Source organism: Staphylococcus sp. HMSC061G12 (assembly GCF_001838465.1).
Classification (GTDB): Bacteria; Bacillota; Bacilli; order Staphylococcales; family Staphylococcaceae; genus Staphylococcus; species Staphylococcus simulans.
This window is the reverse complement of sequence record NZ_KV837027.1, coordinates 1-45846: the sequence shown is the minus strand read 5'-3', so window position 1 is coordinate 45846 and position 45846 is coordinate 1. Positions and strand designations below refer to the sequence as shown.

General features: G+C 37.6%; 45 protein-coding genes and 1 pseudogene. 2 read left to right on the top strand and 44 right to left on the bottom strand.

Going from position 1 to position 45846, the window contains the following annotated elements:
• Positions 1–489: 489 nt before the first annotated feature.
• The 34 genes from lysS to HMPREF2937_RS02430 all read right to left on the bottom strand — a co-directional run bounded on the left by lysS (position 490) and on the right by HMPREF2937_RS02430 (position 34612).
• On the bottom strand, positions 490–1977 hold the full coding sequence (gene lysS, locus HMPREF2937_RS02595; protein WP_070863981.1) for a lysine--tRNA ligase: 1488 nt from the start codon (positions 1975–1977) through the stop codon (positions 490–492).
• A gap of 14 nt (positions 1978–1991) precedes the next feature.
• The gene (gene dusB / locus HMPREF2937_RS02590) at positions 1992–2987 is read right to left on the bottom strand and encodes a tRNA dihydrouridine synthase DusB (protein ID WP_023016266.1); all 996 of its coding nucleotides are present in this window, start codon (positions 2985–2987) and stop codon (positions 1992–1994) included.
• A gap of 30 nt (positions 2988–3017) precedes the next feature.
• Positions 3018–3494 carry a 2-amino-4-hydroxy-6-hydroxymethyldihydropteridine diphosphokinase gene (gene folK / locus HMPREF2937_RS02585; RefSeq protein WP_023016267.1) on the bottom strand — a complete coding sequence of 159 codons (477 nt, stop codon included), beginning with the start codon at positions 3492–3494 and terminating at the stop codon, positions 3018–3020.
• A complete protein-coding gene (folB, locus tag HMPREF2937_RS02580) occupies positions 3487–3858 on the bottom strand; it encodes a dihydroneopterin aldolase (RefSeq protein ID WP_023016268.1) in 372 nt (123 codons plus the stop codon). Before folB ends, folK begins: the two co-directional genes overlap by 8 nt.
• Positions 3855–4640, bottom strand: coding sequence for a dihydropteroate synthase (folP, locus tag HMPREF2937_RS02575; protein ID WP_002481929.1), 786 nt, complete (start codon positions 4638–4640; stop codon positions 3855–3857). The genes folB and folP overlap by 4 nt, the downstream gene beginning before the upstream one ends.
• A gap of 151 nt (positions 4641–4791) precedes the next feature.
• Complete coding sequence (gene cysK, locus HMPREF2937_RS02570; RefSeq protein WP_002481928.1) at positions 4792–5727, bottom strand: cysteine synthase A; 936 nt, start codon at positions 5725–5727, stop codon at positions 4792–4794.
• Positions 5728–6011: 284 nt separating this feature from the next.
• Positions 6012–6899: an Hsp33 family molecular chaperone HslO gene (gene hslO / locus HMPREF2937_RS02565; RefSeq protein WP_023016270.1), complete on the bottom strand. Its 888-nt coding sequence runs from the start codon at positions 6897–6899 to the stop codon at positions 6012–6014.
• 152 nt (positions 6900–7051) lie between these two features.
• Entirely contained in the window at positions 7052–9154 is a 2103-nt protein-coding gene (gene ftsH / locus HMPREF2937_RS02560; RefSeq protein WP_070863980.1) for an ATP-dependent zinc metalloprotease FtsH, read from the bottom strand.
• Positions 9155–9274: 120 nt separating this feature from the next.
• Complete coding sequence (hpt, locus tag HMPREF2937_RS02555; RefSeq protein WP_002481925.1) at positions 9275–9814, bottom strand: hypoxanthine phosphoribosyltransferase; 540 nt, start codon at positions 9812–9814, stop codon at positions 9275–9277.
• A gap of 5 nt (positions 9815–9819) precedes the next feature.
• On the bottom strand, positions 9820–11100 hold the full coding sequence (tilS, locus tag HMPREF2937_RS02550) for a tRNA lysidine(34) synthetase TilS (protein ID WP_070863979.1): 1281 nt from the start codon (positions 11098–11100) through the stop codon (positions 9820–9822).
• 101 nt (positions 11101–11201) lie between these two features.
• Entirely contained in the window at positions 11202–11612 is a 411-nt protein-coding gene (locus HMPREF2937_RS02545; RefSeq protein ID WP_002481923.1) for a S1 domain-containing RNA-binding protein, read from the bottom strand.
• A gap of 134 nt (positions 11613–11746) precedes the next feature.
• Positions 11747–12124: an FtsB family cell division protein gene (locus HMPREF2937_RS02540; protein ID WP_002481922.1), complete on the bottom strand. Its 378-nt coding sequence runs from the start codon at positions 12122–12124 to the stop codon at positions 11747–11749.
• 13 nt (positions 12125–12137) lie between these two features.
• Positions 12138–12404 (bottom strand): RNA-binding S4 domain-containing protein, encoded by a 267-nt coding sequence (locus HMPREF2937_RS02535; protein WP_002481921.1) that lies wholly within the window; start codon positions 12402–12404, stop codon positions 12138–12140.
• A gap of 1 nt (position 12405) precedes the next feature.
• The gene (locus HMPREF2937_RS02530) at positions 12406–13599 is read right to left on the bottom strand and encodes a MazG nucleotide pyrophosphohydrolase domain-containing protein (RefSeq protein ID WP_070863978.1); all 1194 of its coding nucleotides are present in this window, start codon (positions 13597–13599) and stop codon (positions 12406–12408) included.
• Entirely contained in the window at positions 13599–15134 is a 1536-nt protein-coding gene (locus HMPREF2937_RS02525; protein ID WP_023016274.1) for a polysaccharide biosynthesis protein, read from the bottom strand. The genes HMPREF2937_RS02530 and HMPREF2937_RS02525 overlap by 1 nt, the downstream gene beginning before the upstream one ends.
• Positions 15124–18633, bottom strand: coding sequence for a transcription-repair coupling factor (gene mfd / locus HMPREF2937_RS02520; RefSeq protein WP_373879072.1), 3510 nt, complete (start codon positions 18631–18633; stop codon positions 15124–15126). Before mfd ends, HMPREF2937_RS02525 begins: the two co-directional genes overlap by 11 nt.
• A 5-nt stretch (positions 18634–18638) precedes the next feature.
• Positions 18639–19211 carry an aminoacyl-tRNA hydrolase gene (gene pth, locus HMPREF2937_RS02515; protein WP_002481917.1) on the bottom strand — a complete coding sequence of 191 codons (573 nt, stop codon included), beginning with the start codon at positions 19209–19211 and terminating at the stop codon, positions 18639–18641.
• A 187-nt stretch (positions 19212–19398) separates the two neighbouring features.
• Positions 19399–20049, bottom strand: coding sequence for a 50S ribosomal protein L25/general stress protein Ctc (locus HMPREF2937_RS02510; protein ID WP_002481916.1), 651 nt, complete (start codon positions 20047–20049; stop codon positions 19399–19401).
• A 240-nt stretch (positions 20050–20289) separates the two neighbouring features.
• Positions 20290–21255: a ribose-phosphate diphosphokinase gene (locus tag HMPREF2937_RS02505; RefSeq protein ID WP_002481915.1), complete on the bottom strand. Its 966-nt coding sequence runs from the start codon at positions 21253–21255 to the stop codon at positions 20290–20292.
• A gap of 102 nt (positions 21256–21357) precedes the next feature.
• Positions 21358–22722, bottom strand: coding sequence for a bifunctional UDP-N-acetylglucosamine diphosphorylase/glucosamine-1-phosphate N-acetyltransferase GlmU (glmU, locus tag HMPREF2937_RS02500; RefSeq protein ID WP_002481914.1), 1365 nt, complete (start codon positions 22720–22722; stop codon positions 21358–21360).
• A 269-nt stretch (positions 22723–22991) separates the two neighbouring features.
• On the bottom strand, positions 22992–23309 hold the full coding sequence (spoVG, locus tag HMPREF2937_RS02495; protein WP_002481913.1) for a septation regulator SpoVG: 318 nt from the start codon (positions 23307–23309) through the stop codon (positions 22992–22994).
• 64 nt (positions 23310–23373) lie between these two features.
• Complete coding sequence (locus HMPREF2937_RS02490) at positions 23374–23754, bottom strand: RidA family protein (protein WP_002481912.1); 381 nt, start codon at positions 23752–23754, stop codon at positions 23374–23376.
• A 16-nt stretch (positions 23755–23770) separates the two neighbouring features.
• Positions 23771–24595, bottom strand: coding sequence for a pur operon repressor (purR, locus tag HMPREF2937_RS02485; RefSeq protein ID WP_002481911.1), 825 nt, complete (start codon positions 24593–24595; stop codon positions 23771–23773).
• Between the two features lie 16 nt (positions 24596–24611).
• On the bottom strand, positions 24612–25466 hold the full coding sequence (ispE, locus tag HMPREF2937_RS02480) for a 4-(cytidine 5'-diphospho)-2-C-methyl-D-erythritol kinase (protein WP_023016276.1): 855 nt from the start codon (positions 25464–25466) through the stop codon (positions 24612–24614).
• Between the two features lie 519 nt (positions 25467–25985).
• Entirely contained in the window at positions 25986–26249 is a 264-nt protein-coding gene (gene veg / locus HMPREF2937_RS02475) for a biofilm formation stimulator Veg (protein ID WP_002481909.1), read from the bottom strand.
• 99 nt (positions 26250–26348) lie between these two features.
• Positions 26349–27236, bottom strand: coding sequence for a 16S rRNA (adenine(1518)-N(6)/adenine(1519)-N(6))-dimethyltransferase RsmA (gene rsmA, locus HMPREF2937_RS02470; protein ID WP_070863984.1), 888 nt, complete (start codon positions 27234–27236; stop codon positions 26349–26351).
• A gap of 3 nt (positions 27237–27239) precedes the next feature.
• Positions 27240–27791 carry a ribonuclease M5 gene (gene rnmV, locus HMPREF2937_RS02465; protein ID WP_057510605.1) on the bottom strand — a complete coding sequence of 184 codons (552 nt, stop codon included), beginning with the start codon at positions 27789–27791 and terminating at the stop codon, positions 27240–27242.
• Between the two features lie 531 nt (positions 27792–28322).
• Positions 28323–29096, bottom strand: a complete 774-nt coding sequence (locus tag HMPREF2937_RS02460) for a TatD family hydrolase (RefSeq protein WP_070863976.1) — start codon at positions 29094–29096, stop codon at positions 28323–28325.
• A gap of 149 nt (positions 29097–29245) precedes the next feature.
• Complete coding sequence (metG, locus tag HMPREF2937_RS02455) at positions 29246–31279, bottom strand: methionine--tRNA ligase (RefSeq protein WP_257245345.1); 2034 nt, start codon at positions 31277–31279, stop codon at positions 29246–29248.
• 408 nt (positions 31280–31687) lie between these two features.
• Positions 31688–31906, bottom strand: coding sequence for a hypothetical protein (locus HMPREF2937_RS02450; protein ID WP_142351391.1), 219 nt, complete (start codon positions 31904–31906; stop codon positions 31688–31690).
• Positions 31907–32065: 159 nt separating this feature from the next.
• A complete protein-coding gene (locus HMPREF2937_RS02445; RefSeq protein WP_257245342.1) occupies positions 32066–32332 on the bottom strand; it encodes a hypothetical protein in 267 nt (88 codons plus the stop codon).
• A 72-nt stretch (positions 32333–32404) separates the two neighbouring features.
• Entirely contained in the window at positions 32405–33004 is a 600-nt protein-coding gene (locus tag HMPREF2937_RS02440; RefSeq protein ID WP_070863974.1) for a DUF5080 family protein, read from the bottom strand.
• 213 nt (positions 33005–33217) lie between these two features.
• Positions 33218–33709 (bottom strand): DUF5079 family protein, encoded by a 492-nt coding sequence (locus tag HMPREF2937_RS14220; protein WP_373879071.1) that lies wholly within the window; start codon positions 33707–33709, stop codon positions 33218–33220.
• Between the two features lie 219 nt (positions 33710–33928).
• The gene (locus HMPREF2937_RS02430; RefSeq protein ID WP_070863972.1) at positions 33929–34612 is read right to left on the bottom strand and encodes a DUF5079 family protein; all 684 of its coding nucleotides are present in this window, start codon (positions 34610–34612) and stop codon (positions 33929–33931) included.
• Between the two features lie 905 nt (positions 34613–35517).
• Here HMPREF2937_RS02430 and HMPREF2937_RS14215 point away from each other — a divergent pair.
• Both HMPREF2937_RS14215 and HMPREF2937_RS02425 read left to right on the top strand, forming a co-directional pair.
• Positions 35518–35830: pseudogene (locus HMPREF2937_RS14215) on the top strand (CHAP domain-containing protein); the annotation flags it as partial.
• 114 nt (positions 35831–35944) lie between these two features.
• Positions 35945–36802: a DUF1672 domain-containing protein gene (locus HMPREF2937_RS02425; protein ID WP_257245340.1), complete on the top strand. Its 858-nt coding sequence runs from the start codon at positions 35945–35947 to the stop codon at positions 36800–36802.
• 95 nt (positions 36803–36897) lie between these two features.
• On the opposite strand, the gene lip is transcribed toward HMPREF2937_RS02425, so the two are convergent.
• From lip to HMPREF2937_RS02375, 10 genes are all read right to left on the bottom strand, one after another.
• The gene (gene lip, locus HMPREF2937_RS02420; RefSeq protein ID WP_070863970.1) at positions 36898–38835 is read right to left on the bottom strand and encodes a YSIRK-targeted triacylglycerol lipase; all 1938 of its coding nucleotides are present in this window, start codon (positions 38833–38835) and stop codon (positions 36898–36900) included.
• Between the two features lie 159 nt (positions 38836–38994).
• Positions 38995–39831: a 16S rRNA (cytidine(1402)-2'-O)-methyltransferase gene (gene rsmI, locus HMPREF2937_RS02415; RefSeq protein ID WP_057510613.1), complete on the bottom strand. Its 837-nt coding sequence runs from the start codon at positions 39829–39831 to the stop codon at positions 38995–38997.
• Between the two features lies 1 nt (position 39832).
• Positions 39833–40090 carry a GIY-YIG nuclease family protein gene (locus tag HMPREF2937_RS02410; RefSeq protein ID WP_002481890.1) on the bottom strand — a complete coding sequence of 86 codons (258 nt, stop codon included), beginning with the start codon at positions 40088–40090 and terminating at the stop codon, positions 39833–39835.
• Positions 40080–40808, bottom strand: a complete 729-nt coding sequence (locus tag HMPREF2937_RS02405) for a tRNA1(Val) (adenine(37)-N6)-methyltransferase (RefSeq protein ID WP_070863969.1) — start codon at positions 40806–40808, stop codon at positions 40080–40082. Before HMPREF2937_RS02405 ends, HMPREF2937_RS02410 begins: the two co-directional genes overlap by 11 nt.
• A gap of 110 nt (positions 40809–40918) precedes the next feature.
• Positions 40919–41290, bottom strand: coding sequence for a DNA replication initiation control protein YabA (yabA, locus tag HMPREF2937_RS02400; protein ID WP_002481888.1), 372 nt, complete (start codon positions 41288–41290; stop codon positions 40919–40921).
• Positions 41291–41306: 16 nt separating this feature from the next.
• Positions 41307–42113 (bottom strand): PSP1 domain-containing protein, encoded by an 807-nt coding sequence (locus HMPREF2937_RS02395; protein WP_002481887.1) that lies wholly within the window; start codon positions 42111–42113, stop codon positions 41307–41309.
• Positions 42114–43040, bottom strand: coding sequence for a DNA polymerase III subunit delta' C-terminal domain-containing protein (locus HMPREF2937_RS02390; protein ID WP_057510615.1), 927 nt, complete (start codon positions 43038–43040; stop codon positions 42114–42116). It abuts the gene before it with no gap.
• 154 nt (positions 43041–43194) lie between these two features.
• Complete coding sequence (locus HMPREF2937_RS02385) at positions 43195–43524, bottom strand: cyclic-di-AMP receptor (protein WP_002481885.1); 330 nt, start codon at positions 43522–43524, stop codon at positions 43195–43197.
• Between the two features lie 209 nt (positions 43525–43733).
• Positions 43734–44354, bottom strand: a complete 621-nt coding sequence (gene tmk, locus HMPREF2937_RS02380; protein ID WP_070863968.1) for a dTMP kinase — start codon at positions 44352–44354, stop codon at positions 43734–43736.
• A 1-nt stretch (position 44355) separates the two neighbouring features.
• Positions 44356–45693, bottom strand: a complete 1338-nt coding sequence (locus tag HMPREF2937_RS02375) for an aminotransferase class V-fold PLP-dependent enzyme (protein ID WP_070863967.1) — start codon at positions 45691–45693, stop codon at positions 44356–44358.
• Positions 45694–45846 lie beyond the last annotated feature (153 nt).

Genomic DNA, 45846 nt, shown 5'->3' with positions numbered 1-45846 from the left:
GCATGGGAACAGGTGTGACCTCTTTGCCATTGTCACCAGACAATATTTTAAATTATTTAATTATGTGCGTTTCAATAACTCACTTAAATTATTTTAACTTCTTTCGTTAACATTTGCAATAGTCAATTTTACACTCAGTTAAAATCTTTTTTACAAAATTGTAACGCGTTCTTTTTGACGACCCTTTAATATTACTACATTTGGTCTTTTATGTCAACACTTATGTATCATCTTTTTTAAGAATTTATATTCATGCAAGATTGCTCATAAAACGTTGCTTTATTTCGTAGAACAATTAACAATTATACAGGGTTTTGAAAATTATGCAAGTGCTTTGCGAAAGTTTTTTAAAAGATATTTACAATTGCCGACCTCCCTCTCTTTTTATAAGAAATCATGTGCTTTTTGAGGCCCTTTATACATATAAAAGCAGGCGTGTCTTAAAAGGTGACACGCCTGCTTGATTATTCATTTTGTTAAGTACTCAGCTTATTTTTGACGCATGTATGGGAATAATAATACGTCTCTGATAGATGGTGAGTTTGTTAATAACATAACAAGACGATCGATACCGATACCTAAACCACCAGTTGGAGGCATACCGTATTCTAATGCTTCGATATAGTCTTCGTCCATCTCGTGTGCTTCGTCATTACCTTGTTCTTTTTCTTTCAATTGCGCTTCGAAACGTTCTCTTTGGTCAATTGGATCATTCAACTCAGTGAATGCATTCGCATGTTCACGACCCACGATGAATAATTCGAAACGATCTGTGAAACGATGATCTTCCGGATTTTTCTTAGCTAATGGTGAAATTTCAATCGGATGACCATATACGAAAGTAGGTTGAATTAATGTTTCTTCTACTTTTTGTTCAAAGAATTCATTTAAAATATGACCATATGTCATATGATCTGTAATTTCAATGTTATGTTCTTTAGCTAATGCACGTGCTTCATCATCAGATTTTACATCATAGAAGTTTACACCTGTTGCTTCTTTAACAGCGTCTACAATGTGTACACGTTTCCAGTCAGATTCTAAATCAATTTCATAATCACCGTAAGGGATGACTGCTGTACCAAGTACCGCATTTGAAATATGACGGATTGTACCTTCTGTAATGTCCATAATGTCATGGAAATCAGCATATGCCTCATAAAGTTCAATCATTGTGAACTCTGGGTTATGGCGTGTTGATACACCTTCATTACGGAATACACGGCCGATTTCATATACTTTTTCTAAACCGCCGACGATTAAACGTTTTAAGTGAAGTTCAATCGCAATACGCATATATAGTGTCGCATCTAATGCATTATGGTGTGTCACGAATGGACGTGCTGCTGCACCACCAGGGATTTGATGCATCATTGGTGTTTCTACTTCTAAGAAACCTTTGCTGTTTAAGTAATTACGCATTTCTTGAATGATTTTACTACGGTTGATAAATGTTTCTGTACTTTCTTGGTTTGTAATCAAGTCTAAATAACGTTGACGATAACGTTGTTCAATATCTTGAAGACCATGGAATTTATCTGGTAATGGACGTAATGATTTTGTAAGCATGATGAATGATTTCGCTTTGACGCTTAATTCACCTGTGTTTGTTTTGAACATAACACCTTCAATACCGATAATATCTCCTAAATCTGCCATTTTCCAAATATCAAATTGTTCTTCACCGACTTGGTCTTTACGGACATAAATTTGGATTTGACCAGATAAATCTTGAACGTGCGCAAATCCAGCTTTACCTTTACCACGTTTTGTCATTAAACGACCCGCGATTGAGACGTGGCTTTCATCTTCTTTTTCATGTAATTCTTCTTTAGAGAAAGCATCCCATTTTTCGTGTAGTTCAGCTGCGCTTGCTGTACGGTCAAAGCGTTGGCCGAACGGATCAATTCCTAAATCGATTAATTCTTGTAATTTTTGACGGCGGACCTGCATTTGGTCATTCATTTCTTCTGACATGTTATCTCTCCTTATTAAGCTTCTTGTGTTGCTTTATCTGCAGTAATTTCTTTTTGGAAATTCTGCAGGATATCAATCATTTCTTGTTCTGTGTTGGCTTGGTTTAATGCTTTACGGGCTTTTCCGTTGCCTTTAACACCTTTTAGGTACCATGAAGCGTGTTTGCGCATTTCCATAACGCCAACCTTCTCACCCTTTAATTCTACTAGTCGGCGCAGATGTAATAAAGCAATTTCTACTTTTTCTTTCACTGTCGGTTCATCCATCAGCTCGCCTGTTTCTAAATAATGGACTGTACGGTAAATCATCCATGGGTTGCCTAAAGCTTCGCGCCCAATCATCACCGCATCTACGCCAGTTTCATCCAGCATTTTTTGCGCGAGTTCAGGGCTTGTCACATCTCCGTTGCCGATAACTGGAATATTAACCGCTTCTTTCACTTGTCTGATAATATCCCAATCTGCTTTACCTTCATACATTTGCACACGTGTACGGCCATGTAATGAAATCGCAGATGCTCCTGCACGTTCTGCCGCTTTCGCATTTTCCACTGCGTATATATGATCGTCATCCCAACCAATACGCATTTTGCATGTAACAGGTTTATTGACTTTCTCAACAACTGCAGATACCATTTCATAAATCTTATTAGGGTCAAGCAGCCATCTTGCACCCGCTTCACAACGGATAATCTTATTCACTGGGCACCCCATATTAATATCAATAATATCAGCTGTTGTATTTTGATCAACATAAACTGCAGCTTCGACTAAACTTTCTTTCTCACCGCCGAAAATCTGCAACGATAACGGACGTTCATTTTCATCTATATACAACATATTCATTGTTTTTGGGTTATTGAATAAAATCGCCTTGTCACTGACCATCTCAGCGCAGACTAAACCCGCACCGAACTCTTTGACAGTCAATCTGAATGCAGAGTTGCACACCCCAGCCATAGGAGCGAGTACGACTCTATTGTCGATTTCTACATCTCCAATCTTCCACATAATTATTACCTCTCAATCTATCTCTTACGTTTATTGAACTTTTTTCACAGTTTCGTTAGGAACAGTTATATCTTTAATTTTGGTTTGTGTTCTTGGCTCTACCTTATTTGGTGCAATCTCTTGCAGCGGAATCAAGACAAAAGCACGTTCTGTCATTCGTGGATGCGGAATCGTCAAATCTTGTTCTTCAATGATTTGGTCACCATATAACAGGATATCGATATCTAAAGTACGCGGACCCCAACGTTCTTTACGTACACGATGCAGTTGCTGTTCAATCGCCAAGCCCCTTTCAAGGACGGCTTTTGGTGATAGTTCTGTTTGAATTTCCACACATAAATTTAAAAAATCCGGTTGATCGACATAACCGACAGGCTCAGTTTCATAAAATGATGAAACTTTCACTACTTTAATACCAGATTGTTCATCTAATAAACGTATTGCTTCTTTTAATTGGTTTTCTCGGTCTCCGACATTGCTGCCGAGTCCTAAAAATACATCAGTCATTTTGATTCACCCTTGTAATTTCCACACCTACGCCATCATAGTGACCTGGAATCGGCGGTACTTCTTTTGTTATACGTACTTTAGTTTCCAATACCCGATTATAGTGTGAATTTATACGATTTGCAATAAGTGCTGCGAGATGTTCGAGTAAATTTTTAGGTTCCCCTTCCATAATTTCTTTCACATCCGCATAGACTTCCGCATAGTTGATCGTATCTTCTACTTGATCGGACTTTCCTGCTTCAGTTAAATCAGTCGTTAATTCAACATCTACGACAAAGATTTGCCCAATTTCATTTTCTGCTGATAAGACTCCATGATAACCATAAAATCTCATACCATTTAAAAATATACGATCTTTCATCGTTCAATCTCCTTTAAATAATCAATGCCATGTGCAATACGCGCATTGAGTTTTACATTATGTACACGTACCGCTTGCACACCTTTCATCACACCATAAGCAGTCGTTGCTGCTGTCATTTCATCACGATCTTCTGGTCCTTCGTCTGAACCCATCATTTCTTTGATGAAGCGTTTACGACTCGTCGCAAGCAATACTGGATATTCTGTCGCAACTAATTCATCCAGTCGCTCCATAACTTCTCGTTCTTCCAATCTCGTTTTCGCAAAGCCGATACCTGGATCAATCCAGATTTTATTCGTCGCAACCCCTGCTGTTTCTGCACGATGTGCTTGTTTTAATAAATAAACTAGCATTTCATCCATGACAGGATCTTCACGTTGTCCATCTCCATTGTGCATCAAGACAATTTCAGCATCGTATTGTGCAACGACTTCAAACATTTTAGGGTCATATAAACCTGCCCATTGATCATTAATCATCGTTGCGCCAGCCTCTAATGCTGCTTTCGCAACTTCACTGCGAAACGTGTCGACAGACAATTGCACATTAAATTCTGAGAGTGCTTTAACAACTGGAATGACGCGTTCTAATTCATCTTCTAATAACACTTCACTGTGCCCTGGTCTTGTGGAAACACCGCCGATATCTACAATGTCGACACCTTCATCCATCATTTCCTTCACACGTGCAACCGCCGCATCTACAGAATTGTATTTGCCGCCGTCAGAAAATGAATCAGGTGTTACATTCAATATGCCCATGATTTTTGTATGTGCCATGTCTCTCTTCCTTTCATCATAACTGTGATACATTATATCAAAATTTTAACATATGACCGACCCCAAGCGTTCAAAAGGTGTTTGAAATGAAAAAACCGCCGTACCATTTCTCAAAAAGAGAAATGCGAACGGCAGTTCATCAATGTTTGACTTATTTACCTTCAAAAGAATATAAAGGTGTAGATAAGTAACGTTCACCATTACTTGGAAGTACAGTTACAACTGTTTTACCTTTACCTAATTCTTTTGCTTTTTCGATTGCCGCATAAATTGCAGCACCTGAAGAAATACCTGCTAAGATACCTTCTTCTTTAGCAACTCTGCGTGAAGTTTCCATTGCAGTTTCGTTGCCGATTTTAACAACTTCATCATAAATGTTTGTGTTTAATGTGTCAGGAACGAAACCTGCGCCTAAACCTTGTAATTTATGAGGGCCTGGTTCGCCGCCGCTTAAGACAGGAGAACCTTCTGGTTCGATTGCTACAATTTGAATGCTAGGGTATTTTTCTTTTAAGACTTTACCTACACCACTTAATGTACCGCCAGTACCGACACCTGCTAAGAATGCATCGATTGTACGGCCTTCGAATTGTTCTACAAGTTCAGGACCTGTTGTCAATTCGTGGATAAGCGGGTTCGCTGGGTTTTCGAATTGTTGTGGTTCATAGTAACCATATTCTTCTTTTAATTCTTTTGCTTTTTTAATAGCACCTTTCATTGCTTCAGATCCAGGTGTTAATACAACTTCTGCACCGTATGCTTTTAATAAGTTACGACGCTCTTGACTCATTGTTTCAGGCATTGTGAATACAGCTTTGTAACCTTTTGCTGCTGCAACAAATGCTAAACCGATACCTGTGTTACCACTTGTAGGTTCGACAATTGTATCACCTGGTTTGATTTTTCCTTCTTGTTCAGCACGCTCGATCATCGCTAAAGCGATACGGTCTTTTACTGAACCACCTGGGTTTTGATACTCTAATTTAACATAAACATCTGCAGCATCTTCTGGTACGATGTTGTTCAATTTAACTACAGGTGTATCTCCAATCAGTTGTACAATGTTATCTACGGGTTTATTTGCCATAAAAAAACGCTCCTTTATTCTTAAAAGATATTTAATTAAGTCACCAGAACCTCATTAATAATACCCCGAAACAATTCAATTCTGATGCTTAGTCATGCCATTATTTCTATTAAACCTTATCTATTTCATCGGATATTATTATTTTATCAGATTTATACATTGTTCCACAAGTTCATTGTCTCTATTCTTTATTATTTCCTCTTTTCCCATAAAAGAAACGTCTTACACTGTGATTCGTTACAGTAAAAAAGCGAGACGTCTGATCGTCTCGCTTTTCAATGTGTTTATTTAGCATGCAGTTCTTCGATTAAACCTTTAAGTTCCGCTTCACTATAGTGATATTTCGTACGGCAGAAATGACATTCTGCTTCTGCACCATGGTCTTCATCAATCATGCTTTGAATTTCAGCTTCACCTAAGCCTTTAATCGCATTTAAGAATTTTTCATGACTGCAGTTACATTCGAATTTCACGGGTACTGTTTCTAAGAATTTCACATGTTCTTTACCTAAAATCTCAGTCAACAGTTCTTCTGGTGATAATCCTTGATCAATCAATTGAGATACTGGTGTCATATGTGTGATGGCTTGTTCAACTTTTTCAATTGTCTCTTCTTTCGCATTCGGCATGACTTGAATAATAAAGCCACCTGCTGCTTTGATAGAGTTATCTGGATTTACAAGCACACCTAAACCAACAGATGATGGGACTTGTTCACTTGTCGCATAGTAGTATGTGAAATCTTCACCTAGTTCACCTGACACAATCGGGCTTGAACCAGAGAAGTAATCTTTCATCCCTACATCCTTAACAACTGTTAATGTACCGTTTGTACCCACTGCACGTTTCACATCTAATTTACCTTGGTCATTTAATGGGAAATGTGTTTGTGGATTCGTAACGTATGCGCGTACGTCGCCTTTCGCATTCGCATCTGCTACAATACGTCCGATTGGACCTTGGCCATCTACAGTGACAGTTAATTTTTGGTCACCTTTCAACATGGCACCCATCATAACAGTTGCTGTCATTGTACGACCTAATGCTGCTGATGCTGTCGGCCATGTGTAATGTCTTGTTTGTCCTTCTTGCACTGCATGAGTCGTTACCGCTGCATACGCACGGATATCTCCATCAAATGCCAGTGCTTTTACTATATAGTCTTGAGTCATATCTTTTTACGCCTCTTTCTTTCACTTAATTTTCAACATTTATGATTTCATCGTTCAATTATTTTCGTTAAAAAATCTCTTTCTGCGTATTCCTAATGATAGCAGAAAGAGATTTTAATCTACATTATTTAGTTTCAGACAATAGAATCGTCTTATTTATCATTTCGAGGGTCAGAGTCATCTTTGTCTTTAGCTTCATGTGGTGTGTCATCTTCAGCTGCTTCATCAGAATGTTTCGTTTCTTGATATGCTTCTGATTCTTTTTGACGTTTTTCTTGCTCGTCTACTTCAGCCTCTTCTTCTTGATATTCCTTGTCCTCTTCACGGACTTCTTCAAGGATTTCATCATAAGATTTACCGAATTTACCTTCTTGGAACTCTTCATCATCTTGTTTAACAACTTTCACTTCATCATAGTTCACTTCAGGTAATTTACCTTCGTAGAATAATGAATGGATTTGTTCACGTACTAATGTTTCTTCTGTCAACAATGTCTTAGCGATAAGTTTAAGTTGATCTTCATGTTCAAGCAGGATTTGTTTACAACGTTCATATTGTTCTTTGATGATACGTTGTACTTCTTTATCGATTTCATAAGCGATTTGACCAGAGTATTCTGGTTCGCCTTGCATATCTTTACCTAAGAACACTTGACCGCCGCTCTTCGTAAACTGCATTGGTCCGAGTTTCTTACTCATACCGTATTCAGTTACCATTGAGCGCGCAATTTGTGTTGCACGTTCGAAGTCGTTTGATGCACCTGTAGACACTTCATTGAAGTTGATATCTTCAGATACACGACCACCGAGCAAGCCGCAAATCTTATCAAGCAATTCTGGCTCTGTCATTAAGAAACGATCTTGTTTTGGTAACATCATCGCATAACCGCCAGCTTGTCCACGCGGTACGATTGTAACTTTGTGTACCACTTCAGCTTCATCAAGCACCATACCGATAATTGTATGTCCTGCTTCATGGTGCGCGACGATATTACGTTCTTTCTCAGAAATAACACGAGATTTCTTAGCTGGACCTGCGATAACACGGTCTGTTGCTTCTTCAATATCTCGCATGTCGATTTTCTTCTTACCGTCACGAACTGCAACTAACGAAGCCTCGTTCAGCAAGTTTTCTAAATCGGCACCAGAGAAACCTGGTGTTCTTTGCGCAACTGCTTTTAAGTCTACTGTTTCATCTAATGGTTTGTTTCTGGCATGTACATATAGAATCGCTTCACGGCCTTTAACATCTGGACGACCGACTTGGATTTGTCTGTCGAAACGACCTGGACGTAATAACGCTGGGTCAAGGATATCAGGACGGTTTGTTGCCGCAATCATGATAATACCTTCGTTTTCGCCGAAGCCATCCATTTCAACTAATAATTGGTTCAATGTTTGTTCACGTTCATCGTGACCGCCACCGACACCGGCACCACGTTGACGACCTACTGCGTCAATCTCATCAATGAAGATGATACAAGGTGCGTTTTTCTTCGCGTTATCGAATAAATCACGAACACGGCTGGCACCGACACCGACGAACATTTCAACGAAGTCAGAACCACTGATTGTGAAGAATGGCACGCCTGCTTCACCAGCTACGGCACGGGCAAGCAATGTTTTACCTGTACCTGGAGGACCGACTAAGAGTACCCCTTTAGGGATTCTTGAGCCCATATCTTTGAATTTCTTATTGTCTTTTAAGAAGTCGACAATTTCGATTAATTCTTGTTTTTCCTCGTCTGCACCGGCTACGTCAGAGAAACGTACACGACGTTTTTGGTTGTCGTACATTTTAGCTTTGGATTTACCAAAGTTCATCATACGACCGCCGCCTCCGCCGCCTTGCGCTTGACTAAGGAAGAATATGAATAATAAAGCAATAACCAATACTGGAATCAATGTTGAAAGAATACTAACAAATACGCTTTGTTTTTCTTCTTCTTTAACTGTAAATTTTAAATCTTTTTGTTTTTGTGCTTCACCTGTGACTTTTTGTAAGTCTTTTTCGTTATTATATAGCATCGTTGAAGAATAATCTTCACCGTTCTTGGTCTTTCCAGTGATCATATAAACGTTCTGCTCAGGCTGAACTTCGATTGATTTCAAATCGCCTTTTTCAAGTTTTTCGAAGAACTGTGTATATGATAGTTGTTTCGGCATATTGCCGTTACCATTCAGCCAGGAAAATAAACCGAATATAAAAACGCCAATGATTGCGATTACAAGCACATTGCGAAAAGCTTTCTGCATGCGTTTTTTCCTCCTACTCCAATAATAAAACTAACAAAAATTGTAACACAATATAACTTTTAATGGCTAGTATTTCAACTTTGTAGAAAAAGTAAGCCTACTATAGTATTCATTTGTCGATTATTTTTGATAAATCTCTGGTTTCAATGTTCCGATGTATGGCAAGTTACGGTAAAATTCCGCATAATCCAAGCCGTATCCGACTACGAATTCATCTGGGATTTTTCTGCCTACATATTTTGCTTCGATATCTGCTTTACGACGGTTTGGTTTATCTAGCAATGTGACGATTTCTAAAGAATTCACACGACGAGATTTCAATAGTTCAGTAATTGATTTCAAAGTTGTACCCGTTTCTAGAATATCTTCTACGATTAATACATCTTTATTCTCAATAGAGCTGCCTAAATCTTTTAAGATTTTAACTTCTCCTGTAGATTCTGTACCGCCGTGATAGCTTGATACATCCATAAAATCAATTGCTAAATGTGTATCGATGCGTTTGATTAAATCTGACATGAACATTGCTGAACCTTTTAAAATGCCTACACAAACAAGGTCTTTATCGGCATAATCTTCTGTAATTTTTGCTCCCAGTTCACGGCAGAGTTGCTGGATTTCATCTTCCGTCATCAATATTTCTTTTAAATCTTCCTTCATTTCGGCTACACTCCTAAATTTATTATCTCTAATTTCCCTTCATAATCTGCCGCAGTGTACAACGTACCTACTGCAATAATCTCCCCTTGTTTATTAAGCAATATGGGCAATCGCTCACGTTCAAATTTAGGAACTTTGCGATTGATCATTAAGCGGTTGACTTTCTGATGGCCTTCTTTGTTTGGAAGTACGAAGCGATCTCCCGATTGTCTCGAACGTATTACCATTGGGAAGTCCGAACCCTCAATATCATCATGAACTATAATGCGGTATGTACCATAATCATAATAACCTGGTTGTGTAATCCGCTGTGGTGTCGTCTCGTTTTTTGTGCAACCCATTATTATAAATTTATCATACACAATTTGAATATTCCATTTATCTGTCGCATAAATTATCGCTTGAGATTGAGAATTTTCAATTTGCGCAAACCATTCTTGATACGCTTGTTCAGAAATGGGGGCGCCTGATACATAAGCCTCAAGCAATTGATCCAGCACGATTGTTTTTAACGAATGCGACAATCTATTGAATGCAGTACGGTCTACCTGAATCATTTCTGACTCGTGCGTAACATGTTGTTTAATAAAATCATCTGCTGCTTGATGCAATAAATCGAATTGCTCATCATGCCAAGCTTTCAACTTTAACAACTGCGCAGTATCTAAGTGGTCATTCGCATCTATGGCTGGAAAAATGCGATTACGAATATCGTTACGTACATAATGATTATCTTGGTTAGACGCATCTTCGAAATACGGCACCAGATACTCAGCTTGATACGCTTTAACAGCTTGTTTATCGGTATGCAGTAAAGGTCTGACTAAGCGATAACCGCTTCTCTCCTCTACTTCCTGCATCCCAAGTCTGCTTCTTGTAGACCGTCCTGTCATAAGACGATAGAAAATCGTCTCTAACTGGTCATCTAAGTGATGTGCTGTCAACAAAACACTAGCACCTAATGCTTTCATTTCAGACTCAAACCAAGCGTAGCGCTTTTGACGTGCATCTTGTTGAATGCTCTTACCTTTATTAGTCAATGCGGATAAATCCAATTCGTGGGTGCGAAGCGGGATATGATGTTGCTGGCAATAACTTTCTAAGAAAGCTGCTTCTTCTAAAGAAGCCGATCTGATTCCGTGGTTGACATGTAGCACGGTCAGTTGGCGATATGTATGATGATAGTGTGTGGTCAACATATGTAATAATACCATGCTGTCGACACCTGTGGAAACCGCTAATGCAAGATGGTCATTTTCAGACCAGCCTTCTGTATAAATATTCATATCCTCACCTCGTCCTTATTTGAAATATACGCATGGATAAAATTTCAGACAAAAATAAAAGAGACTGTTCCCTTCGAAACAGTCATCTGCTTTATGTTGAATTATCGTCTTGAACCTCTTCCGCCGCGTCTTGATTCAGCTTGGCGTTTGATAGACGTCATTTTTTCTTCGCTATCTTTTAAGAAGTTGCTTAATTTCTTTTCAAAGTCTTCTGGTTTGTTATGTGATGGTTTGCCATGACCACCATGGCCGCCTCTATGATGTTGTCTTTTCGGACGATCTTTCGCTTTTTTAATTGAAAGACTGATTTTACCGTCGTCAGCAACAGATAGTACCTTAACTTCTACTTCATCTCCAACAGACAAGTGATCTTCCACATTTTCAACATAATTGTCTGCAACTTCACTGATGTGAACTAAGCCACTTTTCCCTCCAGGCAATTCTACAAACGCACCAAATTTTTTGATACCAGTGACTTTCCCTTTAAGCTTGCTTCCTACTTCGATTGACATATCCTAAATAAATCCTCCGATTTCTTTCAATTTTACTTAACTCTATTATATGCTTGTTGTGCTAATTTAACAATGGCATATCAGTTAAAACAGTTAGATATTATACTTTTCTTACATTAAAAACACATTAGACGTTATTTTCCTTCTTTTTTCTTCTCTTCAGGTAATTTAAAAATGACTTCCCCATCATTACTTAAATAATAATCGTCACGTGCGACTTTCTCTATATACTCTTTGTTATTCAAATTATTCAATTGTTCTTTCAAAGCAATTTCTTCATCTTGCTGTTTTTGGAACTTTTCTTCTTTTACTTTACGTTCCTGCGCATCTTCAGCATTGCTTCTTGTTTGAGAGATAACCATGACAGAAAGGACGATAATGATTGCGAGTAAAATCCCCGCAAAGAGCATAATACGACGTTTAACCACACGCTTTTTCATTTCGCGCTGTCTTTTTCTTCGATTTTCGTTCTCGATATACCTGTTTTCCATATGCTCTACTTTTCTAGCCATGGTATGTCACTCCTTAGTCATTCTCATTAATACGTTCTTCTTTCACTAATTCATACATGCCTTTCGCATTTTCTTTCGACGCATGTTCGCTTAATCCAGTGACACGAATTGTAATCACACGTTGTCCGAAACGAATGACGATTTCGTCACCGATTTTGACATCCGTACCTGCTTTTGCTGTGTTGTTATTCACTTGAACACGGCCTTGGTCACTGACTTCTTTCGCAAGTGTACGGCGTTTGATTAAACGAGATACTTTTAGATATTTGTCTAATCTCACGTTATTCCCCTTCTTTCTTTTCCAACAAAGCTTTTAATTCCGCTTCACTATAGTCTTTATTTTTGACTTCATCATACAACGTCATAAAATGGTCTGCAAATACTTTCTCAAATTTCACACGCGGCGTTTTGCCTTCTTTCGCTTTTGCTTCTGACCAAATATCTTTTAAGTCTTCGATATTTTCTGCTTTTGCGTCCGCAAACACATGCGGATGACGTCGAATCATTTTATCATTTAAACTTTCAATCACTTCAGTAATATCAATATAACCTTCTTTTTTGCCGATAGCCGCATGCAACAGCACCTGCAACAAGATATCGCCCAGTTCTTCAATCATATGCCAGTCATCTTCATGATCGATGGCTTCAAATAGTTCAAATGCCTCTTCTAAAAGATAACGTTTCAATGTTTCGTGTGTTTGTACTTTATCCCAAGGGCAACCTTTGTCATCATCTACTAACGTATCAATCACTTTAACCGCATAATCAAAATCACCATGCATTAAAGTTTCATCTTCAATACGCGGAATAAAGACGCTTGTTAAATTACTGAAGATATCATGACGATCTAATTCGTATAGAGGCGTCTCAATTAATGTCGCTCCTGTGTTACGGGCGCCATCTACAATATAAACGCTATAATCATCAGGATAACGCTCCATCAATGTCAGCTTTAAGTCTCCTGCTGTCATTGCGCTATACACTTGCGTGATCAACGTATGCGTACGGATATTCAGCTGTTCTGCTTTTAAAGCTGTTCCATCTAGTAAAGTGAAGCCTTCATTTGGGTCCACTTGTACCGCTTCAAACACATCATCAATGAAACTTTTACCGCCAAGCACTTTCACTTCAACCTCTGGATGTGACTGCGCATAGGCTGTCAGCAACGCTGTTGTCGTTTCTGCCACACGCGGATGACCTGGTACCACATAAACGACATTTTCTTGTTGTGCCGCTTCAATTAATTGATCAACAATCGCTTGGTACACTGCTTCAAACGCATCATGCGCTTCATATACTGGGTCAAAACTTGACCACTCTAATTGCGGTGCTTCTGTTTTTAGCGCCTCAACCACAGGATGATCTAGTGTACGTGCATAAATATGAGTTTGCTGGGTCAAATAGCGGTAAATCCCTAAAGGCAATTCATCTAAACCATAGTTGCCTAAACCTACAATTGTAATGGTATGACTCATCATTTTCGTCCTTTCTTCAAACGGTATAATTTATCTCCGAACGGCATATGCTGCAATTCACGATAAGTTAATAAATTCAATGTCGCAATCGCGATAATAACTACCGCAACACCAACGAGCGCCGCAAGCAGTAATTCTACCATGCCTGTTAAACGCCCTTCTGTCGGTGTCATCCACATAATCAGCTGTACTGCCGCAGTCATCGCAACAACTGTCACAAGCAGCTTCGAGACAAAATTACGCATGTGACGCAAGCGATAGAATTGTAACGTTCGCCACTGCAAGATAAACGCAAACAAACATAATGACAGTACCGTACTGACACTTGCCCCGATAATACCGATGTTCGGAATCAATACAAAATTCATTATTAATTTTATAACTGCACCTAAGCCGAAAGCAATCAGAATCAAACGAGATTGTCTGCGTACTTCTAACAAAGCAATATTCACCATAATCAACGAAACACAAATGACCGTCAACATATAAATAACGAGCGTAGCGGTTAAGACATCATTTTTAAAGAACACACGGTTCATTAAAGGCAATAAATTCATTAATCCTGCGCCCGCCGCAACACTGATGGTCATCGTAATCTTCAACGTCGCATCCGCATATCGGTTCATACGTTCAAAGCGTTGTTCCGCAAACGCATTGGTTAATAAAGGAATCAACACAAAACAAAATGTTGTCGTCACAATCAAACCGATTTGAATAAAAGATGCGCCACGGTCATAAATCCCTTTTTGCACAATCGCTTCTTTAAACGATAAGCCATAATACTGCAAGGTGCGAATCACTGAGAAACTGTCCATCAATTGCCATGTCGTCACAATAAGGTGACTCGCTGAAAAGATAATAATCGCTGCAGTCAAACGTTGCCATACGACTTTAGTCATCTCATCTTCACGCAAGGCAAACTCAAATTGAAACGGTCGTTTCACACTTAAGAAGATAGTAGCCGCTAAGAAGCCTAAAGCTGAAGCTAAGATGGCCCAAGTTCCTACTCGATAAATCGACCAATCCAACTGAACAAACACTACAATCAACACCAAGATAATACCGACACGCACAATTTGTTCAATGACTTGTGAAAAAGCCGGCGCATCCATTTGTTGACGTGATTGGAAACTGCCACGCAAGACACCTAAACAACCGACGACCAAGAAGCTGCAACTCGCCATACGGATCATCGGTGTCAGATGCATATCACCCATCAGATGAGCAATGACAGGTGCCAAAATGAAGATCAACGCAAATAAGATGAAACATACACCTTGTATACCAATCATGACATGACTGATTTTACGATGCGTCCAATGTGCACCGAAGTTTTGCGTCACAGCACTCGGTATCGCATTCATCGATAAAATCGTCGCAAGCGACAAAAATGGATATACTTGTTGGTACGCATATAGCCCCGCATCACCGAGTACGTTTTGGTATGGAACACGATATATCGCACTCAGTATTTTGACCATCACTAACGCCAAAGTCAGAATGACGACACCGCTGAAGGCTGATTTACGCTTCATCTGGAATGACCATACTTTCTTCTAAAGCTTTCATCAAGAATTTCAAGCGGTCAAACCACGCACCTGCTTTTTTATTTTTCATAAGTGTCACAGTCATCGCACCTTCAGACACACCAACTTTCATATCTCTGCCAAGCGGCAACGTCTGTTTAAAGAGTGCTTCACCATTGATATCTTCTGTTCCTTTTTCAGATAGATAAATTTCAATCGCTTTGCCTGTATCTTTAATTCGCGTTACGCCGACATGTAGGGCATGAATACGGATTTCAACGATGTCTAATAGACGTTCTACTTCAACCGGATAATCGTTGAAGCGGTCGATAAGTTCATCTTTGATATCCATTAACTCATTTTCAGTTTCAATCTGACGTAATTTCTTATAGATTTCAATTTTCGATTGTTCATTCGGTATATAAGATGTCGGCAAGTACGCATCAATATTCAATTCAATTTCAATTTCTGGTGTTTCACTTTCTTGTTTAATACCACGTTTTTCATTAACCGCTTCTTCAAGCATTTGTGAATACAAGTCGAAGCCGACAGAATCGATAAAGCCGTGTTGTTGTTTCCCTAATAAATTACCGGCACCACGGATATTCAAGTCACGCATCGCTATTTTGAAACCACTGCCGAGTTCAGTAAATTCTTTGATCGCTTGCAGGCGTTCTTCTGCAGTTTCTGACAATACTTTGTTTGTCGGATGTAAGAAGTAAGCATAACCGACACGAGAAGAACGACCCACACGTCCACGCAATTGATAGAGTTGGCTCAGACCGAAGCGATCTGCTTCTTCAATAATCAACGTGTTCGCATTCGGCACATCGACACCTGTTTCAATAATTGTCGTCGTCACTAAAATATCGTATTCGCCATTGACGAAACCAATCATCGTATCTTCTAGTTCACGTTCTGTCATACGGCCATGTGCCACTCCAATGGTCGCATCTGGCATCAACATTTGAAGCTGTTCTCTCTTTTCGTAGATGGATTGTACACGGTTGTATAGATAGAACGCTTGACCGCCACGCGCAAGTTCACGCTCCAAAGCTTCTTTGATAAAGTTCGTGTTTTGTTCTAACACGTAAGTTTGGACTGGGAAGCGGTTTTCTGGTGGTGTTTCAATCACAGACAGGTCACGTACCCCTAACATACTCATATGGAGTGTTCTTGGGATCGGTGTAGCTGTTAAAGTTAAAACATCCACATTCGTTTTCAGTGTTTTAATTCGTTCTTTATGACGAACACCAAAGCGTTGTTCTTCATCGACAACTAATAGACCTAAATCTTTATACTTCACATCTTTTGCGAGTAATTTATGTGTACCCACCACGATGTCGATGGTACCGTCTTTTAAACCTTGTTTCGTTTCTTTGATTTCTTTAGGTGTACGGAAGCGGCTCATCAATTGAATATTTACCGGGAAATCTTGCATACGTTCCAACAACGTTTCATAGTGCTGTTGCGCTAGAATAGTCGTTGGTACTAAGAAAGCGACTTGTTTCCCTTCCATGACTGCTTTGAAAGCTGCACGTAATGCCACTTCGGTTTTACCGTAACCGACATCACCACATAACAAGCGGTCCATTGGACGTTCTTTCTCCATGTCTTCTTTGATTTCATCAATAGATTTGGCTTGGTCCGCTGTTAAATCATAAGGGAAGTCCATTTCGAATTCGTGTTGTTGTTCTGTATCCGGTCCGAATTGATGCCCTTCTGCCATCTCACGCTCACGATACAGTTCAATAAGTTCATCCGCAATATCTTCAACACTCTGTTGAACTTTGGCTTTGGTTTTCTTCCACTCTGTACCGCCAAGTTTATTTAATTTAGGCGTTTTATCTTCTGATGCCACATATTTTTGAACTTGATCCATTTGATCAACTGGCACAAAGAGTTGGTCTGTTCCCTTGTATTGAATTTTAATATAGTCTCGGTGTACATCACCGACTTCAAGCGTTTCAACGCCTAAATAACGCCCTACACCATGGTGCACATGAACAACATAATCGCCGACTTTCAAGTCTTGATAAGATTTGATGCGTTCTGCGTTGGTCATCGTCGGTGTACGTTTCTTCGCCTTTTTTTGTTTAGATTTAAACAACTCGCGTTCTGTCACGACCGCAAGCGACATATAAGGCAACTCAAAGCCTTCAGATAGACTGCCTTCGACAATAACTGCGTGTCCACCTTGAATATTCGCACTCGCACCCGCTTCTACAATCGGAATATGCATTTCATTCATCATGGCTTTGACACGTTCTTTTTTCGTTTCTGTTTCGACTAGTACCACAACCGTATAACCGTTATTGATATAACGTTGGAATTCAGAACGCATAATGTCATATTGGCCATAGAATTGTTGCACAGGTTTACTTGAGAATTTGATAATGTGATCTAATTTCACTGGCATACTTGCGGTAAACAGTGTGAAATAAGTGATGTTACGTGTTTTAATCAAGTTTTCAAAGGCATCATCGTCTAAGAAATATTGACCGATAAACCCTTTACCGCTTTCAATCAACTGCTGCATAAAGTCATTGACTTCAGACATCAATGTTTCTTCTGTATCTTTGACACGGTTATATTCATCAACAACAATGATCGCATTATTACTGATGTAATCGACCAGTGTCGCAGGTTGTTCGTACATAAAAGCGACCAATCTACGAATCACTTGGTGGTCAATAAAGTTCGTATCAAATTGTAAGAAGCTTTCATACGTATCTTTGACATCTTGACGTACAGCTTTTTCAATTTTAGGACGTGTTGTTTCATAAGCCGTTTTAAGTTCTGTTTTAATACGTTTCAAGACGTCCTCTGTGATGATATAGTCACTTGCTGAAGTGATATGAACATCGTCTTGGTTTGCTTCTGAACGTTGGCTTTCCACATCAAATTGACGTATTGAATCCACTTCAGTATCGAAGAGTTCAATACGTACAGGTTCACCAATCAATGGATAAATGTCAATGATGCCCCCACGAACTGAGAATTCACCGATATGTGACACGACACTTTCTCTGCGATAACCCATATTAACGAGTTTGTTGAAGAATGCATCGACATCAATGTCATCTCCGACTTTCAAAGTGATTTGGTGGTTTTGCCACATCTCTACAGGCGTCTGTAGTTTTTTTAGGCCGTTCAAAGGTATGATAAAGAACCCTCGCTGGCCTTGTGCTAAGGCAGTAAGGGTGCGCACACGTTCGCTCATCAACTGCGGACTTTGTGTGGAGAATTCTTCAGTCATGATGTCTTGAAGCGGATATTTGTATATGTCTTCTGCTTCGATATACTGTTGTAAGTCTGCTTCTAATTTATCTGCTTGGTATAAGTTATTTGTCACCACGACCATCGGGCGATTTGAAGACAGATATTTTTCTGCCATTACTGTCGCTTTCGCTACACCGGATAAGCCAGTGACTAAGACATTTTCATGTCCAAATACATCGTTTAACTCTTCATATCGTTTATCTTTATTTAAATAATCTGTAATTATTGATTTCACTTAGCCTCACCATTATATTCATTCATCACATGGTCGAAACGCGAACTCGCGATAAAATCTTCCACCGCATGTGCAGAATGTTCTATTACTTTTTGCATTGTTTCCATTTCTTGTTTTGAGAATTTCTGTAAGACATAATCTGGTACAGACATACCGTTGGTCGGTCTTCCGATACCGATACGGATACGTTTGAATTGATCTGTACCAAGATGTTGAATAATCGATTTCATACCATTATGACCGCCGGCACTGCCCTTTTGACGTAAACGGACTTGTCCTTGTGCTAAATCCAAATCATCATAGAGCACTAATAAGTCTTCAACATCTACATTATAGTAATCCATTAACGGACCGACAGCTTCTCCTGATAAGTTCATCAAAGTCATCGGTTCAATGAATAATACTTTGTCACCTGCGACACGTTCAATCGTATATGCGCCACGGAATTTTTGTTTATCTAACTTTAATTGATTAGATTCTAATAAATAATCTATTACTTCAAACCCGATATTATGTCTGGTTTGTTCAAATCGTTTACCAATATTGCCTAATCCGACAATACACTTCATGCTTTTCTGCCTCCATCTCTTCTTTTCTTTTGATTTGGCATCGGTCATCTACACCGATGTCTATGTATCGCTTTATTCCCTATATTAACACAAATCAGGATAAACCCTGACACGTAAAGCATGTAATATGACGCAATAAAAAAAGCCGATCACACAAAAATGTGAACGGCACAAATATAAGAAAAAATTATTCTTCTTCTTCGTCTTCTTTGTTTTCTCCAACAACTTCTGGTTCTGGAGTATCAGCGTCGCCTGCTTCAACTTCTTGGATTTCTTCTTCGCTTGGTCCTTGAGTTGGAGGTGTTACAGTTACAACTGTATCTTCAGGATCGTTTTCGATTGTGAAGTCGCCTGTTACTTTCAAGTCTTGAACTGCGATAGTGTCACCGATTTCTAATTCAGTGATATCTGCTTCAAGATATTCAGGAATGTTGTCTGGAGTTGCAGTAACTTCAACGTAGAATAATGGTTGGTCAACTACGCCGCCTTCTTTAGCGCCTACTGCTTCACCAACTAAGTGTACAGGTACTTCAACAGTACGTTCTTCAGTCATGTTGATTGCTAAGAAGTCGATGTGTGTAACTTGGTTTTTAAGTGGGTCGTATTGGTAGTCAGCTACCATTACTTTGATTGTTTTAGAACCTACACCTAAGTCAATAACACCGTTACGTCCAACTTCACGGATAACTTTGATGAATTCTACTTCATCAACTTTAACTGATACGTTTTTTTGACCGTAACCATACATAACTGCTGGTACTTTACCTGAGTTTCTGATTGCTGTTAAATCAGAACGTCTTTGTTTACCTTGACGGATAATAGACTTTAATGAAGCCATTTCCTTTTTCCACCTTTCGTATATGAGATATCAGATCGTTGCTTATAATAAGCGTTCAATAGTCAATCTCTCCGGCACTTGCCCATCGGTTGTTTGACCGCTTGCAAGTGTTTGATATGTTCGTTACAGAAAGTCACGAACGGAATTATTATACACATTTTTACAAATTACGTCAACTGCTCATTTGATTTAATACCTTGAAAATGAAAAAACTGCAGCCAAAGACTGCAGTTTTAATCATTAGTCGAATAATACACTCACTGATTCTCTTTCGTAAACACGAACGATTGCTTGAGCAATTAATCCAGCAATTGATAATTCAGTTGTGTTTTCTGGTTTGCGACCATCGTCAAGGCGGATTGAGTTTGTCACAATCAATTCTTTGATTGCTGAGTTTTCAATACGTTCTTTCGCTGGTCCAGAAAGTACAGCGTGTGAACAACAAGCATAAACTTCTTTAGCACCTTTGTCTTTCAACGCTTGTGCTGCTAATGTGATTGTTCCAGCTGTATCGATAATGTCGTCAATAATAATTGCAGTACGTCCATCAATATCACCTACGATATTCATAACTTCTGCAACGTTTGGTTTTGGACGACGTTTGTCGATAATTGCGATTGGTGTTTTCAAAATGTCTGCTAATTTACGTGCGCGTGTCACGCCGCCGTGGTCTGGTGAAACCACAACTGTTTCTTCTGGGTCGATATCAGGATTGCTCTTGAAGTATTCCGCAAGAATCGGTACACCCATTAAGTGATCGATTGGAATATCGAAGAATCCTTGAATTTGTGGTGCGTGCAAGTCTAAAGCGATCATACGGTCTGCGCCTGCTACTTGAATCAAGTTAGCAACTAATTTCGCAGTAATCGGCTCACGGCTGCGTGCTTTACGGTCTTGACGTGCATAACCATAATAAGGAACCACAATGTTAATTGTTGCCGCAGAAGCACGTTTACATGCATCTATCATAATCAACAATTCCATTAAATGTACGTTAACCGGATAAGATGTAGGTTGGATAATGAAGACGTCGCAACCTCGGATACTTTCTTCAATATTGATTTGGATTTCGCCGTCACTGAAACGTTTTACCGAACATTTCCCTAATTCAATTCCAATGTTATCCGCTACTTCACGTGCAAGCGGCTCATTTCCTTTCAACGAGAAAATCTTTAAAGATGAATTTTTATATTCATTAGCTAACATTTATAGTCCTCCATTTATTTGCATTCATGCGTCGTTCAGGTCGAACTGATACATAACATCCTATTTAATTTTACTGAATTGGACAAGATACATCAATAGTTGTTAGTCGTTATTTTTATTTAAATAGCCTGGTTTTGTTGTTTGTCTTGCGCGTGCAAGGGCTAAACTGTCATTTGGAATATCGTCTGTAATCGTTGAGCCAGCGGCGATTAAGACACCATCACCGACTGTTACAGGTGCAACCAGATTTGTGTTGCAACCGATAAATGAATCTTTTCCGATAATTGTTTTAAATTTATTTTTACCATCGTAATTGACTGTAATCGAACCACAACCGACATTCGTACGTTCGCCGATTTCAGCATCTCCGATGTAACTTAAGTGCGATACTTTCGCACCATCTTTAAGTTCTGCTTTCTTCACTTCGACAAAGTTGCCGACTTTCACTTCATTACCTAAATGTGCGTTTGGTCTTAATTGTGCGAATGGACCTACTGTTGTATCATCGCCAACTGTCGCATCATTGACGACTGATTGTTTAATTGTCGTACGATTACCGATAGTACTGTTATTAACATCTGAGTATTGACCGATAACTGTATCTTCACCGATGACAGTGCCTTTACCTAAATGCACACCTGGTTCAATAATTGTATCCATACCAATTTGTACATCGGCTTCAATATACGTTGAAGCTGGATCAATTAAAGTGACACCATTACGCATATGATACTCATTCACACGTTCACGATAAGCCGCTTCTGCTTTACTTAACGCAACACGGTCGTTCACTCCCATAATTTCATCAAAGTCATCTGTACGATAAGCGTCTGCGATTTTACCCGCTTCAAGCGCTAACGTAATGACATCTGGTAAATAATATTCACCTTGTGCATTATCGTTTTTAACTTTTTCTAATAACTCGAATAATAAAACATTATCGAATGCGAAAATACCTGTACTGATTTCATCGATTTCGCGTTCAGCTTCTGTCGCATCTTTTTGTTCTACAATTTTAGCCAAACGGCCATCTTGATCTCTGACAATACGACCATATCCGAATGGATTGTCAGCTGTCGCAGACAGCACTGTAACACCTGCTTGTTGTGCTTCATGGTAATCTGCCAAAGCTTTTAATGTTTCAGGTGTGATAAGCGGAGTATCGCCGCACACGACCAACGTTGTGCCTTCTTTACCTTTCAATTCATCAGCTGCCATTTTCACAGCGTGCGCTGTACCTAATTGTTCCTCTTGGAAGCTATAAGATGATTGACTTCCTAAAGTTTCTTTCACACTTTCAGCACCGTGTCCGACGATTGTGACAATTTCATCTGTTCCTGCTTGTTTCACGCTATCGACCACATGCTCAATCATACTTTTGCCCGCTACTTTATGTAGCACTTTGTAAAGTTTCGATTTCATTCTGGTACCTTTACCAGCTGCTAATACTACCGCATATCTCTGCATGACTGCGAACCCTCCAATAATTTTACACTTCGTTATTATTATAAATTAAGGTAAGTTGCACTTTCAAGACTCACCCTTACATCCGTTTGAGGAGATAAGCTGAACAAGTCCGTTTTATCATAGCATATCTTTTTAATATTTTACACAATATTGTTTGGTGATAAAAAAGACTCGTGCATTCAAGTTATCCAGCCCATCAAATGGTATAAAAAACCCTCGATCACATGACCGAGGGTTTAAAAGTTACATTTCTATCTTTAAGCTTTTAATTAAGCTTCTTCGTTATCATTATCTTCTGATTCTGATGGTTTCGCATTCTTATCTGGAATGACTTCATCAGTTTCATCATATACTTTCATCACTGCATCTTGAATTTCTTGTCTCATATCTGAATTAATCGGATGCGCGATGTCACGGAATTCACCATCTGGTGTGCGTTTGCTCGGCATTGCGACGAATAGACCTGAGTTGCCTTCAATTACACGCAAATCATGGACTACGAATGCGTCGTCTAGTGTGATTGACACTAGTGCTTTCATTCTTCCATCAGTTTGTATTTTTCTAAGTCTTACATCTGTCACTTTCATGTAGTGAGCCCCCCTAGTATATCTCTCTATTGTCTTATAGAAGCTTACAATATTTAATTAAAAATTATTTTCCTTTAACTTGAGCGATAACCTCAATCTCAACTTTTACGTCTTTTGGCAGACGCGCAACTTCCACACAGCTTCTTGCTGGTTTATGCGCATCGAAGTATAAGCCGTAAACTTCGTTGATTTCTTGGAAATCGTTCATATCTTTAATAAAGATATTTGCTTTAATCACTGAATCCATATCGGCACCCGCTTCTTGTAAAACCGCTTTAAGGTTTTCAAGTACTTGACGCGTTTGTACCTGTACTTCATCACTGACAAGTTCATTAAATTCATTTAGTGGAATCTGTCCTGAAGTGTAAACCAAATCATTCACGACAACTGCGTGTGAATAAGGGCCTAAAGCTTCAGGCGCTTTATTACTGTGAATCGTCTTCATGTTGTTGACCGCTCCTTTATGAGAATTTAGATAAAACATTGCCTTGTTCGACTTTAAAGTCCTGATTGTATTCATCTACATCAGACAGTCTTACCAAGGAAGTATAATCTTCAATCAATCTTTGTTTGACTTCTTTAGATTCTACAAGTACTGATACCCCCTTGACATGCGCTTTAAACTCATTCATTAAATTCATCACGCCATTTATCGAGCCGCCCGCGCGCATAAAGTCATCGACAATTAATACATTCGAATTTTCTTTTAATGTGCGTTTCGACAAGACCATTGTTTCGATCTTGCGCGAAGAACCCGATACATAGTTGATAGAGACTGTAGAACCCTCAGTTACTTTATTATCCTTTCGAATAACAACTACTGGTAAATTTAATACATTTGCTACGGCATTGGCAAGAGATATCCCTTTTGTCGCAATCGTCACAATCGCATCTAAGTCTTCATCCATATAAATTGTCGCAATCAAACGTCCAACTTTATTCAACAATTCTGGATTGCCCATCAAGTCGGATAGGAATAAATATCCACCTGGCAATAAGCGCTCTTTTTCTTGAAGATGTACAATCACTTCATCAATCACTTGTTCTGCTTCTTCTTTGCTCATTGTCGGACGATATGTCACACCACCGCTTGCACCTGCAGTCGTAATCACTGTACCCAGCTTTTCTTTATGCAAGGTTTCGCGAACAATGTGGATGTCCTCACTGATTGATGATTTCGCTTGTTTAAATTTCTTCACAAAATGCGTCAATGGTATCAACTTGTTTGGATGGCTCATCAAATAATGAGTCATATACACAATGCGTTCGCTTCGTTTATAACGCAAGAGAATCCTTCCTTTCTTAACCTAGTAATCTGACTAAATAAACCTCGTTACAGCACCCGTGAACCGCGTTATATATGTTTTGTGCTTGCTTATAATGTTTCGCTAAGCTATATACCGTCGGGCCGCTGCCGCTCATCAACGCGCCATCTGCACCGCTGTTAAGCATATTTTGTTTCAGCTTTTGAATGTCTGGATGCATGTCCATGGAAATCGCTTCTAAGCTATTAGATAACGACGCACAGATTTGCTTATAATCTCCGTCTTCAATTGCTTTGATACATGCATCTGATTGTGTCGCTTGCTGCGGTGTTTCTTCAATACGCAACGCTTGAAACACACAAGGTGTTGAAATGCCGACGTTCGGCTTTGCGATGACTACCCAAGCTTTCGGTGGGCGTTTCAACAAGCGTACTTTTTCACCATGTCCTGTACATACCGCTGTTTTGCTGTAAATACAAAAAGGCACATCGGAACCGACCTGACTTGCCAAACGACTTAAATCATCTAAGGACAAACCAAGTTCAAATAACCGATTCATTGCACGCATTGTGGCTGCCGCATCAGCAGAACCACCGCCAAGGCCTGCTGACACTGGGATTTCCTTTTCCAGCACAATCGTCACACCTTGTTGGATTTGATATGTTTCTTTCATCAGCATTGCTGCTTTATACGCTAAATTCTTCGCGTTTTCAGGCACAAAATTATAATCCACTTGTACAACAACACGTTGATCTTCACGCTTTTCAACAGTAACGCGGTCATTCAAGTCCACCGTTGTCATTACCATTTCAACTTCATGAAACCCATCATTTCTTTTATAAAGTGCATCTAAAGTGAAGTTAATTTTGGCAGGTGCCTTTTCATATATCATCTTACCGCCCACCTTTACTGTTAAATTTGCTTTAGTTCAGAAATGTCTGCTTCGCCTATCAGGCGACGAGAGAGGTTCCCTCTTCTTTCACAGCATTAAAATGACGTTCATCATTTGCATTAGTGTTATTATAACACGAACATTACCATATATCACAGTGCTTAATGTTATGAAAATGAAAAAGTTTTAACTAAGTTGCGAAGATGTTTTATATTCACGCTTCGTAAAGAGATACTTGCTGTTACTCAACTTCATACCTATGCATACAAATTGAAAATTTAACATAGGAATTCCAATTTTCGATTCACAAAGCAATCCGCACCATTACACAGCAAATAGCAAAACCACTACCACAAACTTAAAACTCTGTATAATGACTGGCACAATCTGTTCAAGTATTCAGAAGACCTTTGAGATCTGAAAATCCTCAAACTTAAAATAAAGCAAAATAAAAAGAGGAATCCTGAATCAGGATTCCTCTTTTTTATACGAAGCATATAGCTTCAATGTTATGATATTCTAGTGTGCAACTGCATCCTGGTGATTTTCATCCACAAACGAAACTTGGACATTTTCTGTCAACACATCAGTGTATGTATAAGATACACGTTCAAAGTTGTGTTTATCTTGGTCTAATTCAACAACGAATACCGCTGGATATGTTTCTGATAACACGCCGCAACGTTCGATTGTTTTTTTACGACCACCATTTGCTTTAAGTACAATACGGTTTCCTAAATGACACTCAAGTGCATTTTTGATTTCCCAAATTGATTTTGGCATATTGCTCCACCTCGCTACGAATTGTATTATAACACATTTATAGCGATTCAGTCAAATAAAATTTAAATTTTAACAATCGACGGGCAGCATGTCAATATTTTAAAACTCTAATTCCGGGAAATTTTTCAAGTTAGTGTACAAATTCGCAAATTCTTTAATAGATAATGTTTCTCCACGACGTCTTGGATCAATTCCACTCTCATCTAGCCAAGTTTTAATCTTGTCTTTCAGTTTTTTACCATCGAAAAATAAGCTTTGATAATTATTTGCGATGGTTTTTCGACGTTGGCTGAATGCTGCTTTTGTCATTTTAAAGAAGCGATCTTCATCGTCTACAGAGACAATCGGTTCAGTACGTTTCATCAGTTTAACCACAATCGAATCTACATTCGGAGGTGGCATAAAGACTGTTTTAGGCACAGTCAGTACTTTAGATGTTTCAGTATAATACTGCGCCACAATCGATAATGAACCATAAGCTTTTGTGCCGACAGCCGCATTTAAACGTTCTCCAACTTCTTTCTGCATCATCACCACATAGCCATCAATCGGTAAAGACTGAGACATCAAGTTCAATAAAATAGGTGTCGTTATATAATACGGTAAGTTCGCAACGACCATAATCTTATCGCAGTCTGAAAAATGTGTTTGCACTGCTTTTACCACATTTGCTTTTAAAATGTCTTCATTAATCACAGTCACATTGTCATAATCTGACAAAGTATCATCTAAAACAGGAATCAAGCGTTGGTCAATTTCAAATGCTACGACTTTTTTCGCATGTTTCGCTAATTGTTCTGTTAAAGACCCCATACCAGGACCGACTTCAATAACACCCGTTGTTTCGTCAATGTTGCTCGCTTCGATAATTTTATGAATAATATTCACATCAATTAAGAAGTTTTGACCTAAACTCTTCTTAAAATCGAATTGATATTTATCTAACAAGGCACGCGTACGTGTCGGTGTTGCTATATCTTTTTTCATCACTTACGTTTCACTTCCTTTATCTTCATTCAAAGCAGCTCTGACATCTGCTTCTGTATAACCAAACGCATTTAATTTCTTTAAAAGTTGTTTGCCGTTGGAATGACCAATATGTAATTTACGCCCTAATACTTCTCGTTTATGACGCGCATCAGGCCCGACAATTAAACCTAAATCAATCAAAACAGCTTTGCTGATAGATTCCATGCCTTCTTCAAAGGGCGAAGATACATGCATTAACGCTTCTCTGATGGCTTCAAATGAGGCATGTTCCACCCCGATTTTACCACGTTTATTTTTCGCTTGTTCACGGTCAATATACGCATGTTTCACACCTGGTACATGATCACGAATCGTATTTCGAATTTTATCACCCGGGAAATCTGGGTCTGTTAAAACAATTACACCTCTTGTTTCTTGCGCATATCGAATCACATCTAACGTTTCTGCATTAATGGCACTGCCATTTGTTTCTATCGTATCGCACTCTACTGCACGTTTAACACGCTCTGTATCATCGCGGCCTTCTACCACAATAAACTCATTTATTTTCATCGCTTTCGTCACCTTTCACAGTGTTAACTTTAATACTATACCATATCTGCCAGCATGAAAAATAAAACATCGTCACGTTATATCCTATCTTGTTTAATTATATATTTTGATGTCCAAAGCCGAAATCTTTATTATTTACATTAAGATGGAGAACAACATGCGCTAACATGTTATCACTCTGGGCCCGTTAAAAAGAGATGGCGAATGTTATAGCCATTCAACCAAAGTTGGATGGTTATTTTTTATGCATTTATTTCCTTTGTTGACTACTCACAAGGATTAAACTTATCATCGTCAAGAAGACCATAAGCATTTCATAATCACTCATCGTGTATCCTCTCTGGAGTTGTGCATTATAGACATCAGCCCTTTGAATGGATTAGCCACCATCTATCCAACTTGCTTGAAAAGGTTACAATATGAGCAGAGCTTATATTCTTATATAAAAATATGATTTTAATATCATAAAAATGATACATTCAAACATGACGAAAGCGCCCTTCTGATGTAGAACGGCGCTTTCTCTTTATATTATTGATTTAAGTTAAATAATCTTTCCGCATTTTCAGTCGTTTGTTTTGCGACTTCTTCGTAACTAATACCGCGTAAATCTGCGATTTGTTCCGCAACTAATGTCACGCGCATCGGTTCGTTACGTTTACCTCTATAAGGGTGCGGTGATAAATAAGGTGCATCTGTTTCTACTAATAGACGATATAATGGCACATGTTTTGCGACTTCTTTAGGCTGTTTCGCATTTTTGAATGTGACAGGTCCGCCTAATGAAATATAGAAGCCAAGTTTATTAATCACGACATCTGCGATTTCAGGTGAACCGCTGAAACTATGCATAATACCGCCAACTTCTTCTGCGTGTTCCTCCATTAGAATATCCACACAATCTTGTGTCGCTTCACGATTATGAATGACAATCGGCAAGTTCACACGTTTTGCGAGTGCGATTTGTTTACGGAACACTTCTTTTTGAACATCTTTTGGTGATTTATCCCAGTGATAGTCTAAGCCCATTTCACCGATGCCGATCACTTTAGGGTGCTCGGCTAATTTTTCAATCCATTGTTCACGTTCTTCTGTGTAATCAATCGCATCCACTGGATGCCAACCAATAATCGCATATAAGAAATCATATTGTTCCACAAGTTCCATCGCACGTTCAATCGTTGGTGTATCAAATCCAACGACAAACATGCGATCGACACCTGCATCTCTTGCACGGTCGATGACTTCTTGTAAATCTTCATCATATTGTTCTGCGTTTAAATGTACATGTGTATCAATTAACATGATGTGTACTCCTTTCATTACTGCTTTTCTCAGTGTTCATACACTATGATTATACCCATTCTTTCTATGAAACATTTGAAATTATGAGTAAGCGTCAAAGAAGCGGCTCAAACAGCATTCGCTGCAAGCCGCTTGTCTTGATTGTTCAATTATTTAATCACTGCACCGTTAGGAATCGCATTCGGCAAGCTGACCAGTGTTAAGACACCGTCTTTTTCTGCTGATAGAATCATACCTTCTGATTTACGGCCCATTAATTTTGCTGGTTTCAAGTTCGTCACAACTGCGACTTTTTTACCGATAATATCATCAGGTTCATAGAATTTTGCGATACCTGAAACGATTTGGCGTTGTTCTTCGCCTAAATCTACTTGAATTTTTAAGAGTTTATCTGATTTCTTCACATTTTCTGCATCCATTACTGTTGCAGCTTTGATTTCAACTTTATCGAAATCTTTAATTGTGATTTGAGGTTTCGCGTCTTCTTGTGCTTCCTCTTTTATTTCTTCTTTTGCTTCTTCAGCTTGTGGTGCTGAACCTTGCATTGAGTCTTTAATAAATGCCACTTCTGCTTCTGTATCTAAACGAGGGAAAATCGGTTTAGGTTTTTCAGTTACTGTAATCGGTTCAGTTAATGCACCATATGAATTTAAGCTGTCTAGTTCATATAGTTCAGGACTATTGATGTGTAATTGCGCAAAGATTTCACGTGGTGCGTGTGTTAAGAATGGGCGTAATAAGACAGCTGCGAAGCGGATATTTTCCACTAAGTGTGCCATCACGTTGCCAAGCATTTCTCTTTGGCTGTCATCTTTAGCTAAAATCCATGGTGTTGTTTCATCAATATATTTATTCGTACGGCTGATGAACTTCCATACTGTTGAAAGTGCAACAGAGAACTGTAAGTTTTCCATATTTTGATGGTATTCTTTGACTGTATCTAATGCGAATTGTTCCATCTCAGCATCTAAGTCATGTTTTGGTCCTTCATACGCAGGCAACTCGCCGCCGAAGTATTTGTTGATCATCGCAATCGTACGGTTGACTAAGTTACCTAAGTCATTGGCTAAATCAAAGTTTGTACGGTCAACGAACGCTTCTGGTGTGAAGACACCGTCAGAACCAAATGGTAATTCTCGCATTAAGTAGTAACGTGTCGCATCTAAGCCATAACGATCGATTAATACGTTCGGATCTACGACGTTACCTTTAGATTTACTCATTTTACCGTCTCTCATTAAAATCCAACCGTGTGCGAAAACGCGTTTTGGAAGCGGTAAGTCTAGTGCCATTAATAAGATCGGCCACACGATAGAGTGGAAACGCACAATTTCTTTCGCCATTAAGTGTAAATCAGCCGGCCAATATTTTTGGAATAGGCTATCATCATCTGATAAATAACCAAGAGCTGAAATATAGTTCACCAACGCATCAATCCATACGTAAACAACGTGTTTAGGATTAGACGGTACTTGTACGCCCCAATCAAATGTCGTACGTGAGACAGCCAAGTCTGTTAATCCTGGTTTAATAAAGTTGTTAATCATTTCGTTCTTACGAGAAGGAGGTTGAATGAATTCAGGGTTCGCATCATAGAATTCTAATAAGCGATCCGCATATTTAGAAATATTGAAGAAGTAACTTTCTTCTTTAACTAATTCTACTTCATGTCCAGAATCTGGGCTTTTACCACCAATAATATTGCCGTCTTTATCGTATTCTGGATCATCAAGTTGAGATTCTGTATAGTAAGTTTCATCCGGTACAGAATACCAGCCTTCATATTCACCAAGGTAAATATCACCTTGTGCTAATAGACGTTCAAAGACTTTCTCTACAACTTCTTTGTGACGTTTTTCAGTTGTTCTGATAAAGTCATCATTTGAAATCTCTAATTTTTCCCATAACGCTTTAATACCTTTAATCATGTCATCTAGGTATTCTAATTCTGTAAGGCCAGCTTTATGTGCCTTTTCTTGAATTTTTTGGCCATGTTCGTCTGTACCTGTCAAATAACGTACATCATAGCCTTGCATGCGTTTGTAGCGCGCAATGACGTCGCCTGCTACAGTTGAATAGGCATGCCCAATGTGTAATTTACCACTCGGGTAATAAATAGGTGTTGTTATATAAAATGTATCTTTCGCCATTCCATGCTCCTCCTTGTATCTTACATAATTAATATATCTAAATTCAGTATTGATTTCAATGCAGAGTCCCCGTCATGACAGTCTCAGAAACACACTCAACATGACTTCTAACGCAAAATAAGTCCTTGTACTCTTCATATAAGTTCGACTGATTTGATTCCATATGTATATATTGTAACAATTCTAATGAACGGTGCATATAGAGACGATGTTGATTATGTAAAATTGACATAAAAATAAAAAGAAACTCACAAATGTTTATTTATGAGCCAAAACGATTTGATGTAGTTTTTTCTTGGTTAGTGATTATTAATAGGAAATAAGCTGACTATATCACCTATTATCTGCATTGAACGTATTCATTTGATTTATTATTCCTTAATCAACCCCTTGTATTGATAAAAGCAACAGAACCCGAGAAAGCGTTCTGTTGCTGAGGAATTAAGTAAATAATCTTATAATCGCAAACGTCACACTGACCACTGTAACGATGATTGCGATATTTAATAATTTTCCGCCTTGTTCTTGTTGGTATTTTTTGTATTTCGCACTACAAATAATACTTCCAACTCCAAAGATTGGTATAATTAATGAGAGGACAATAAAAACCCAAGCCCAAACTTTTAATGTTTTTCCTGCTTCTTTCACTTTTTCTGCCATGTTGTTGCGCTCCTTATATGTTTATTCTCCTGCTTTTTAGGAACAGGACACACCTATCTACTCATTTAGGAATACACACGTGTGTCCGTTCCTATGAAGCAGTTATTTCACTCTTTTCAGTGAACCTTGTGCGTCTTTTTTGTAATGCAACTCATGTTTTTAATCTTTGAATTCATACTTCACTACTACTTGGTCGACGTCATCATTTCCAGAGAAAGGCATGGATGACATGCTGCCGATGAGTTTAGTCGGGAGGTCTACGTCTTCGTTGAAGTGAAGCGGCACAGTCAATTTTTTATCTTTCTTATCATAAACAACCTGTTTATGATCAATCTCAAATATTTTTACAGCTTCTAACTTTCTATCAGCTTTATGCAAATCATTTTTTACAGAACCAGGAAGAGGATCCCCCTTCGCGCAACCCATTACGATAACCATCAATAGGCATAAACTCATCAAACAAATTTTCTACATAGTTTACTCCTTCGGTTTAAATTGTTAAATAATGATTGAATAGAAGATTAACAAAACCAACGTTCCTAACGGTCTGAGTGTGATAAACGAAAATTTTCTTCTTCTAACTGCTAATACAATATCAATAACCAAATAAATAATAACCATTAAAAATAGGATAAGACCTATTGTGAAAATACCGCCTGCTAAATCATCTTTTAAAACAGGTGTTAACTTTAATTTAATCGCAATCATACAAACAATAGAGATAATTGCTGAAATAATACCTTTATACTTAGATGAAGCAAGATTAATTTGAATACTTTCAATGTCTTCATACTGTTCCTTAGTTACTGAATGTTCTGAGAGAGGATCCAAACTTCTTAGCTTCACTTTATAAGGACGTGTCCAAAACGATTTAATCGCCAACCATCCGTATACCACTACACTTATAATGAGCACAAGTATGTAATTCTGTAATGAACTAAAACTAGAATCTACAAAGAAGAATGTAATCAAAAAGATTAACGCAGATATACCATAGGCAATCCATTGCAGTAATTTAATACCTTCCGCATACATTACCGAAGTAATATACACCACGTAATACAAACCTGCCATTAAAATTAATAATAAATATGTCATATGTTTTCTCCTACATTTCCATAACCTTTACTTTCAACATCTCACCTTGCCAATATTCAGGTTCAACTGAAAATTCTACCTTTGCCAAATTAGGCATGATTAGAACATCTAATTCTATAATGCTTTTACTTCTTTTTTGCTAGCGGAACTTAATTTTAGAATTTATTATTCGAGAAATTCATCCGCATCTTCCAACTCAAAATTCGATAACACCTAAGTATAATGTATATACAATAAAAAAACATTATAATAGCTAATCAATATTAAGCCTATCGTTACTAAAAACATATATTTCGAATCATTGATATTTGGTACGAGTATATATTCTATAATCTTTTCTACTACTACAATTAAACTGATGCCAAAAAGTATTGCTATAACTAGTATCTTGCTTTCAACTTTGTCTTTATGGTTTTTTCCTTTTAACCAACTAGGCGTCTTATGTAAAAGTATTACTCCAAACATAAATGACAATATACATAAAACCATTGTTATAGATCCTACAATCCAAATTTCAAATAAATCTAGCCCTTTTCTTACAGCCAAAAAATAGTAAGTGTTATACATAGCGAAAATTGCGCTATACAAAGCTAAAACATTGATTATAAACAAAACCATCGCTTTTCTTTTCATGTTTTCATGATTCTTGGGTCGTCTAATTAAATAAATCAAAAAAGTGGATATACTAACTAAAAGCATGAAAATCCAAATTATTACGAGATACTAAGGAGTCTCAGATATGGTTAATCCATAAAAATATTGAGCACCTGACATCGCTAATGGAATTAAAGTTAAACTTCCTAATATTTGCGGCATTGGGCTTCTTAACTTTTCATAAGCATCATTCAATTTTAAGTCATTCCTTTGAAAATCTAAGCTTATTTTACATAAAATTGATATTGATAAAATTTATTTAGATATTTGTTATTCGAAAAATTCATCTGCATCTTCCAATTCATAATTCGATAATACTTGGGTGTAATGTATGTAAAGCATAAAGATAACGAAATATACGAACGGCATCATCCCTCCTATCGCTAAAATCATAAACTTTGATTGATTGATATTCGGAATTGTAAAATATTCAATCACTTTTTGAATTAAAACTACTAAACTAAAAAGGAATAAAATTATCATTGCTATCACTTTACCAGAAATCTGTTCATCTTTTTTCTTGGTTTTAAGCCAAAATGGTGTATTACTAAGCAAATAAATTCCGCAAATGAAAGCAATTAAACACACAAACATTGTAATTATACCAACACTCCAAAAAAAAGTGAGATCAACACCATTTTCAGCAGCCATAAAGAAATAAGAGTTGTATAAAGAGATAACCACGCAATATAAAGCTAAAATATCTAAAATCATCAACTTAAAAGCACTTTTTTTCATATCTTCATGATTTTTAGGATATTGTAAAAACAATACAAAAAAGCATGACATAGAAACTACAATAATTAATATACTACTTACTATTAAATACATGGGTGTGCTTTCTATAGTTAGACTATAAAAATACTGAACAAAACCTGGAAAACTAAATAAAATAGAAAATACACCTAAGATTTGCGGAAGTGGATTTCTTAATTTTTTATATGCATCATTCAATCTAACAACCTCTTTCTATTTAATAATTTCAATATTAACAACTAAAACACAACACCCAATCTTTAACCAGATTTTACAAATGGTAAGTTTTTAACAATTGAATTTTCTACATAACCAACTCTTTTTTAGTTTGTTTCCATGTATCAGAATTCCTAAATTTATTCATGTATTTATTAGCTTTAGCGGTATCATCGAGTGATTTTCCATCTAATATTTTATCTTCTACTACAAATCAAATTACCATTCTATCTACCAAACCAACACCTTCTTCAATGGATCCACTAGTTGCTACACCTATCATTTGCTATAAATAAAATTTGGAGATAGATGTTAATTTATTTCTTCAAAATGTTTGAAAACCTGACATCCCCTATTTGCTGAAAATTTACCTTGTCATGGGTTAAGTCTGGTAAAGTACATCTAATTGTTACTACAAGATTATGATTTAGCTCTTATCTCTTCTTAACTTATTTTATTTAAGCCATTGCACTTCATAACCCTATTTGCTATCTTAAGTTTTAGAAAATACTATTTACACTTTATTTGTTAATTAGTATTTTTAAAATTATCATATAAAACTTTACATGTTTTGTATAGAGCGTTTACAGTTTTTTTACACTTTGTTTTATCTCACTCTCTTTATTTTAATATCTTTGAAAAGGACTTTATAAATAATGAAAAACACAAAATTAACATTATCTTTTTTATCACTAATCATTTCCAATTCATTAACTTTAAGTAATGTTGTATCTTTTGAAACTCTAGAAGAAGCTATAAGTAAGCATTCGAATGCAGCCATTAAAGTGAATACTTGAGATGAATCATTTACATACAGTTATGGTCAAAATGTTTTATCATATCCACAACATTCTGAACCAAGTACCATTCATACCAACCAACAAGCAAATAATTTATATACGCCGAGGCAATATACCTTATAAACGTGCAGCAGATGGTAATACTATCATCACATTTTGGGGAGATGCTAAAAACTGAGCAAGCCAAGCACAAGCTGATGGTTTTATAGTTAATAATCAACCTAAAAAAGGTGCTGTTTTCCAAACACTCCTAGGCGTTTGGGGACATGTGGCTTATGTAGAACGCGTCAATATGAATGGTAGTGTGTTTATTTCCGAAATGAACTATATTGCACCATACATCGTGTCTACACGTACTATTTCTGCTTCAGAAGCACGAAATTATAACTATATCCATTAATAATATGCAATATTAATAAAATATATTTAACCAAAATAATTAATGAGGTGACCTATGAAAAAGATATGCAGCACCATTATCATTTCTACTTTATTACTAGGAGGATGCAACAATTTGAATAATTCTTTCACAAACAAAGTCTCTGACACTATGCCTGTTAATGAGTATAAAGGCCAAGGTTTTCAACCTCATGCTGAAAAGAAAGTCATTGAATTAGCAAAGAAACATTATAATGAATATGCAGAATTAGGAGAAAGATTCTTTCAAGATAATTTCGGTTTAAAGGTTAAAGCTACTAATGTGGTCGGCAGCGGAGATGGTGTGGAAGTGTTTGTCCATTGTGATGATCATGACATCGTGTTTAATTCTAGCATTGTTTTAACATCGGACTCTTTAGGTCATAAAGGATCAATGCGTTCTAAAGGTGAAAGCGACGAACTTTCTACTCAAATTGGAAAAGTAGTCAGCGGCTTTGACTACAAAGCCAATAAAAAAGAATATGATGAACTTTATCAATACTTCAAAGATAATCAAAAAAAATACGGTTATTACGGGTTTACTAAAGAAGCTATAAACAAAACACGAAACTCTGGCTATGAAAATGAATTTTTCTGGATAAGTGGTTATCCTATTGACTTAGCCCAATATGATAAATACTACAAACCTTTGATTCAAATAAATCAAAAAGAATTCAGCGAAAAGTATCATCAAGCTAGATACAATGCCACTGGTGGTGTAACTAAAACACACGTTATCACTACATTTTTTGATACTAACTCAGATTATAATAAAGATAAGGAAGACTATAAGTTATTAGATCTTGCAGATGCCATTCAAAAAAATCAACTTGGCCCTGATAAAAGCGAAGTGAAATATACATTAACCTATACAAGCAATGAAATCACAACTTATGACGGCACAAAGAATGGAAATAACGAAATGTCTTATGGGGTTTATAATAGTGAACAATAAATTTTCAGAACAAAATAAATGCTTTGATAATGTTCATTTTAATAAATAAACATTAATAACGCACCGAAATCACTTGGATAACGGTGCGTTATTGATTAGATATCTAATTCTTCTATACGCATCATATGATTAATCAAACCTGCATAAAAGCCTTGTAATTCTTGGCCTGTGTGTTTAAAGTCTAAGGCATCTAGACCGACAAAATCTAAATGATCCCAACCTTTCATAACCGGTGTCACTTGCCAGATGCCTTTTTTCAAGCCATCTGTAAATTCAGTGAAAGCTTGCCCTGTTGGATAGAGTGAAGATACCACAGAAACGATACCGTCATTTGGACGCAATGCTTGATTCTCCTCACTTCCAATGACACGACTCGTTGAATCAAAAAGGAAGAATTGTCCAATATCAGGGATATGATTTCCCGTTAAACCTTCATGACTCGCCAAACCTGTATAAGTTGTATAAACAATGTTAGGGTTCATCGGTGTCATTTGATTTAATTTTTCTGAGCCTTCTGATGTTAAATCATACATCGCATTATCATCAGTATCCCAAAGTTTACTTTGCGCAACACGTTGTGCGTATTCAATATAAGATTCATTTTCCCTTTGTTTGAATCCCCATTTTTCAAAACCAAAATCGATATTTGCGAGTTTACCACCGCCCATACGTCCTAACGCATAAACAATATCTTTAAAGGCTTTTTCATTACCAATTCGATCCGCTGCGGCTGAACCGTTATGCGGTGTGCCTAAAGTTGTAATAGAGGCAATCATATGGTCTTTCCCTCCTTCAAATAAAGAGGAGATTGTTCCACCATGTTGACGTTGGTAATCTATTTCTTCTTGATTACCAAAGCGTAAAAAATGTTCTAAAAGGCGGATTGTTTGTCCACCCATACTATGGCCGACCATATGCACCTTTTTGCCAGGCGCCCATTCATGAAAGACCCCTGCATAAGTTCTGCCATATCGAGAATGTCCATATTTCTCCGCATGCGCTGCACCATAATCTACTGTGCCGCCTTTAATATAATAATATAACTCTATTGCGCGATCATAATTACTGCTGAAAGCACCTACACTCGCTTCATAAGCTTCGTACCCTTTTTCACGCAGTCCATCTATCACACGATACTTATCTCCACCCCAATAATTGGGATATAAGTCTGGCTTTATTTCACCTGTAAAGCCCATAAATCCATGTACAAATATAACTGGATATTGATTAATCGCTTGTTGTGCTTTATTAGTTTTTAAACTTTCTGTATGTGGAACAGGTGCTTGTTGGACCGTACGTTGCGTTGGTTTTGTTTGTGTTTCTTCTGTTTTGGCTTCTTCTTTTGGTGCCGCTTCAGTTTTCTCATCATCCTCTTGAGATGTAAGAGTTGATTTGATTTCTGGCGCAGGAGTAGTTTTCGGTTCTACTTCTGACGAAACATGACTTTGTGCTATTTCTTCTTCAGAAGTTGAGGTCGTTTTAGAAAACGTTTCTGTATTTTTAATCTCTTCTTTTTTATTTTCAGATGCTTCTACTTGTTGGATGACATCTTCTGTAACCTTTTGTGCTTCATAGCTTGTCACAGAATCATTATCTACTTGCGCTGGTTGTTCGTACTGTTTTGGTTTTAGTGGTTCACTATGACTAGGTTTTTCTTGTTTTGTTTGTGATCCTTCATGAATCTGAGATGAGGATGTTTCTTGTTCAAGGTTAATAGTATTTTGTTCCTGTATATTTTTTTCTGAATATGGTGTATTCACATGACTTGTTTGTGTTTCAGAACGCTTGGTGGAAATATCTGGTTGTGTTTCAACCTGTTGTGCTGTCGTTATATCTTTTGATGGTAACAGTTGTTCATTTTCTTGTGTATGTTCCGCTTCTACCTGTGTTTCGTGGTGTGTTTGTGTGGATTCTTCCGCATATGCTGATGTGCTTAGACCCATAAATATAAAGGATGCGATAAGTGTTGATCCAGCTCCGACTGTAAACTTTCTTATCACATAGTGATGGTGTGTTTGATTATTTTTCTTCATTTTGAATTGCTCCTATTCTAGTGGTGTCCTTCACTAAAGAAAAATAATAACGTGCTCCCATAATATAGATGAATAATTAACTGTACTACTTTAAAATAACACATTTTTGTGTCACTTAGTGTTAATTTTCTTATTTGTTATATTTCTTTTACATCATTTTTATTTTATCTGATGGTAAATATCGTAAACTTCTCCTGTTTTCATCTGACGGTCTTCAGCGACTTGTTTAATCGCCTTTTTCGGTTTCATATTTTGACGGATATAATGTTCAACATGTTCATGAATATCTAACTCACTGAACCATTCTGTCTCTTCTTTTGGTGCTGCACCCTCTATTAAGATAACAAATTCACCTTTAGTCGGAATGTCACCATTTGTGACCGCTTCTACCAATGTTTGAACTGGTGCCGTCTGAATCTCTTCAAACTTCTTAGTCAATTCTCGACCAAGTGCTACTGGTCGTGTTTCATCAATTTCCGCTATAGCTTTTAGTGTATCTGCCACACGAAACGGGCTTTCATAAATAATTACAGTAGAGTCTTCAAACATGCGTTGTTCAAGTACTGCTTTTTTATCTTTTGCTTTTCTCGGTAAGAATCCGACAAACGTATACACAAACGAAGGTAAGCCGCTTCCCATCAACGCAGTCAACCCTGCATTCGGTCCAGGAATCGGTACAACATCAATACCTGCTTCACGCGCACGCACCACTAATTCATAACCTGGATCACTGATTAACGGTAAGCCGGCATCAGAGACTAATGCGATACTTTGCCCTTCTAATAAAAGTTCAATTAAAGGTTCAGTCTGCGTCTCTTTATTATGTTCATGATAAGATTTTAAGGGTGTCTCAATCTCATAATGATGACATAATTTCTTTGTGACACGTGTATCTTCACAGGCAATCATATCGACAGATTTTAAAGTGTCTACTGCACGAAATGTGATATCTGCTAAATTTCCGATGGGTGTTCCGACTAAATAAAGTGTTCCCATGTTATTGCTTGCCCCTTTCAATGAGCTGTAATTTTTGTGTTCTCGTGAATGTTTTAATTTCATACTCACGTTTCATCGCTTCTGACTTTGTTTCATAACCTTCTTGATAAACTAATACAACGGGACGTCTAGTTTTAGTATACTTGGCACCTTTACCCGCATTGTGTTTTTCAATTCTTGCTTGAACGTTATTGGTATACCCAGTATATAATGTGCCGTCTTTACATCGTACGATATAAATATAATGTTCAATTGCCATAATAAATCGCACTCATTTCTTTTGTATATTGGCCATCTGCTGTATACATATAAAATGGCGGCGCAATATCCAAACCAGGTTTGCCGTCTTTACGTCCTTCTACAAGAATCGCATGCGCTGCTTTACCAGGTTTACTATAAACCATTGTCAGTTTCTTTGGTTCAATACGGTGCTGTCTGAATTCAAATAATACATCCATTAAACGTTCTGCACGATGTACCATGACAAAACGACCGCCTTGTTTCAATAAATGTTTCGCAGCATTCACACAATCAGCCAGTGTACACATTACTTCATGACGCGCAATTTTATGTGCTTCTTTTTGATGTTGATGCGTTTGAATTGTTTTGAAGTACGGCGGATTACATGTGACAACGTTATAGCTTGAAGGTTGAAAGTGTTGTTGAACATGTCTTAAATCCATTTCATACATTTGAATACGCGCTTCTAAATGATTATGGCGAATACTGCGTTCAGCCATATCCACTAATTGTGGTTGGATTTCAATCGCACCTATCATGTGATTTCCTTTGTCTGAAAGTAATAAAGGAATGACGCCGTTACCTGAACATAAATCCATTACTTTGTCACGTTTTCTAAGCTGGGTAAAATGGCCTAATAATAAAGCATCCGTCGAAAAGGAAAAGACTTCATCATTTTGAATTATTTCTAACTGTTCTTTTAATAGACAATCTAAACGTTCATTTTCTTTCAACATGATTTTCTCCAATTTTTGATTAAATATGTATAAATGAGAACCTCTTCAGGTTCTCATTCAAGCTTTCAAATAGAATATGACATTCTTTTGATATATTAAAACAATCGCTTTTAGGATTGTTCTTCTAATGTTTGTAAACAAAATAAGCAATCTTCACCATTACGATGTTTACCGAATAAATCGCCTTTACAGATATGGAAGCCTTCTTGATATAAAATCGCTAAGTTCTCCTTACTGCTTAAACGAGGTTTCTTTTTTTCTTTAGACTTTTGCTCAGGCTTATCTGAAACATCTGTTGATTCAGTTCCTGTTTCTTGTGAACGGCCGATTAATTGTTTCAAATGTTTGTTTTCAACTTCCAACGCAACATTTTCTTCTATAAGCTGCATGGTGATGGTCTTTAATTCTGCCGTGTCTTGATACAATTGTTTAACATTGGTTTCAAGACGCAATAGTCTCTCCATTATTTCTCTGCGTTCCAAAAGCCTGTGGCCTCCCTTAATAGATTGCTTCTAAATCATCAACTGAGTATTCTAAAGGTTGTTCTAAACCTTCAACTTTGACTTGCATTGAAATATCTAACATATTCAAGCCTACCACTGTACCTTGACCATCAGGCGTATCAATTTTTGTTCCCACATCAGGTAATTGTTCTCTGGCAGCTTCATATTGATCATTTTCATATTTTAAGCAGCACATTAAACGACCGCAAGCGCCTGAAATTTTTGTAGGATTTAATGATAAGTTCTGATCTTTTGCCATTTTAATCGATACAGGTTCAAAGTCACCTAAGAACGTTGAACAACATAGCGAACGGCCGCAAGGTCCGATACCACCAAGTAATTTAGCCTCATCGCGCACGCCGATTTGACGTAATTCAATACGTGTTCTTAACTTTGCGGCTAAAATCTTTACCAACTTTCTAAAGTCGATACGATCATCCGCAGTAAAGTTGAAAATCACTTTTGATTTATCTAATGTATACTCACAATTGACTAAACGCATTTCTAAACCTAATTCTTCTACAGATGCTTTACAGAAATCCATTGCAGCATCTGCATCTTCTTCGTTACATGCACATTGTTCTAAATCATTGTCAGTTGCGACACGAATGATTTGTTTTAACGGTAATGTAACATCTTCCTCATCTACCGTTAGTGCAGCATCTTTGACATCACCGACTTCTACACCACGTTTAGACTCTACAACAACTCTGTCACCACAACAAAGTTCAGCATCTTCAACCGGTGCATAATACTCAAGCTTACCAGCTTTTTGGAATTGTACGCCAATCACTTGAAGCATTTAGCCCACCCCCTTAATTACGATTTGTTCAAATACGAGTGTTGGATTCACATTTTGTGTTAACTTCTTATGTGCCTCCGTTATATGATCATACATATGCGTTAATTGGTCATATGTTAAACGTTGTGCATATTGTTTAATATCTGTTTCTAATTCAGAGAATACCAAGTATCCTGAAATGTCTGCTTTTTCATGCATAATATCTTGGAAGAATGCATTCACGACTGACAATGTCAGTTGCTGCAGCTTTTTATTTTTAGCTGCTTTCATTAAATCGACCAAAGCAATTAAAGCCATTGCACGATTCGTCAGCAGTAATTGGCACCAATTGATAATGTTTTTGCGTAAATTTGCTAAATCATATTCCTCATTCAGCGCACGAGCTTCTTCGATTTGTGAGGTATAAGTACTCAACATTTCAGCAATCGGTTTAGATATCTCTTGTTCTTTCAGACGTTCCACGAGTTGTGCTTGTGACATCGGTTTAAAATAAACATGCTGACAACGCGAATGGATTGTACTGAGAATTTGTTCTGGTTTCGTCGACAGCAATATCGCAATCGTATTTTCTGGCGGTTCTTCTAAGAACTTTAAAATACTATTCTCACCTTGAACGGTAAGTTTCTCAAAGCCATTAATAATATAGACTTTGTGACTGCCTTCAACGGGTAATTGATTCATCACATGAACTAACGCTTCAATCTTTTCTTTCTTCAGATTTGTCTCATCTGTTGTGACATATCTGAAATCAGGATGATTGAAACCGTCAACTTTCGCTTGGCATATTTCATTGTCATTGCATAGTATCAACTTCGCAAAAGCCATAGCCGTTTGCTGCATCGTTTGTGCATCATCGCCTTCAAATAAATAGGCATGCGAAAGCTTTCCAGATTGATACGCATTCGTCAATCTTGATAATTCATCCATTCAATTTGTCACCTTTCCATAATGAAAAAGGGCAGGAACTCATGAGTTTAATCATTGATTGTCTCTTTACAATCTCGATTACACGCTCGTCCCGACCCCCACTATTTATAGACTGTTATTTATGTCGAATCATAGATTCATGTCATGTTTATCATTAAAATCTGTGGAACGCATCAACAGGCATTACGAATACTGTCGCGCCGCCGACTTCTACTTCAACTGGATATGGAATGTAAGAGTCTGCACTGCCGCCCATTGGCGTAATTGGTGATACAAGTTGTTCTCTATTTCCACATGTTTTATTGATAACATTTAGTAAATCATCTACTTTGTCATCATCAACACCGCATAGGAATGTTGTATTTCCTGCGCGTAGGAATCCACCTGTTGTCGCGAGTTTAGTAGCTCGGAAATTATTTTTGACGAGTTGGTCAGACAACTCTTGACTATCTTGGTCTTGAACAATTGCAATTACCATTTTCATAACTAACACCTCTTTGTAATATTATAGCATATTGTGATGGTAGAGCCTGTTTAAAACTAAATAGAAATAACTAAAATGATGTCTGATTTCTTGATGTTTTCTATTAATATTTTACCTTCATCTTTTAGGTCTGCTGTAATTAAAGTTTAACAAATTATACTACGTGAACCCGCACGCTTGCAACAACTTCCAAAGCAATCATCTAAAGCTTATGCTTGGCTAGACAAATGTTGGACAATTGCTTGATAAGCAGCATCAACAACCGCCTCAATAGATTGATTTGCATCAATGACCGCAAAACGCTCTGGTTCTTGTTCGATTAATTGATGATACCCTTCAATGACTTGTTGATGAAATGCGATACTCTCATGATCCAAACGATTCATGTCTCGCGCATTACTTTGAATCCGTGCTCTTCCCGTTTCAGCCGTAATGTCTAGATACACTGTTAAATCCGGATACAAACCATTAATCGCAAATTCATTAATTGCTCTGACTTCCTCTACACCAATACCTCTCGCATAACCTTGGTAAGCAAGCGAACTATCGATATAGCGGTCACACAATACTACTCTTCCCGCTTTTAGCGCTGGTAAGACTTTTTCTACTAAATGTTCTCTGCGTGATGCCGCAAATAATAAGGCTTCGGTACGCTCATCAACAGCTTCGCCTTCTAATAAAATTTCTCGAATTTGTTCTGCAGCGGGTACCCCGCCAGGTTCTCTCGTTGTTAAGACTTCAAATTGTGCTTGTAAGCGTTCAGAAACTTGGTTTAAAACCGTTGTTTTACCGGAACCTTCTGGTCCTTCAAATGTGATAAATGCTGACATGTTATTCATCCTTAATATTTATAGTTCTATGCTTTATACCTTCTACTCTAATTCCTTGTGCTACCCAGTCTTCCATAATATCGATCATTTCTTGATGAATGCGTTCACCTTTATAAAACACCGGTATACCTGGAGGATAAGGTACAATATGTTGAGCTAACAATTCACCTGCAGCTTCACTAAAATCGATACGTCTCATTTGGGTTATCGTCACAGGCTGATAATATCCAACGTGTTCAGGCATTTTGGGGATAGTTACTGAAACCTCATTTGTCGTCTTCGGTAACTTTAATGCTTTAATTCGTTCTAATAACGATTCAAATGGGAACCGATCACCTTTATGCCACATCGGCAACACTAACAATACTTGTGTTTCATCTGCGAGTTCTACATAAAGATGTTGTGCTTCTAACCATTGTTGGATGTCATAGCCTGTATACCCTGCGTATGTCAAAGTTATTTTAAGTGGATCATCCATCTCATGAACTTCTAATCCTTTAGCGCTTAATGCATCAAGTAGACGTTGACGTTGTGTGAAATAATAAGTGCTTTCATATGTTTTATAAAATTGATGTGCACGCTCTAAGCCTGCCATTAATAAATACGAAGGACTTGATGATTGAAAGTAAGTTAAATACTCCATCACTTGTTCATAATAAGGCGCATTTTTATGTATAAAGATTACAGAGCTCATAGTCAAAGCAGGTAAACTTTTATGATAAGACTGTACGACGTAATCTGCCCCAAAAGAAAGTGCAGAGTTAGGGAAACCATTTAATCCAAAATGCGCACCATGCGCTTCATCTACTAACACAGGTGTACCCTTCGCGTGCTGTTCTTTAATAAATGAAGCAATATCGAATAACTCACCGTAATAGTTAGGATATGTCACAATCGCTAGACTATTTGTACTTTCTTTTTGGTCTATGCGTGGCGCTACATATTGATGGGTTGTATCACTGATAGTCATCGGTAAAATTTCTGCATCTTTTTGAGCTAAATCTAAACCATGAAAGACTGATTTATGTACATTACGACTCATCACAATCGGTGCTTCTTGTTTTGCGGTTGCTTGAATCACTGATAAAAGACCTGAAGTTGTGCCATTTACTAAATAAAAGGCATCATAATCTGGATGCTTATCTAAGGTATGCATGCTTTCTTTTAATATGCCTTCAGGATGATGCAAGTCATCAAAATCAGTAATCTCAGTAATATCCATGGCTAAATCCATCTCATGTAATGTGCCGATTGTCATGTTTTTATGGCCAGGTACATGAAAAGAAATAGGTTGTTGTTTTAGAAAAGATTTAAGCTGATGATTTAATGGCAAATTCATTTTTCCACTACCTTCAATTTGGTAATTAACTCTTATTTTAACATATTTGAATCTAGTTCAACGATGAGAAATGAAAGAATTCTTCTCATTTCATTATCAAAAAATTAAAAAATGGCATAAAAAAAAGAGACCCTTTACAGGATCTCGTGTTTG

Excerpts from the sequence above, each read along its gene's own strand:
- lysS (WP_070863981.1), bottom strand. The coding sequence starts at position 1,977 with ATGTCAGAAGAAATGAATGACCAAATGCAGGTCCGCCGTCAAAAATTA.
- dusB (WP_023016266.1), bottom strand. The coding sequence starts at position 2,987 with ATGTGGAAGATTGGAGATGTAGAAATCGACAATAGAGTCGTACTCGCT.
- folK (WP_023016267.1), bottom strand. The coding sequence starts at position 3,494 with ATGACTGATGTATTTTTAGGACTCGGCAGCAATGTCGGAGACCGAGAA.
- folB (WP_023016268.1), bottom strand. The coding sequence starts at position 3,858 with ATGAAAGATCGTATATTTTTAAATGGTATGAGATTTTATGGTTATCAT.
- folP (WP_002481929.1), bottom strand. The coding sequence starts at position 4,640 with ATGGCACATACAAAAATCATGGGCATATTGAATGTAACACCTGATTCA.
- cysK (WP_002481928.1), bottom strand. The coding sequence starts at position 5,727 with ATGGCAAATAAACCCGTAGATAACATTGTACAACTGATTGGAGATACA.
- hslO (WP_023016270.1), bottom strand. The coding sequence starts at position 6,899 with ATGACTCAAGACTATATAGTAAAAGCACTGGCATTTGATGGAGATATC.
- ftsH (WP_070863980.1), bottom strand. The coding sequence starts at position 9,154 with ATGCAGAAAGCTTTTCGCAATGTGCTTGTAATCGCAATCATTGGCGTT.
- hpt (WP_002481925.1), bottom strand. The coding sequence starts at position 9,814 with ATGAAGGAAGATTTAAAAGAAATATTGATGACGGAAGATGAAATCCAG.
- tilS (WP_070863979.1), bottom strand. The coding sequence starts at position 11,100 with ATGAATATTTATACAGAAGGCTGGTCTGAAAATGACCATCTTGCATTA.
- HMPREF2937_RS02545 (WP_002481923.1), bottom strand. The coding sequence starts at position 11,612 with ATGTCAATCGAAGTAGGAAGCAAGCTTAAAGGGAAAGTCACTGGTATC.
- HMPREF2937_RS02540 (WP_002481922.1), bottom strand. The coding sequence starts at position 12,124 with ATGGCTAGAAAAGTAGAGCATATGGAAAACAGGTATATCGAGAACGAA.
- HMPREF2937_RS02530 (WP_070863978.1), bottom strand. The coding sequence starts at position 13,599 with ATGAGTCATACCATTACAATTGTAGGTTTAGGCAACTATGGTTTAGAT.
- HMPREF2937_RS02525 (WP_023016274.1), bottom strand. The coding sequence starts at position 15,134 with ATGAAGCGTAAATCAGCCTTCAGCGGTGTCGTCATTCTGACTTTGGCG.
- pth (WP_002481917.1), bottom strand. The coding sequence starts at position 19,211 with ATGAAGTGTATTGTCGGATTAGGCAATATTGGTAAACGATTTGAACAA.
- HMPREF2937_RS02510 (WP_002481916.1), bottom strand. The coding sequence starts at position 20,049 with ATGGCTTCATTAAAGTCTATTATCCGTCAAGGTAAACAAAGACGTTCT.
- HMPREF2937_RS02505 (WP_002481915.1), bottom strand. The coding sequence starts at position 21,255 with ATGTTAGCTAATGAATATAAAAATTCATCTTTAAAGATTTTCTCGTTG.
- glmU (WP_002481914.1), bottom strand. The coding sequence starts at position 22,722 with ATGCAGAGATATGCGGTAGTATTAGCAGCTGGTAAAGGTACCAGAATG.
- spoVG (WP_002481913.1), bottom strand. The coding sequence starts at position 23,309 with ATGAAAGTGACAGATGTAAGACTTAGAAAAATACAAACTGATGGAAGA.
- HMPREF2937_RS02490 (WP_002481912.1), bottom strand. The coding sequence starts at position 23,754 with ATGAAGACGATTCACAGTAATAAAGCGCCTGAAGCTTTAGGCCCTTAT.
- ispE (WP_023016276.1), bottom strand. The coding sequence starts at position 25,466 with ATGATATATGAAAAGGCACCTGCCAAAATTAACTTCACTTTAGATGCA.
- veg (WP_002481909.1), bottom strand. The coding sequence starts at position 26,249 with ATGCCAAAATCAATTTGGGAAATCAAAAATGCACTTGAGTGTCATTTA.
- rsmA (WP_070863984.1), bottom strand. The coding sequence starts at position 27,236 with ATGAAAAAAGATATAGCAACACCGACACGTACGCGTGCCTTGTTAGAT.
- rnmV (WP_057510605.1), bottom strand. The coding sequence starts at position 27,791 with ATGAAAATAAATGAGTTTATTGTGGTAGAAGGCCGCGATGATACAGAG.
- HMPREF2937_RS02460 (WP_070863976.1), bottom strand. The coding sequence starts at position 29,096 with ATGTTAATTGATACACATGTACATTTAAACGCAGAACAATATGATGAA.
- HMPREF2937_RS02450 (WP_142351391.1), bottom strand. The coding sequence starts at position 31,906 with ATGGCAGAAAAAGTGAAAGAAGCAGGAAAAACATTAAAAGTTTGGGCT.
- HMPREF2937_RS02445 (WP_257245342.1), bottom strand. The coding sequence starts at position 32,332 with ATGGGTTGCGCGAAGGGGGATCCTCTTCCTGGTTCTGTAAAAAATGAT.
- HMPREF2937_RS02440 (WP_070863974.1), bottom strand. The coding sequence starts at position 33,004 with ATGACATATTTATTATTAATTTTAATGGCAGGTTTGTATTACGTGGTG.
- lip (WP_070863970.1), bottom strand. The coding sequence starts at position 38,835 with ATGAAGAAAAATAATCAAACACACCATCACTATGTGATAAGAAAGTTT.
- rsmI (WP_057510613.1), bottom strand. The coding sequence starts at position 39,831 with ATGGGAACACTTTATTTAGTCGGAACACCCATCGGAAATTTAGCAGAT.
- HMPREF2937_RS02410 (WP_002481890.1), bottom strand. The coding sequence starts at position 40,090 with ATGGCAATTGAACATTATATTTATATCGTACGATGTAAAGACGGCACA.
- HMPREF2937_RS02405 (WP_070863969.1), bottom strand. The coding sequence starts at position 40,808 with ATGTTGAAAGAAAATGAACGTTTAGATTGTCTATTAAAAGAACAGTTA.
- HMPREF2937_RS02395 (WP_002481887.1), bottom strand. The coding sequence starts at position 42,113 with ATGCTTCAAGTGATTGGCGTACAATTCCAAAAAGCTGGTAAGCTTGAG.
- HMPREF2937_RS02390 (WP_057510615.1), bottom strand. The coding sequence starts at position 43,040 with ATGGATGAATTATCAAGATTGACGAATGCGTATCAATCTGGAAAGCTT.
- HMPREF2937_RS02385 (WP_002481885.1), bottom strand. The coding sequence starts at position 43,524 with ATGAAAATGGTAATTGCAATTGTTCAAGACCAAGATAGTCAAGAGTTG.
- tmk (WP_070863968.1), bottom strand. The coding sequence starts at position 44,354 with ATGTCAGCATTTATCACATTTGAAGGACCAGAAGGTTCCGGTAAAACA.
- HMPREF2937_RS02375 (WP_070863967.1), bottom strand. The coding sequence starts at position 45,693 with ATGAATTTGCCATTAAATCATCAGCTTAAATCTTTTCTAAAACAACAA.